The 57,671-nt window shown below is 56.2% G+C and carries 46 protein-coding genes (2 of these 46 cut by a window edge); 34 read left to right on the top strand and 12 right to left on the bottom strand.

Going from position 1 to position 57,671, the window contains the following annotated elements:
• Positions 1-423 carry the 3' portion of a phosphoribosyltransferase gene (locus EP166_RS06205; RefSeq protein WP_127555897.1) on the top strand. The gene continues 165 nt to the left of window position 1, outside the view, so only the last 423 of its 588 coding nucleotides appear in the window; the start codon falls outside the window, past its left edge; it ends in the stop codon at positions 421-423.
• Positions 420-650: a hypothetical protein gene (locus tag EP166_RS06200; RefSeq protein ID WP_127555896.1), complete on the top strand. Its 231-nt coding sequence runs from the start codon at positions 420-422 to the stop codon at positions 648-650. The genes EP166_RS06205 and EP166_RS06200 overlap by 4 nt, the downstream gene beginning before the upstream one ends.
• 59 nt (positions 651-709) lie before the next feature.
• Here EP166_RS06200 and EP166_RS06195 read toward each other — a convergent pair whose 3' ends face one another.
• Both EP166_RS06195 and EP166_RS06190 read right to left on the bottom strand, forming a co-directional pair.
• Positions 710-2,602 carry a hypothetical protein gene (locus EP166_RS06195; protein ID WP_127555895.1) on the bottom strand — a complete coding sequence of 631 codons (1,893 nt, stop codon included), beginning with the start codon at positions 2,600-2,602 and terminating at the stop codon, positions 710-712.
• 75 nt (positions 2,603-2,677) lie between these two features.
• The gene (locus EP166_RS06190) at positions 2,678-3,259 is read right to left on the bottom strand and encodes a hypothetical protein (RefSeq protein WP_127555894.1); all 582 of its coding nucleotides are present in this window, start codon (positions 3,257-3,259) and stop codon (positions 2,678-2,680) included.
• A gap of 313 nt (positions 3,260-3,572) precedes the next feature.
• Here EP166_RS06190 and tssJ point away from each other — a divergent pair, with 313 nt between their 5' ends.
• From tssJ to EP166_RS06105, 17 genes are all read left to right on the top strand, one after another.
• Positions 3,573-4,031 (top strand): type VI secretion system lipoprotein TssJ, encoded by a 459-nt coding sequence (gene tssJ, locus EP166_RS06185; RefSeq protein WP_127555893.1) that lies wholly within the window; start codon positions 3,573-3,575, stop codon positions 4,029-4,031.
• 161 nt (positions 4,032-4,192) lie between these two features.
• Positions 4,193-5,527 carry a type VI secretion system baseplate subunit TssK gene (tssK, locus tag EP166_RS06180; protein ID WP_127555892.1) on the top strand — a complete coding sequence of 445 codons (1,335 nt, stop codon included), beginning with the start codon at positions 4,193-4,195 and terminating at the stop codon, positions 5,525-5,527.
• Positions 5,528-5,530: 3 nt separating this feature from the next.
• Positions 5,531-6,259: a type IVB secretion system protein IcmH/DotU gene (gene icmH, locus EP166_RS06175; protein ID WP_127555891.1), complete on the top strand. Its 729-nt coding sequence runs from the start codon at positions 5,531-5,533 to the stop codon at positions 6,257-6,259.
• Complete coding sequence (gene tssM / locus EP166_RS06170) at positions 6,252-9,857, top strand: type VI secretion system membrane subunit TssM (RefSeq protein WP_164743835.1); 3,606 nt, start codon at positions 6,252-6,254, stop codon at positions 9,855-9,857. Before icmH ends, tssM begins: the two co-directional genes overlap by 8 nt.
• A gap of 26 nt (positions 9,858-9,883) precedes the next feature.
• On the top strand, positions 9,884-10,828 hold the full coding sequence (gene tagF / locus EP166_RS06165; RefSeq protein ID WP_164743834.1) for a type VI secretion system-associated protein TagF: 945 nt from the start codon (positions 9,884-9,886) through the stop codon (positions 10,826-10,828).
• A complete protein-coding gene (locus EP166_RS06160) occupies positions 10,825-12,342 on the top strand; it encodes a TssA family type VI secretion system protein (protein ID WP_127555888.1) in 1,518 nt (505 codons plus the stop codon). The genes tagF and EP166_RS06160 overlap by 4 nt, the downstream gene beginning before the upstream one ends.
• Positions 12,343-12,411: 69 nt before the next feature.
• Positions 12,412-12,942 (top strand): type VI secretion system contractile sheath small subunit, encoded by a 531-nt coding sequence (gene tssB, locus EP166_RS06155; RefSeq protein ID WP_127555887.1) that lies wholly within the window; start codon positions 12,412-12,414, stop codon positions 12,940-12,942.
• Positions 12,943-12,952: 10 nt separating this feature from the next.
• Positions 12,953-14,473 (top strand): type VI secretion system contractile sheath large subunit, encoded by a 1,521-nt coding sequence (gene tssC / locus EP166_RS06150; RefSeq protein WP_127555886.1) that lies wholly within the window; start codon positions 12,953-12,955, stop codon positions 14,471-14,473.
• Positions 14,474-14,793: 320 nt separating this feature from the next.
• Positions 14,794-15,279 carry an Hcp family type VI secretion system effector gene (locus EP166_RS06145; protein WP_127555885.1) on the top strand — a complete coding sequence of 162 codons (486 nt, stop codon included), beginning with the start codon at positions 14,794-14,796 and terminating at the stop codon, positions 15,277-15,279.
• A gap of 116 nt (positions 15,280-15,395) precedes the next feature.
• Positions 15,396-15,806, top strand: a complete 411-nt coding sequence (gene tssE / locus EP166_RS06140; protein ID WP_127555884.1) for a type VI secretion system baseplate subunit TssE — start codon at positions 15,396-15,398, stop codon at positions 15,804-15,806.
• A gap of 63 nt (positions 15,807-15,869) precedes the next feature.
• Entirely contained in the window at positions 15,870-17,582 is a 1,713-nt protein-coding gene (gene tssF / locus EP166_RS06135; RefSeq protein ID WP_127555883.1) for a type VI secretion system baseplate subunit TssF, read from the top strand.
• Positions 17,546-18,538, top strand: a complete 993-nt coding sequence (gene tssG, locus EP166_RS06130) for a type VI secretion system baseplate subunit TssG (protein ID WP_127555882.1) — start codon at positions 17,546-17,548, stop codon at positions 18,536-18,538. Before tssF ends, tssG begins: the two co-directional genes overlap by 37 nt.
• 58 nt (positions 18,539-18,596) lie before the next feature.
• The gene (tssH, locus tag EP166_RS06125) at positions 18,597-21,383 is read left to right on the top strand and encodes a type VI secretion system ATPase TssH (RefSeq protein WP_127555881.1); all 2,787 of its coding nucleotides are present in this window, start codon (positions 18,597-18,599) and stop codon (positions 21,381-21,383) included.
• A 40-nt stretch (positions 21,384-21,423) separates the two neighbouring features.
• Positions 21,424-23,475, top strand: coding sequence for a type VI secretion system Vgr family protein (locus EP166_RS06120; RefSeq protein ID WP_164743833.1), 2,052 nt, complete (start codon positions 21,424-21,426; stop codon positions 23,473-23,475).
• Between the two features lie 61 nt (positions 23,476-23,536).
• A complete protein-coding gene (locus tag EP166_RS06115) occupies positions 23,537-26,164 on the top strand; it encodes a type VI secretion system Vgr family protein (protein WP_127555879.1) in 2,628 nt (875 codons plus the stop codon).
• Entirely contained in the window at positions 26,157-28,361 is a 2,205-nt protein-coding gene (locus tag EP166_RS06110) for a YwqJ-related putative deaminase (RefSeq protein WP_127555878.1), read from the top strand. Before EP166_RS06115 ends, EP166_RS06110 begins: the two co-directional genes overlap by 8 nt.
• Positions 28,354-29,262, top strand: coding sequence for a hypothetical protein (locus EP166_RS06105; RefSeq protein WP_127555877.1), 909 nt, complete (start codon positions 28,354-28,356; stop codon positions 29,260-29,262). The genes EP166_RS06110 and EP166_RS06105 overlap by 8 nt, the downstream gene beginning before the upstream one ends.
• A 110-nt stretch (positions 29,263-29,372) precedes the next feature.
• Here the strand turns inward: EP166_RS06105 and nfi are convergent, their stop codons facing one another.
• Complete coding sequence (gene nfi / locus EP166_RS06100; RefSeq protein ID WP_127555876.1) at positions 29,373-30,062, bottom strand: deoxyribonuclease V; 690 nt, start codon at positions 30,060-30,062, stop codon at positions 29,373-29,375.
• Positions 30,063-30,497: 435 nt separating this feature from the next.
• Here nfi and EP166_RS06095 point away from each other — a divergent pair, with 435 nt between their 5' ends.
• Positions 30,498-30,734, top strand: coding sequence for a hypothetical protein (locus tag EP166_RS06095; protein WP_127555875.1), 237 nt, complete (start codon positions 30,498-30,500; stop codon positions 30,732-30,734).
• A 96-nt stretch (positions 30,735-30,830) separates the two neighbouring features.
• On the opposite strand, the gene EP166_RS06090 is transcribed toward EP166_RS06095, so the two are convergent.
• Positions 30,831-31,520 (bottom strand): glutathione S-transferase N-terminal domain-containing protein, encoded by a 690-nt coding sequence (locus EP166_RS06090; protein WP_127555874.1) that lies wholly within the window; start codon positions 31,518-31,520, stop codon positions 30,831-30,833.
• A gap of 112 nt (positions 31,521-31,632) precedes the next feature.
• Between EP166_RS06090 and EP166_RS06085 the strand changes: the two genes are divergently transcribed.
• Positions 31,633-32,259: a GDSL-type esterase/lipase family protein gene (locus tag EP166_RS06085; RefSeq protein ID WP_127555873.1), complete on the top strand. Its 627-nt coding sequence runs from the start codon at positions 31,633-31,635 to the stop codon at positions 32,257-32,259.
• Here EP166_RS06085 and hutG read toward each other — a convergent pair.
• On the bottom strand, positions 32,256-33,227 hold the full coding sequence (hutG, locus tag EP166_RS06080) for a formimidoylglutamase (RefSeq protein WP_127555872.1): 972 nt from the start codon (positions 33,225-33,227) through the stop codon (positions 32,256-32,258). The genes EP166_RS06085 and hutG overlap by 4 nt on opposite strands.
• A 146-nt stretch (positions 33,228-33,373) precedes the next feature.
• On the opposite strand from hutG, the gene hutC reads away from it, so the two are divergent.
• The 5 genes from hutC to EP166_RS06055 all read left to right on the top strand — a co-directional run bounded on the left by hutC (position 33,374) and on the right by EP166_RS06055 (position 39,350).
• Positions 33,374-34,090 (top strand): histidine utilization transcriptional repressor HutC, encoded by a 717-nt coding sequence (hutC, locus tag EP166_RS06075; protein ID WP_127555871.1) that lies wholly within the window; start codon positions 33,374-33,376, stop codon positions 34,088-34,090.
• Positions 34,091-34,274: 184 nt separating this feature from the next.
• On the top strand, positions 34,275-35,504 hold the full coding sequence (gene hutI / locus EP166_RS06070; protein WP_127555870.1) for an imidazolonepropionase: 1,230 nt from the start codon (positions 34,275-34,277) through the stop codon (positions 35,502-35,504).
• A gap of 223 nt (positions 35,505-35,727) precedes the next feature.
• Positions 35,728-37,416 carry a urocanate hydratase gene (gene hutU / locus EP166_RS06065; protein ID WP_127555869.1) on the top strand — a complete coding sequence of 563 codons (1,689 nt, stop codon included), beginning with the start codon at positions 35,728-35,730 and terminating at the stop codon, positions 37,414-37,416.
• Positions 37,413-38,930, top strand: coding sequence for a histidine ammonia-lyase (gene hutH, locus EP166_RS06060; protein ID WP_127555868.1), 1,518 nt, complete (start codon positions 37,413-37,415; stop codon positions 38,928-38,930). Before hutU ends, hutH begins: the two co-directional genes overlap by 4 nt.
• A 96-nt stretch (positions 38,931-39,026) precedes the next feature.
• A complete protein-coding gene (locus EP166_RS06055; protein WP_127555867.1) occupies positions 39,027-39,350 on the top strand; it encodes a hypothetical protein in 324 nt (107 codons plus the stop codon).
• A gap of 9 nt (positions 39,351-39,359) precedes the next feature.
• On the opposite strand, the gene EP166_RS06050 is transcribed toward EP166_RS06055, so the two are convergent.
• A complete protein-coding gene (locus tag EP166_RS06050) occupies positions 39,360-40,334 on the bottom strand; it encodes a quinone oxidoreductase family protein (RefSeq protein WP_127555866.1) in 975 nt (324 codons plus the stop codon).
• Positions 40,335-40,610: 276 nt separating this feature from the next.
• Here EP166_RS06050 and EP166_RS06045 point away from each other — a divergent pair, with 276 nt between their 5' ends.
• The gene (locus EP166_RS06045; protein WP_127555865.1) at positions 40,611-41,183 is read left to right on the top strand and encodes a DJ-1/PfpI family protein; all 573 of its coding nucleotides are present in this window, start codon (positions 40,611-40,613) and stop codon (positions 41,181-41,183) included.
• A gap of 96 nt (positions 41,184-41,279) precedes the next feature.
• Entirely contained in the window at positions 41,280-41,630 is a 351-nt protein-coding gene (locus EP166_RS06040; RefSeq protein ID WP_127555864.1) for a ribbon-helix-helix domain-containing protein, read from the top strand.
• A 1-nt stretch (position 41,631) separates the two neighbouring features.
• Here EP166_RS06040 and purU read toward each other — a convergent pair whose 3' ends face one another.
• From purU to EP166_RS06010, 6 genes are all read right to left on the bottom strand, one after another.
• Positions 41,632-42,498: a formyltetrahydrofolate deformylase gene (gene purU, locus EP166_RS06035; protein ID WP_127555863.1), complete on the bottom strand. Its 867-nt coding sequence runs from the start codon at positions 42,496-42,498 to the stop codon at positions 41,632-41,634.
• 2 nt (positions 42,499-42,500) lie between these two features.
• Entirely contained in the window at positions 42,501-43,166 is a 666-nt protein-coding gene (locus EP166_RS06030) for a sarcosine oxidase subunit gamma (RefSeq protein WP_127555862.1), read from the bottom strand.
• Positions 43,159-46,179 (bottom strand): sarcosine oxidase subunit alpha, encoded by a 3,021-nt coding sequence (locus EP166_RS06025; protein ID WP_127555861.1) that lies wholly within the window; start codon positions 46,177-46,179, stop codon positions 43,159-43,161. The genes EP166_RS06030 and EP166_RS06025 overlap by 8 nt, the downstream gene beginning before the upstream one ends.
• Positions 46,176-46,475, bottom strand: coding sequence for a sarcosine oxidase subunit delta (locus EP166_RS06020; protein WP_127555860.1), 300 nt, complete (start codon positions 46,473-46,475; stop codon positions 46,176-46,178). Before EP166_RS06020 ends, EP166_RS06025 begins: the two co-directional genes overlap by 4 nt.
• 25 nt (positions 46,476-46,500) lie before the next feature.
• Complete coding sequence (locus EP166_RS06015) at positions 46,501-47,754, bottom strand: sarcosine oxidase subunit beta family protein (protein ID WP_127555859.1); 1,254 nt, start codon at positions 47,752-47,754, stop codon at positions 46,501-46,503.
• Positions 47,755-48,273: 519 nt separating this feature from the next.
• On the bottom strand, positions 48,274-49,575 hold the full coding sequence (locus EP166_RS06010) for an aromatic ring-hydroxylating oxygenase subunit alpha (protein WP_127555858.1): 1,302 nt from the start codon (positions 49,573-49,575) through the stop codon (positions 48,274-48,276).
• A gap of 265 nt (positions 49,576-49,840) precedes the next feature.
• On the opposite strand from EP166_RS06010, the gene EP166_RS06005 reads away from it, so the two are divergent.
• The 6 genes from EP166_RS06005 to EP166_RS05980 form a co-directional block, all read left to right on the top strand.
• Positions 49,841-50,968 (top strand): FAD-binding oxidoreductase, encoded by a 1,128-nt coding sequence (locus tag EP166_RS06005; protein WP_127555857.1) that lies wholly within the window; start codon positions 49,841-49,843, stop codon positions 50,966-50,968.
• 275 nt (positions 50,969-51,243) lie between these two features.
• Entirely contained in the window at positions 51,244-52,389 is a 1,146-nt protein-coding gene (gbdR, locus tag EP166_RS06000; protein ID WP_127555856.1) for a choline metabolism transcriptional regulator GbdR, read from the top strand.
• 389 nt (positions 52,390-52,778) lie between these two features.
• On the top strand, positions 52,779-53,762 hold the full coding sequence (locus EP166_RS05995; RefSeq protein WP_127555855.1) for a dipeptidase: 984 nt from the start codon (positions 52,779-52,781) through the stop codon (positions 53,760-53,762).
• 223 nt (positions 53,763-53,985) lie between these two features.
• Positions 53,986-54,519, top strand: a complete 534-nt coding sequence (locus EP166_RS05990; protein WP_127555854.1) for a 4-vinyl reductase — start codon at positions 53,986-53,988, stop codon at positions 54,517-54,519.
• Positions 54,520-54,586: 67 nt separating this feature from the next.
• Entirely contained in the window at positions 54,587-56,650 is a 2,064-nt protein-coding gene (locus EP166_RS05985; RefSeq protein ID WP_127555853.1) for an oxidoreductase, read from the top strand.
• A gap of 27 nt (positions 56,651-56,677) precedes the next feature.
• Positions 56,678-57,671, top strand: partial view of a (Fe-S)-binding protein gene (locus tag EP166_RS05980; RefSeq protein ID WP_281276757.1) — the 5' portion only. The gene runs 908 nt beyond the window's last position; the window shows 994 of its 1,902 coding nt (coding positions 1-994); the start codon lies at positions 56,678-56,680; the stop codon falls past the right edge of the window.

The raw sequence follows: 57,671 nt of genomic DNA, 5'->3' as shown, positions 1-57,671 counted from the left end.
GTGTCGACCGACAACATCGCCATTCGCACGTCATCTTACAGCGGTATCGATCAGCAAAGCCGCTCGGTGCGGGTGCACGGGCTCGATTACCTTGTTAAACACGTCACCCGGGAAGACTCACTGCTGATCGTCGACGATGTGTTTGATACCGGCCGGTCCATTGAAGCCATAATCGATCAGTTGCAACAGCGCGCCCGGTTGAATACACCTGCCGACATACGAGTCGCCGTACCTTACTACAAACCCAGCCGAAACGAAGTGGGGCGTGAGCCAGAGTATTTTCTGCACGCGACCGATGCCTGGCTGAAATACCCGCATTCACTTGAAGGTCTGAGTAATAAAGAGATTGCAGAGCATCGCCCCGAGTTGTATCGCATTCTGAGCCCGCATCTGGAAACCACAAAGGAGGGTGACCGGTCATGATGGTCACAGTCTTCTTGCTGGCCGTTAGCTTAATGCTAATCGGCTACACCCTGACGGTTGTAGAAGCCATGCGTCATTCTGCCGCCTGGGGCCTAGCGACACTGGTCCCGCCGCTGGCCATTGTGTTTGCCATTTGGCGAACCCGGCAACAACCTGTGGCAACGGCTCTGTTAATTTTGCCGCTTGTGTTCATCCTGTTTGCGATGCCCTTCTTCAGCTTGAGCTGATATTCATTATTAGCCAGTCGGCAGGCAGTCGGTCTCAACCTCCTGCCATGTGCGTCTGTCTATCTTGCGATTTGAAACTGATGAATCGTACCGTTTGGCGCTAACTCGCCCATCAGAGAGATGTCTTGTTGTGCCGGCAGTGTTGCTAGTGGCTGGAATACCAGTCGTTGCCCAATGTCGTCGTCATCCAGCGTCAGGTATAACACCCCGTCGCTGTTGGGTGACCAGGCGAAGGTCGTGTTCGTCTCGTGGTTGTTCAATGCAGACAGTTGGCTAAGGCGTTCTTCGGCGATGTTCAAAACATAGACATTGGTTTGTTGTGTTGCTGCTGTAAAGGAGGGAATGGCCAGCCATTGCCGATCAGGCGACAGCAATATGTTGCCCAAGGCTTGCGTAGCGCTGTCGCTACTCAGCGCATCGGTGATAACCCGGTTGCTCAGTTGGGCCTGGGCATCGATAACCAGCAAGGTGATGCGATAGGGCAGCGCACCTTCAAACCGGCTGTAGCCGTAAAGCAGTTGCCCCGTTTCCGTCCAGCCCCAGAACAGGTCCGTTAGGGTGCCTGAGAGGTCGGTCAGTTGTCGATTGCTGCCCCCATCAAGGTCTGACGCGAACAGTTGAATTTTACCGTCTTCGAGTTGGTCTGCCTTATAGGCCAGCCGGGTTTCATCCGGGTTCCAGATATAATCGCTCACGTCACCGGCGCTAACCAGATTGCCGCTGACTTTGACCTGCGCATCCACCGCTTCAGTGCCATTTTGGTAGTCAGTCCAGTAAAAATTGAACAGTTCAGCAACACCACTGCTTTGCAGGTCACCCAGGTAAGTTAAGAAGTTCCCCTCAGGCGACCAGGTCAGCTTGGACAGTGAGGCGACATGGGTGCCATAGCGTGTGGAAACCGCAACCTCTGTTATTGCAGCTTCATCCGGCTGCGCAATGAAAACCGCTTTGCTGCCGTTGGCTGCGGCGGCGCCCAGGTAGGCAAGCACCGAGTCATCCGGGTGCCAGACAAAGGGCGGGGCACCGGCAACACCGGTATCCGCCGGGTCGTATACGGTGTGGCTGGTGTCATCGGACAGATTCAGCCAGACCAGTTGGCTCTGGCGGTTGTGATAGGCCAGTTGGCTCTCGTCATTGCTCCAGTCATAGGCGTTTTCGTTCAATAGCGGCAGTACTGTCTCACGCGGTGCCTGGCCTTCGTTTGTATCGAGCAGGTGCAGGCGAAAGACCGGGCTGGTACCACTGGTTGCTGTGACCATCGCGAGCCACCGGCCACTGGTGCTCCAGCGAAGCTGGCGAATCGATTCGGTTGCTTCCAACGCGATGTCGATGCTCGCTTTGCTGCCGCTGTTGGTTTCAGCGAGCATAAGTGTATCGGCCTCGCTGGTATGCCGACGAACAAAGGCCAGGCGCTGGCCATTGGGCGAAAGCTTTACTTGCTCAATCGATTCATTAACGGCAATCGGATCAGTCAGCCGTTGTGGATTGGCTTCCGGATAACCGACCCGGTAAAGATCACCATCGCCTTGCCGCTCTTTTTCCGCTTGCACGACCAGCAACCGTTGCTTGAGTACATCGAGTTCAACACTGGCCTGAGACGACTCACCTTCCACGTCAGTCGCCGTGACGGTGAGTCGGGCTTTGAGCGTGTCATCGGCCAGCCAAGGAATGTCCACACTGGCAGAACTGCTGTCTGGCGACAGCGTAATGGCAATTTCGGGTTCGGTGGTTATCGACCATTCAATGTCGAGTTCCGAGACGGCGTTGCGATCGTCAGTGATGGTCAGATCGACCCGGTTGATGGTCCCTTCGGTCAGGCTCACGGTGTCGAGGCCCTTAATGGAGGGTGCTTTGTTCTGGTACTCCTCCGGCAGGTCCGGATAGTCACCAACGCAAGCTGCCAGCATTGGAAGCGCAGTTAGCAATGATATAAGTAAAGGTGAGGATTTCATGGCTCTTCCTTAAACATGAAACAAGCGTTCTGAACAGTCACCGGTAAAGTACCGTCCAGGGAATGCATGGGTGTGTTACTTGAATTCCAGGCTGGCGCCCAGCCGGAACGTCGCCAAACCCGGCTGGCTGACAGGCCAGTTGACGTGGGTATCAATACGAAGATTGGGTGTGACCGGAATTTGCAATTGGCCTTGAAGCATCAGCGCAAAATTCTGTTCATCGCCATAGCGGGCCTGACTCCAGATCGTCCCGTTCTTCTCCCAGGAATAATGGTTGAAACGATGCAGGCTCTGTAATCCGAGGCCGCCGCCGATCCAGAGCAACCGGTCACCCGCCTGGATGTCTTGCAACAGGCCAGCAGTAGCGGTGATGCCATAGGAAGATGAACCGTGCATGGAGTCATCTACATCAGGGCGGAAACGGGACCAGTCGAGCGCCGCCATCAGGTAAGCCCGGGTATGTCCTTCAACAAACACCGGTACCTGATAGTCGGCATGTATCGCCAGCCCTGCAGCCAGAGGGTAGTCGTCTTCGTCGGGCTGGGCTGCAAGCAGAGCAGAGCCGCCAGCGGGAAAAAAGGCCTGATCCCATTCAACAGACCAGGCGGGGATGGAGAAAAACACTAGGCACAACAGCGCCTGAATTCGGTTCAGCATGGTGCATCCTTGTGGTAGCGGTTCCTTCTCGGGCATCCATAGGGCCCGGAGTACTTGCAGGCGTACTGTCCGCCCTTTCTCATGGCGAGCGAGAATGCCACCGAACCCATCGCCAGCGCAAATTTCAAAGTAGACCTCGATCACAAAAAAAAGAATTGGTTAAAAAAATAGGTGCAAGGTTGCGTTCAGAATAATAGGGTGCGCATCAGTCAGGCGGTCGTTCTGTTCTAAATCCGCCAATGAAGTTGGCGCTGCAGCGGTCTGTCTGCGCGCTATTGAAGGACAGCAACTGACGACTTAAGGGAGAGCCAGGATGCTCAGCAAGTCACTCGGTGCATGGTTGTTTGCGGTACTGTCATTTGTCGCACTCAGCGGTTGCGCTACACCTCAACTGAATTTCTCGGTCGATGCCTCACGCGCGATCAATCTCGATGAATCCGGCGACGCCTACGCCGTTGTTGTGCGCGTCTATCAATTGACCGATCCCGTCTTGTTCGAGCGCTCCGAGTTCGACGACATGTGGAAAGCCGATGAACAGATTCTGGCTGACACGTTGGTTTCCCTGCATGAAATAACGGTTGAACCATCTCTCTCCCGAACCGTATCCATTGAGAAAGCCGAGCGCGCCCGCTATGCCGGCGTCGTTGCCTATTTTCGAAACGACGATGGTCAGTGGCGTGCCCACAGGAAGGTGAATCACGGCTTTATTCGCGCGTCGACAAACATGACGCTCAAGCTCGATGGCAACCGCGTTGAGTTGGAGTATCGCTAAGCACGGCCGGGCTGGCTGAGTCAGATTTTACCTGAGCGAGCGGGCACTCTGATTCATTGCATTGACGACATTCAAACGAGCCGGGAAGGCTTGCTTCCCACTGTGCTGTCTTCGGTGTTCCGGGAATCGAGAGGCACTGTGTTGTGTGATAAGGGAGAAGTATGAAAGGGTTAAGGAAAGTAGTGTGGGCTGAAGGCGTCTTTTTGGGGCAGCAGCATTTTCAAGCCTGGGATCAGTATCAGTTCCGCACGCAGCATTTGCGTTCACGCTGGCAGCAACCCTACAGCTGGGGCGTGGGTGAATTGATCTGGGATGAGGCCGCGCTGCTGAATGGCCGTCTCGACCTGGTCCGTTGTCAGGCGCTCTTGCCTGACGGGCGGGTCGTCGACTACCGTCGCGAAACCGATGGTCCGGTATTTCTGGATCTGACACAGTTTGATCACGAATCCTTAACCCTGTGCCTGATGCTGCCACGCAATGAGCTGGCCGATACCATTACCGGCTATGAGGTACATGGCCGGTTGACGGGTTGGACGTCCGACTATACCGATCTGGAAGATGTGTACGATGCCGGGCGTCGCCGGGAAGTACTGCTGGCCCGCCCAAACTTGAAACTCCAGCCCGACTTCCAGGCGCAGGACAATATGGTCTCCATGCCATTGGCCCGGGTAACCCGACGTTATGATGCCGAGTACCAACTCGACGAAGCCTTCCTTCCGCCGTTACTGCAAGTGGGTTCGGTGGCGCGATTAAAGCAGCTGGTCACTAACCTCGTCGACCTGCTGCAATCCCAGTTTCGTAGCCTGCAGGAGCGTCGGCTCAAGCTTGGCGATCTGAGCAGCATGACTGCCACTGAAATGGCTGACTACTTGCTCCAGGCCGAGCTGGTATCGACACTGGCTGAACTGCGTACCTTTGAGCAGCATCCCCAGCAAACACCCTTTGAGTTATACAAGTTACTGGTGCGCAGTCACGACCGGCTTGCGCTGCAACTGATGCCGGATGAATTGCCGCTGAGTGTCCGCTATCAGCACGATCAACTAACCGATACCTTTGCGTCCCTGAATACGGCCATGCGGCAAGTGCTGGGTGTGGATCGTCAGCGTTCAGCCGATGGCCTGGTTTTCACCAGTATTGCTCCGGGTCGTTACGAATCATCGGCCTTGTCGGAAGCGACGGCCGATCGTTGTACGTTCTATCTGTCGGTGCGTCACTCCGGCTCAGACCCCACCTGGTTCACCCGGTTTCCGCAATATTTCAAGCTCGGTGCACCCGATCAGATCGAGACTATGGTGTCCAATGCCCTGCCTGGCTTGCCATTGCAGCACACTCAGCGGTTGCCACAAAAAATTCGCATCAAGTCTGAATGCGAGTATTTCCTGCTCGATAAATCCAGCCCTGTTTGGGCCGACATTCGACGAGCCGGGCAGTTCGCTGCCTTTGGCCTGGGTGACTTTGTGTCGGCGGATGTCGAGCTGCTGGTCATTGAGGAATAAATCATGGATACCCGGTCTCACGACATGGAAGCGGTGCTGGTAGAAAGCTGTTCCCCCATTTTCAATCTGGTTGAACCCTTGCGTCAGCCGGAACAGGCCGATCTGGTCGAAAGCTCTTTGCGAGCGGATCTGGAGCAGGCGTTTGTCGAGCTGGAGCGCAGAGCGTTTGAGCATCAGTGGCCAAGTGCTGTTACCCGTGATGTTCGCTATTGCATGGCCGCCTATGTTGATGAGCGGGTAATGTCATCCCGCTGGCCACATAAGTTCGACTGGATGGTCAAACCCCTCTGTGTGGAATACTTCGGTGACAGTAATGCCGGTGAAGGCTTCTTTGCGCGCCTCGATGAATTGCGACGCGGGTTGCCTGAACACCGTGCCGTCGCAGAATTGTATTTCAGTTGCCTTCAGTTTGGGTACCAGGGCAGTTATACGCTAAAAGGGTTCGACCAGTTACAGGCCTATATATCCACATTTCGCGCTCAGCTGGATGACTTGCGCGGCCCGGTAAACCGTGAACTGGCCGATCAGGCGGTACCGGAGCGTCAGTTAGTTTACCGTATTGGCGGTAATCAGCCTTACTGGGTGATGGCTGCGGTAGGCGGCGCATTGCTGGTGGCACTCTTTCTCACCTATGGCGGGTTGATGAAGTCAGCACTGTCAGGCAGTGCCGACCGGCTTTTGCAGTATCAGACAAGCACCCAGGTTGTGAATGGAGATCATGCCGATGGCTAGCGCAATGGGACTTCTGTTCCGGTTCAAGGATGGTTTGTTGTCGCGGGCTTCCGGCGCGGTTGTCGGTCTTGTTGCGGTGCTGGTCATCATCTGGTTTGCAGGGCACCACGTTGGGCTGACTTCCTCTCGCCTGAAATTCATCGCCATGGGCGTTGTGGTGGTGGTATTTCTGCTGATCTGGTTGGTAACAGCCCTGTACAAATGGCGTCGCGGGAGGAAGCTGAGAAAACAACTCGACGCCATGAGCGGTGGTTCATCGGACGCCATTCAAAGCAAAATTTCCGATGTTCTGGATGCGCTGAAAGGTTCTCATCTGGGCACTAAATACCGCGGTAACAGCGCACTTTATGCGCTGCCGTGGTACATGGTGATCGGGCCTTCTGCGGCGGGCAAGAGCACGCTGTTTTCGCAGTCCGGCCTGGAATTTCCGTTAAAAGACGATCAGCGGTTTCATGTGCAGGGCATTGGCGGCACCCGCGATTGTGACTGGTGGTTCTCTGACCAGGCGATCCTGATCGATACCGCCGGCCGTTACACCAGCGATGAAGACAACGACGACTGGTTGTCTTTCTTGCGGGTGCTTAAAGCAAACCGCTCCAAGATGCCCATTAACGGCTTGATGCTGGCGCTGCCACTGGATCAGATATTGACGTCTGAGAAGGCCGACCTCGAACTGCACGTCAAACACCTTAAGAATCGCCTGCATGAACTGATTTCCGAATTGGGTGTCACCTTTCCAATTTACATCGTCATCACCAAGTCCGATTTGTTGAAGGGCTTCGAAGCCTTTTTCAGCGACCTCAGTGAACAGGAGATTAAACAGCCTTGGGGTGTCTACCTGCTGGATGAAACCGAAGACAAATCATCCAATGGCCTGGCGGTACTGAATGACCGGCTAACGCAGTTGTATCACCGCTTGCTGGAGCAACGGACTCAAAAAGTTAACCTGGCTCAAAAGCCCGAAGACAAGGTTGCCATTTATCAGTTTCCGAATCAGTTTTCCGGTGCGACTGAAAAACTGATGGAGCTGTTGTCTCTGTTGTTCAAAGACAACCCTTATCACGAATCTCCCTGGTTCGCAGGGGTCTACTTCACGTCGAGCACTCAGGAAGGCGTTGCGCTAGAGCGCCGCTCAAACGCCTTCAAAAGCGTGTTTGCCAAGGTGGCTTTTGCCGTCAAGCGCCAGACAGAGCTGACCCGTAGCTACTTCATAGACCACTTGTTTACCGAGGTCATTTTCCCGTTGCAAAACGCGGTGCGCGGCAATCGCAAGCGGCAACGGTGGAGTCGGGCGGTCAAGGCGGTTTGTTTTTTGGTCATTAGTGGCATTGTTGCTTTAACGGGTATAGGTCTGTTTGGAACTTACACCAGCAACCAGTTGCTGATCTCCGGTTACGCATCCAAAGCAGAGCGGTTGCTGGAACGCTATCACGATGCCAGTACATCAGACCATGAGCGGCTCGACGCACTGGTGGGTTTGCACGAGCATTATCAGCAATTGGAAAAAATGCAGACCTATTCTCCGTTGCAGATTGTACGCCGTTACTCACTGGTGGAAACTCACGCCGAACCCATGCAGCAGTTATTGCTGACGACGCTGACTGAGACCGTTGAAGACCGCATTGTCCCGGCGTTGCATACACAGCTGGAAACCTATTCAGAGTCATGGCCAGAGCTGGATCAGGTAACTCGTATTGCCGAGCAGCCAAGTTACTATGAAGCACTGCGCAGCTACCTGATGCTGACCAGCCATACCGATCGTCAGGACATCGACATTCTGAAAACGTATCTGAGCAAGCTCTGGTACGAAAGCTATGCCGACCATGAACTCCTGTTGAGCTACCAGCAACGCCAAAGCAGCATGCAGAGTCTGATCGAGCTGTACCTGGTCGACGTTTTCAGTCAGATAGATGAAAGCCATGTTAACCCCTGGTCAGGCTCTCAAGACTGGGTGGCCCAGGCTCAGGATCGTCTGGTGACCGATGCCGACGCCCAGGTGATATACGACCGTCTGGTTGCCTCCGGTAACAGCCGGTTTTCATCGACTGGCCTGAATGACGTTCTGGACTCTTCGGTACAGGGCGTCTTGAAAGGAGAGCATCGCGTACCAGGCGCTTTTTCCCGGACGGCCTGGGAAACCTACATTGCCGATGAAATCGACGCTCTGGCAGAGACAGCGACCCGGGGCGACTGGGTACTGGGGCTGGACAGTGGCACCGAGGGTGAATCCGCCGACAGCAGCCAGTGGCGTCAACTGCGTGCGGATGTCCGTGCGCATTATTTTGCCGACTATACCGAACAGTGGTCCCAGTTTGTTCAGTCGGTTACGGTGCCCAGGCCCGCTTCTATGGCTGATGCAGTACAGGCGATCAAGGCACTCGGCAGTGATGAAGCACCCTGGACAGCCCTGTTCGACCGGGTTGCCCTGGAGTTACAAATTACCGACCCGGCTGTCAGCAATGGTCAGGCGGCCAGTGCACTGGTGTCTGATCTGACCGGTGATGGCGAAGCAGCAGAACCGGTACCAGTGCCTCTTTTGCCTGCGTTCAAGTCGGCTGCAGAACCCTTGTTGGCGGTAGTAATGGCCGAGAACGGCAAGTCAACCAACCCGGCCTGGCCCGCCTACCGGGAGCAGATGCTGGCATTGGCTGAGGAAATGGAGTTTATGCTGGCAGCGGCCGACATCGACCGGGAGGCCAAACTTTATTCGAGCGATTTGCTGTCTGGCAACGCCAGTGGCAAACAGCTTTACGCTGCCTGGATTGAGATTAACGCCTTGTTGGATGCCATGCCCGACAGCAGTCGCTCCTGGGTAGAGTCTTCTTTTACAGCCCCCATCGAACAGACCTGGTCGGCTTTGCTGGCCAGTGCAACTCGCTCCCTGCAACAGCAATGGGATAGCCGGGTGTACTCGGTGTATGCCAATAACCTGCAGGGACGATTCCCGTTTTCCTCGGCTGAAGTAGAAGCAACGCCGCACGATGTCCAGTTGTTGCTGCAGCCGGGTCAGGGGGAATTGTGGTTGTTTGTGAGCGAGGAACTCGAATCCTTTTTGCAGCGCAGTAACGGCCAATGGCGTAGCCGGACCTGGTTGGGTCGCGGCCTGACGTTTAACCCCCAGTTTTTTGATGCATTGATTGGTGCCGACCGTTTGTCGCGCGGCCTGTTCAAGCCCGGGTCGCCGGAAATGGGTATGGGCTATGCCTTGTATCCAATGCCGGTACCCGGTGTTACCGAAGCCTTGATCGAAGTGAATGGCGCGGGCTACCGGTATCGGAATGAACCGCAGGAGTGGCGCGAGTTCAACTGGACGCTGTCGCAGAACAACAGCCAGGCCCGGGTGCTTGCCCGGGCAGGCAATGGCTCTGCACCGGTCAGCTTTGAAGCTAACGGGCAGTGGGCCTTTGTCCGGCTAATTCAGGAAGCGGAGGTGACTCATCTGCGCGGTACCGAATTCGAATTGCACTGGCAATTTGGCCAGGGTAGCCGGTCGACATCGGTTCGGTTTCGGATGCGCGCCGACCGCGAAGGCAGTGTACTGAACCCGAGTCTGTTCCGGCAGATGGCACTGCCCCGTTCACTGTTTCGGGCCGGCTGATGTTTGGGTTCAAGCCAGAAAAGCCAGTGGAAGCCGTCCGTCCGGATCCGGTGACGCTGGGTTTTCTGGGTAAGTTGCCAGACCGGGCGGACTACGTGCATTCGGCATCAGGCTCAAGAGAAGTTCAGACGCTCGATGCCAGTTTGAAAGAGTGGTTGTCGTTGCAGGCCGCACAGCACGCAGGAGACGCCACCGCCCTTCAAACTGAAAACAGCACCGGAGTTGGCTTTTTGCAGGTGGGAGGGCATGACCGCCAGGGCATGAGTGGTTATGTGTTTCCCAGCGAGGACAGCCACGGCCGGCGTTATCCGTTTATGTATTTTAGCCGGTGGTCGGATACTGAATTGTACTTCAAGCCGGCGCCGTTATTTTTTGGCAGCTGGATGCAATTTGGCAAGACCAATGCGGACCTCGCCTGGCCGGATCAACTGCCAGACCTGAGTGTCTTCGACCGGTTCAGAAATGCTTCAGCCGGTGCCGACATGGCGGCCGGAAAACAGTTGATGAAGGCATCGTTGGCGTACTTGTCGGAAATCAGTTTGCAACGCTGGCTCAGTCACCTGGTCGGTGGTGACCCGGTGCTGCAAATACGCCTGCTGGCTGGTTGCAGAGACTTGATAGACAACTATCGCAGCCGGCGGCACCGGCCGATGACGGATCTGGAGTTGCCGTTGGGCCCGAAAGATATGGCCCCGGTCAGCCTGGTGTTCTGGTTACACGTGCTCACGCCCGTGGGTAGCGACAGTTTATGGCGGCCTGATGTGTTGTGGTCTCTGAACCCCGCCGGCGGGAAAATGTGGATACTGGCCCGCCCGCTGGCAGGCTCACACTGGCAACAGGCTATAAAACCAGCGCCGGGTTCGGATTGGTCGACAACCGGGCAACTGCATCGGCACTGGGCCGAGCAATTGATTGGCCAACCCGATGTACGTTTGTTGGATGTGGCAATACGGTGGAGTCAGATGGAATGACAATAGCAATTTCAGGACTGAAAAGTTGGGATGCCTGGCTCACCCAATGCCTGGCTCCGTTACCGGCTGACGCTGCGGGTTCAGACCCGCGCTATGGCGAACGGTTCAGTTCGCTCAAGGCCGAAGTTGAAAAGAAACAGGATGTTGATTACGAACGCATCCTGACGCTTGCGACCGACATTCTCAGCCGGGAAGCCAAAGATCTGCGTGTTGCCTCTTATTTCATATTGGGTGCCGGTCGGGTGTATGGCCTGGAAGGCTTGGTATGGGGTGTGCGTCTGTTAACCGGGTTGCTGGCGATGGATGCTGAACAATGCACCCCGCAAAAGCCGAAAGCACGGCTATCTGCCATAGGCTGGTTACAGCAGCCTCGTATTCTTCATTTTGTACAAAAGCACGACAGCAAGGCATCTGAGGCGTTGTTCGTCGAGGCTAAAGAGAGCTGGGAATTTTTTGCCACGGCGGCCAGTGAGGCAGGCATCGAGGGGTTCGGATGGCCCGACCTGTTCGACTGGTTGCGTAAGAATCAACCAAAGCCTGCGGTATCAGACACTACCGAGCCAGCAACAGGCGCGAGTTCCGGGTCGGCAGGGGCCATTCAACCGTCCAATGAAATGCCATCACCCGATACTGCCGGGCCGGTTCAATCGGAAGCTCAGCTGTTGCAACTTCAAAAGCAGGTGCTGGGCTATTTCAGGGAAAAATCCAAACATGGCAGCCGGGCCGCGTTTGCGCGCAGTGTGAAATGGGCCGACTTGTCATTGCCACCCAACGAGAACGGTAAAACCCGCATTCCGCCACCGCGTGAGGCCAGCTTGAACAAGGTTAACCACGCCATTGATAGTGAGAACTGGGCCATGGCATTTGAATCGGCAGAAGATGCCTTTCTGGAGCCTGGCGGCCTGTTTTGCATGGAACTGCAGCGCTTGTCGGCGCTGGCTGCGCAAAAAGCCGGGTTTCGCAGTGCTCGCTCGGTGATTGAGTTTCAGGTTCGCGAATTGATGGAGCGCTTGCCCAAGCTCCGACAACTGAGCTACGACAATGGCGAGCCCTTTGCCGGGGGCGCGGCGTTGGCCTGGATCGAACAGATCACAGCGGCAAGCTCGAATAGCCAGGGCGGCTCGTCAGATGTGGACTTTCTTGCCGAGGCGCGAAAACAGCGTGATGAAGGCTCACTGGCTACGGCGCTCGCCTGGCTCAGATCCCAACTGACGGGGGAGAACCTTGTTAGCTTGCGCATTCGCCTTGCCCAGGCACAGCTTTGTCATGAATCTGCCGAACCAGCTCTGGCCAGTTCGCAGCTCGACACACTGGTTGAAGCCGTCGACAACTTTCAATTGGCGAAGCTGATGCCAGATTTGGCCATGGCCATCTGGCGTCAGGCCTGGCTGGTGACCAAAGACTTGCTTGCCAGCGCCGGGGGTGAGCGGCAGGCAGAACTGAACGACACCCTCGACAGACTGTACGCCAGAATGTGCGCCACTGATCTGGCACAGGCGGCAGAGTGGTTCTAACGAAGACCCATTGGATGTTCAACAAGGAGGTAAGGGACCGACCCGCCTCACGACTAAGGAGTACACAGCATGGCTGATAGTTTTCAAAATGAAGTACCCCGTGCGCGGGTCAATATAGCGCTGGATCTCGAGACTGGAGGCGCCAGTGTCAAGAAAGAACTGCCAATGAAGCTGCTGGTAATGGGCGACTTCAGTAATGGCAAGGGTGAAGGCGATGTGAGCGAGCGTGAGCGCGTCAACATCACTTCGTCCAATCTGGAGCAAGTGATGTCTGATCTGGCGCCGGAGATGAACTACTCGGTGCCCAACCGCATCAAGGACGACGGCAGTGAAATCAATGTATCCCTTACCGCCAAGTCGTTCAAGTCGTTCCACCCGGAAACGGTTGCCTCTGAAATTCCCGAGTTAAGCCAGTTGATGTCGATGCGCAATCTGCTTAAAGACCTCAAGTCGAACTTGCTCGACAACAGCTCCTTCCGCAAGGAAGTGGAGCGCATTCTGAATTCACAGCCGGATTTGACTTCCCTGAAAGATGAATTGAAGTCCCTGATTGCCGAGCAACAGGCTGATACCGCTGACGCGGATGACGCCAAGGAATAAGGAGTAGCACATGACTGTACAGGACAGCACCACTCAAACCGCAGAAACGGTTCAGGAAGACGGCAGCATCTACAGCCGGCTTTGCAGTCTGGTTGACATGAAACCCGTCGACCAGCCGATTGACATCAATCTGTTTCAGGATTCGAAAGGCATGGCCGACGTTGCCTCGAATCAGCGCATTACCGCCGCACTCAAAGTGTTTTTTGAAATAGCACTGGAAGCAGGCGAGCAGATTGAGCGCATTGACAAGAACCTGCTCGATCAGTACATCGCCAAAATCGATGAAACCATCTCCAGTCAGCTCGATGAAGTGCTGCACCACGCCACCTTTCAAAAGGTGGAATCAACCTGGCGCGGCCTCAAGTTCCTGACAGACAGAACGGATTTTAAAAGCAACACGCGCATCGAGCTGCTCGATTGCGACAAGGAAACCCTGCGCGAAGATTTCGAAGAGGCACCGGATACAACCCAGTCTGGTTTCTTCAATCACATCTACACCCAGGAATACGATACGCCCGGGGGTGAGCCAATTTCAGCTGTAGTGGCCAACTTCGAGTTTGACCGTTCAGCACCGGATGTCGAACTGCTGACCGAGGTTTCCAAAGTGGCCAGCGCGGCGCATTGCCCGTTCATCAGCGCCATTGGGCCCCAGTTTTTCGGCAAAGACAGTGTTGAGGAAATCCCTAAAATTCAGGATGTTTCCAGCTACATGGACAGAGCGGAATACATTCGCTGGAAAGGGTTCCGGGAAACCGAAGACTCGCGTTACGTGGGCATGGTTTTCCCCCGATTTCTGCTGCGCTTGCCATATGGTGAAGAAAACCCGGTTCGTACCTTCAATTACAACGAAGGGGTTTCGGGTGAGCAGCACGACCGCTACTGCTGGGGCAACTCGGCCTTTGCCTTTGCTTCCAATATGGTGCGCAGCTTCAAGAAGCACGGCTGGACTGTCAACATCCGTGGCCCCGAGGCGGGTGGCAAGCTGGAAGGGCTTCCCATCCACTTCTATGAGTCCGGTCGCGGAACTGAATCGAAGATTCCGACCGAAGTACTGATTTCTGAAACCAAAGAGCTGGAATTTGCCGACCATGGTTTCATTCCACTCAGCTACTACAAGAACAGCGATTACGCCTGTTTTTTCTCGGCAAACTCGACCCAAAAACCGGTTGAGTACGACACACCGGAGGCGACGGCGAACTCGCGGATCAACTCCCGCTTGCCTTACATCTTCCTGGTTTCGCGTATTGCCCAGTATCTCAAGGTGCTGCAGCGGGAGAGCATTGGTTCACTCAAGTCCCGTCAGGACCTTGAGAACGAATTGAACGCCTGGTTGCAGAAGATGGTGACCAAGATGAACAATCCGGAACCGGAACTTGCAGCCACTCACCCGCTGAAAGATGGCATGGTGACGGTTAAAGAAGCGGCCGATAACCCGGGTTACTACACCGTCAACATGTATGTTCAACCTCACTTCCAGGTTGAAGGTGTCGATGTTCGGTTATCTCTGGTGTCGCAGATGCCTGAATTGTGATGAACCTAACGGGTTGAAATAGTGAACCCGGTACAATTCGAAGCGTGTTAACCAGTAAGCACGGCCAGTCAAGACAAGGTTGTCTTGCCCGGCTGTCATTCTTCAGATAGCGGCTCACTGATTCCCCGGGGCCGCTCTGAAGAATGGTTTTCAAAGAGCACAGGGATGGAGGCTTTTGCCTGCAAGGTGTTTAGGCACCGTCCCCCTGAATTCTCCAGCAGCGGGCACTGGCTTTCGTCGGTGTGGGAGAATCGTTGCGCGTCGCGCAATGTCCGTACATCCCTATATTGATAGGATTTTAAGTTAAAAGGAGATTATGCATGGCAATTCCTGCCTATATGTGGCTGAAAGACGATCAGGGTAACGACATTCAGGGTTCGGTTAATGTTTCTGGTCGTGAAGGATCCATTGAAGTACTGGCCTTCGATCACCAGTTGCGTATCCCAACGGATGACGACACCGGTGAGCTGACTGGAACGCGCAAGCACGAGCCTTTTGTTATTACCAAGGCTTATGATGCGGCCACTCCCTACCTGTACAAAGCGTGCAGCAACGGTCAGACCCTGCAAAGCCTGACGCTGAGCTGGTACAAGATTGACGAGACCGGTACTGAAGTTGAGTACTTCCGTCATACGCTGGAAGGCGTAAAAATGACGTCCGTCAGCCCTACCATGGCTAACGTCAAGGATCTGGACAAAGAGCGTTACCCGCACCTGGAACAGGTTGCGATTCGCTACCAGAAAATCACCTGGACGTACCTCGATGGCAACATCGAATTCTCTGATTCGTGGGTTGAAGGCCGGTAATACCGACCTCTCAATGCTTTTGCCTGGCATTTAGTTGCCGGGCAGCGAACTAGCAACAGGGCATGCCATGCATGCCCTGATTTTGTCCGTTTTAAGAAACAGTCAGGTGGTATTGAATGTTCACCCTCTATGAAACACTGCGCGGCAAACACCTGAACGGTCAGCCTTTGGCTGAGTACCCGGGTAAAGACGAGCGGCTGGCGAGCATTCACGACCATCTTGTGCGTTTATTGAATGCGCGCCAGGGTGTTCTCAGTCATCTTCCCGACTATGGATTGCCAGATCTGAATTTGTTCTATCAGGATCTTCCCTATTCGGAAGCCGACATGGCCGTTTCAGTAAAAAGTATCATTGAAAAATACGAACCCCGTTTGCGTCAGGTTCAGGTATCTCCGCTGCCACGGGATATTCAGTTTGCGGTTGTCAGAATGGAAATCAGCGGCTGGGTCGTGGGTGGTGACCGGGTGCGGTTCAAAACCTATTTCAAGAGCACCGGAGAAGCCGAGGTGCTGCAAGCCATCGGCTGAATGATAGCCAGCATGTTGTGGTTCTTAAGAGCGCAAGGAAAGCCAGAAAATGAGTAGGATGTCATGAAAGAGTACTTCGAAGCAGAAATGCGTTTGCTTCAGGATGCGGCCCAGGAGTTTGCGGAAGCATACCCGGAGCAGGCGGCCATGCTCAATCTGAAAGCCGTAAAAGACCGCGACCCCTATGTCGAACGGTTGCTGGAAGGTATGGCGTTTCTGACTGCACAGATCCGTGAGCGCATCGACGATGGCGTACCGGAGCTGAGCGAGAACCTGCTCGATCAGTTGAACCCGTCGCTGTGCCGCCCCTTTCCCTCCCATACTCTGGTGCAGGTCACGCCCGAACCACAATGCAAGCAAACCCATACACTGGGCCGGGGGACTCGGGTGTTTGCTCGAAATATTGGCCCGGAATCGGTAACCTGCGAATACACCACCACCGCTCCGGTGACTGTGCAGCCCATAGAAATAGAGAGCGTCTCGGTTCTCGACCGGGTAGGTGGAGGCACTCAATTACGACTGACCCTGCGCAAGCAAAGCGTGTTCGACTGGGCTGACCTGAATTTCACCAACCTGCCATTGCACCTGCATTGCGATCGCGCACTGGCCTACGCACTGTATGAAGTATGCCTGCATGCCGATACCCGGGTTCAACTGTCGCTGGATACTCAGCCAGTACCGTCCAACAGTGCCATGACCCCTGGTATGATGGACCCTGAAGACTGCCTGTTGCCCTCGTTCGGTAAAGGCCATGTGGCCTTCAGCATCCTTCACGACTATTTCAATGCCCGGGAAAAATACCTCTTTCTCAATCTGGGTGGTTTCAACAGTGCTGACTGGCCAGCAGAAGGGCGACTGCTGACCGTGTTGATAGACTCCCCTGTCACCTTGCCGGCAGGTCACCATGTACAGCGCGACACCTTCGCACTGAACTCAGTTCCGGCTATAAACCTGTTTGCCAGCGAAGCTGAGCCGGTACGGCTGACCGGCCTTGTGCCCGACTACCCACTCAAGGTTGATCACAGCTTTCGCGATTGCGCCAATATTTACTGCATTCAATCGGTATCCGGTCGTAACCCGAGAACCGGTCAGGTTCGGAATTTCCGGCCACTTCAGGAATTACGTTACCGGCACCGGGATGAACCCACCTACGCCACTCATACGCGAAAGTCGGGCGCCGGAAGGCGGCGTACTTTCGTATCTGTTACCGGAGTGACACCGGGGGCCGAAGAAGTACTGTCAGTTGATGTGCTCGCCAGCAATGAAAACTACCCGCGCCAGTATCTCGACTTGCACAAGCTCAATGGTCTCCACCATGAGGCCTCGAAAGACTTGAAGGTAACCAACATCAGCCGGCCTTCAACAATGCTCACGCCACCGTCAATGCACGATTTCCAGTGGCAACTGATTTCGATGATGTCGCTGAACCTGTCGAAGCTCAGTAATGTCGAGCATCTGAAAACCTTATTGAGCCTTTTCGACTGGAGCGACCAGATAGAAAACCAGAACCGCATTCTCGCGATCGAAGGCGTATCAACCCGGGTCGAGCACCGTATACGCCAGGGGATTCTGTTTCAGGGGCTGACGATTCAACTGGAGGTGCAGGAATCCGGATTCAGCTCGCGCTCTGATCTGTACCTATTTGGAACCGTGCTGCACCAGTTTTTTGCGAACTTTGCCAATATGACCGAGTATGTAGAGACGCGACTGGTGTCTTTGCCAACCTATAAGGAGTGGGCATGGAAACCAACCATGGGCCAACGGGCAACGCTGTAAATACGCTCGTTGAGCAGGCTACCCGGTTCCACTTCCATCAGTTGGTGGAAGCGGTATTGGCGGCTCGGGGCGAGTCGGCCGCGGTCGCCCGCCCGGACTGGTTACGGTTGCGTCCGTCCGACTGGCTTTCCTTTCCTGCCTCCGATGTGCGTCGCGTCAATCGTCTGCCCGGCAATGGCGTTGAGATAGAAACTACCTTTTTTGGCTTTTACGGCGTCGATGCGCCTTTGCCCCAGTATTTCCTGGAAGATGTGACTCATCAGGATGACGCGGGTCAGAGAATTCAGGCGTTTCTGGATGTGTTCAATAACCAGGCTTACTGGCTGCTGCATCAGGGGTGGCGCAAGTTTGAATTGCTGCAGCAGGTTGGCGATCAGAATCTGTTGCAGCGAACCAGCAGTGCCCTGCTGGGGGGTTACCATCGTCGGCACCAGCTGTCGTCCGGGTTACCCGGCGCGCTCGCGGCCCAGTGCCGAAGTGCGGCGGGGGTTGAGTCGGTCTTGCAAACGGCCTTGTCGCTGCCGGAACTCGATATCGATACCCAGGTACTGACGCAGGTACGAGTTGACCAGGTAATGTCGCTCGACGGCAGCCAGGCCCTGGGGCGCGACACTCTGCTCGGGCAAACCATGAGTGTGATGGGGCGGCATGTTCGGGTACAGACCGGTGAAGTCAATGCCGAGCAAGGCGCTGCCCTGAACCCGGGCGGGGAGCTCGGCCAACGCCTGAATGATCTGCTCGATCAGTATTTACCCTCAGGCGTTGGCTACGATGTGCACATTCGCCTTCCGGCCAGTGAGCGGGTGCCCATGCAACTGGGGTCCTCTCCGGTGCGGCTTGGCCAGGCCCTGGTATTGGGGGAGGCCGTCAGTACCGATTGCACGCTGGTATTCACCAGCCAGCAATACAAGCAAGCCGGTGTGGAGTCGACTAACCCATTATCACAAGTGGCCTGATGGCCCGTTAGTTATTAACCGAATCAACGAGATCGAATGCAGGTAGGGAGAACATCGCATGGACAATCGAACACTACGAGTACTGGTCGACAAGCTAACCCCGCATTGTGGCCTGGCGCTGGAAGCCGCCGCCGGTTTTGCCGCCAGTCGGGGCCACCGGGAAATTCGCCCCGAGCATTTTCTGCTCAAATTACTTGAAGAAGGGCAGCGAGGGCATCTCGATGTCATTTTGTCGGTTTTCAATGTCGATCAGGATGCGCTCTGGCATAACGTCATCGAACATCTTAACAGCCTGCGTACGCATCACGAAGGCAAGCCAGCCTTGTCGATGGCCTTGTTTGAAGTGCTCGAGAAAGCCTTTGTCCTGAGCAGTTTGCATTACACGCCGGAAGCCATCGACTCGGCTGGCATATTGGAAGCCTTTGCCCAGTTGTCCGGAGTGTGGGAGCACGATCAGTGCTATGCGCCGCTGGAATCCATATCGTTCGATGCCGTGCATCAAAATTTCGCAGATCTTGCGCGCGAGTCCAGTGAATCGTCAACGGGGTTTGGTGCTGGCGCTACCGGGACCAGCCGAGCTACAGCACCGGGCAGTGCAGCCGGACCATCAGCGCTCGATCAGTTCACCGAAGACCTGACCGAAAAAGCACGGGCAGGGGGGATGGACCCAATCAGCGGGCGCCACGAAGAGATTCGCATGGCGATCGATATTCTGTGCCGTCGCCGTAAAAACAACCCCATCCTGGTGGGTGAGCCGGGCGTTGGTAAAACCGCCATCGTTGAAGGGCTAGCGCAACGCGTTGTCGCCGGTGAGGTGCCCGAGCACCTGAGCGGTATTCGTATTTGTGTGCTCGACCTGGGCTTGCTGCAAGCCGGGGCGGGTGTAAAAGGCGAGTTTGAACGACGACTGAAAGCCGTTATTGAAGAAGTAAGAGATGCTGAATCACCGGTCATGCTGTTTATTGATGAAGCCCATACGCTGATTGGCGCGGGTGGAGAAGCCGGCATGAGCGACGCAGCCAACCTGTTGAAACCGGCGCTGGCCAGAGGTGAACTGCGCACCATAGCGGCAACGACCTGGAGTGAGTACAAACAGTACTTCGAGCGCGACCCGGCACTGGAGCGTCGCTTCCAGATGGTAAAAGTAGAAGAGCCGACACTGGAGGCCGCCATGCACATGTTGTCTGGCTTGAAGCAGCGCTATCAGGACCATCATGGCGTCCAGATTACCGACGAAGCCATCGCCGCTGCGGTTACTCTTTCAGACCGCTATATCACCGGGCGCTTCCTGCCCGATAAAGCCATCGACCTGATCGACACGGCGAGCGCCCGCGTCACTATGAGCCAAAGCCTGAAACCCCAGCAACTGGAAGGGTTGCAGTCGCGCATCGGGTATCTTGAAGACCGGCTTCGCGCGCTGGATGCAGAACAACGCCAGGGGCTGGGCGTGAACACCGACGTGCTGGAGCAATTGAAATCCGAACTTGCCGATTCACTGGAGCAGGCAGGCGAGGCAGAGCAGGACTGGGCCGTTCAGTCCGAACTGGTCCGGCATATTCAGTCGGCCGGCCATGCCTTGCGCGGCGCAGAAAAAGAAGACGATGTCGGTGTTTTGCTCGAACAGAGCCGGGTACATCGTGAAACCCTGGCCCAACTGCAACAGGGCCGGCCACTGGTTCAGCCCGAAGTGAATGGCACTGCCATTGCCGATGTCATCGCCGACTGGACCGGCATTCCGGTGGGCAGCATGGTGAACGATGAACTGCATGCGTTGTTGAACTTTGAAAAAGCACTGGGCCAGCACCTTGTCGGACAGGACGGTGCACTGGCCGTCATCGGCCAGGCCCTGCGATCCAGCAAGGCAGGCCTGCGTTCAGGGCAGGGGCCTCAGGGTGTATTCCTGCTGGCGGGCCCCAGTGGCGTTGGTAAAACCGAAACCGCCCGGCAGATCGCAGCCCACTTGTTTGGTAGTGACCGCTCACTGATCACCATCAATATGAGCGAATACCAGGAAGCCCATACCGTATCTCAGTTGAAGGGCTCACCTCCGGGTTATGTTGGCTATGGCAAGGGCGGTGTGTTGAGCGAAGCCGTTCGACAGAAACCGTATTCCGTTGTGCTGCTGGATGAAGTCGAAAAAGCTCACGTCGACGTCATGAACCTGTTTTACCAGGTGTTTGACCGTGGTTTCATGCGCGATGGTGAAGGCCGGGAAATCGACTTTAAAAACACCATTGTTCTGATGACCTCGAATTTGGGTGCCGACGATATTCAGTGGCGTTGCACGGCCGCGCTGGAAAGCCCGGAGGAAAATCCGGTCGTTGATGACGCGCTAGCCGCTGATGAGGTGCCAACTGATCAGACCGCCGATACGGCTAACACTCAACCAGAATCTGCCGAACCGGTATTAATGCCACCGCCAACCGTTCAGGAGCTGACGACACTGGTGCAACCGGCCATCACCGCGCACTTTGCGCCAGCCCTGGTAGCCCGCATGCAAATTGTGCCCTTTGCCGCGCTCGATGAAGCCGCACTGGCGGGCATTATTCAGCAGCGGCTCGACCAACTGGCCGAGCGCTTGCAAACTGAATACCGCATTGAACTCAGGTGTGACCGTCAGGCGATGGACCGGCTGGTTTCCATGTGCCGGGTCAGTGACTCTGGCGCACGCCTGGTTAACCGCGTTATCGACCAGCAACTGATGCCGGGCATTGCCAACCAGTTGCTGCACTACCTTGCCGAGGGAGACCTGCCCGACATCCTGCAACTGGATTTGGATGAGCAGCAACAGCTGAGCTTTATTTTTCTCGATCGCCAACCCGATGCTGAATTGAAGAGCGCCTGAGCCTAGTGGCCAGCGCCTGGATATGACCAAGGAGAGACACATGACATTGTCCATTGCCGGAATCAATCGGGCCATGCGATCAGTTGGACTGGCCGATGAAAGCCAGTTCTTCTTCAAACTGGCCGACCTGCCAGACGATACCTGTTTGGTAGAGTCGATGCAGATAGAGCATTGGAGCCTGCACCAGGATTACCGCATCCAGGTTAAGGTGCTGTTGCGACACCGCATAGCAAGCGACGAACTGGTGGGTGAGCATGCAACGCTGTCAATCATGTCGGCCAGCGGCCTGATGCCCTTGCACTGCCTGATCATCGATACCGCCAATGCCGATGGCAACGGTGACTACAGCGGGTTGAACATCACCCTGGCGTCAGTGCTTTCCCCTTTGAAACGCTCTCAGCATAACCGGGTATTTGTTGATCGCAGTGCACTCAGCGTAGCGCGTGACATTCTGGAAGAGCGCCTGGGTGCCTGGTCTACCGTTGATGTTTTGAGCGAGTTCGATGAGCCCAGGGCGATGATGATTCAGTACGAAGAAACCGATTACGACTTCGTTACTCGCATTCTGGCCCGGGAAGGGATCTTTATTCATCTTTCACCCGGCGACAGTGAAACCACCATCCAACTGGCGGATGACATTACCCGCTTGCCCCATGCAGAGACCGACATCACCCTGCGTTTCGCAGCCAATGCCGGTGCCGCCAAAGACGACGAGCACGTCAGTGCCGTGAGCCGGATCTTCCGTCAGTCACCCGCCGATGTCGTAGTGTCGGACATTGACCCCTGGGGTACTACTGACCTGAGCGCAGCTGTAACGGTGCCCGTCGCCACAGCACAGGGCGAGGCACACCACTGGGCACCCAATGAAATGGACCCTGAACGGTTGCAGGCGCTGGCCGAACGCATGGCCGCCGTGCATACCTGGCAGGCGGAAACGCTGTGCCTGCATACTACGGTAAGAGCGGTGCAGCCGGGCATGCTGCTGGAACTGGTGGATCACCCCACCGACAGTGGGCGCTACCGCATACTTGGTGTTGATCAGAGTGGGTCCCAGCGTGCGGCCGCCGGTAATGGACTGGGCGGTAAAGACAACGGCTACCTCTGCAAGCTGACGGTAATTCCGTTGGCCATTCCCTATGTGCCCGAGTACCAGCGTCGCGCACCGGTATTTACCAGCTTCACCGGCTGCATTGATGAAGAAGTTGATGAGCGTGGCATGTACCGCGTGCGCTTACCTTTTGATCAGCGCGGCGAAGCTGACGGCCCGGCCAGCCCACCCACCCGGTTAATGCAAACCCTGGGCGGCGAAGACCATGGCATGCATTTCCCGTTGGCCAGGGGCACTGAAGTAAACATCAATTTTGAAAATGGGGACCTGGATCGGCCGATCATTGTCGGTGCGCTCTATAACCGAAACGCGGTCAATCCGGTTACCGATGCCAACGCCCGTCAGAACCTGATACAAACACGGTCCGGTCATCGTTTTCTGCTGGATGACACCCCGCAACAAGAACGCATCGAACTGGCAACCCCGGACGCCAAAAACCATCTGACATTGAGCGCCGAGCAAGATAACCACAAGGTCACGCTCGAAACCCTTGAGGGTGATGCCTTTGTGTTTGCGGGCAAATCAATGACGCTGGAATCCGGTACCGATCAGATCACAACCGTCGGCGCCAACCACAATGTTCATGTCAAGGGCGACCAGTCCTTACAAACCCAGGAAGGCACTATCCGGGTTGAATCGGCTAAAGACATTGAGTACAGCGCAACGGGCGCTATTCGCTGGCAATCCAGTGAGGGCGACATCACCCTCACCAGTGGTGCTGGCATGCACTGGCAAGTAGGGGATGGCCTGTCGGAACAAGTCGACGCCGGCAACTACCAGCTTCAGGTCCAGAATGGCAGTTTGACTGTAGAAGCCGCCCGGGACATTACCCTGAACGGCGTGGGTTCCGGAGCGATTACCCTGAAGCAAAGCGACGGTACGCTGCAAATAGACAGCAGCGGCAATCTGACTTTAGCAGGGCCAGCGGTAGAAATAACGGCAGACACCATTGCGATAAAAGGCGGTACGGTCAGCAACAATTAACGTGACCAAAGGACATGGCGGGTGACCCGTACAAAACGCTGAATTTAGAAGGATACTGAACATGGCAACACAACAGACGACAGGCCATCTGCACCTGGCCGGCTACCGCCTGCCCATTCTGGCCCTGACCGGTCGCGAAGCACTCAACCGGCCCTGCTACCTCAAAGTCACCTGCCCAACACCGCTGCCACTGCCCGGCACCGAACTGCTGAACCTGCCCGCCTCGGTCGAGCTGCAACTGATCGACGGGCGCAGCCGCTGGTTTCATCTGCAGGTGCAGCAACTGGAACTGATTTCAGACGGCAACGACCGCGCCGAGCTTCGCCTGGCCAGTAAACTGCACCAGGGCACCCTGCAACCGCGCACCCGCCTGATGATGGACCAGACCCGGGAACAGGTGCTGAAACACCTGCTCGCCAGCATGGGCTACCAGCCCCAGGAACTCGACCTGATTATCGAGCCCGGCCCCGCACCCGATGGCCCCTTTCTGCAAGCTCAGGAGACCAATCTACAGTGCCTGCAACGGCTGCTCGCCGAGGTGGGCGCCAACTACTGGTTCGAGCACCCACCCGGGCAAGACCACGAGACCCTGGTGATCCGCAACAACCCCGACTTCACCCCCTACCTGCCTGACATCGAATGGGCCAGCGCCGTCTCTGGCCTCGCCCCGGGCGACGCCCTGAACCGCATCACCGATGCCAAAGGCCACTGGCGCTGGCAACCCAGCCGCATCGCCCGCTCGGTCAGTGAGGCGCACCGGGGGGCCGGTAACGCGAGCCACAGAGGCATGACCGAGTTAACCATCGATCAGGCCAACCACCAGACGTTCGACCCACCGCTCGGGCGAGACGCCGCCGAAACCCGGGCCCTCTATGAACAGCAGCGCCGCGACGCCACCCGCTACACCCTCAGCATCAGCAGCCACCTGCCGCTGCTGACCGCTGGCTATTGTTTACCACTGGACGCGCGCAGCCTGCCCACCGGCACCCTGGGTGGCGGCACCCGGGGCGATTTCCGTATTCTCACCGTCGAGCACACCGCCGAGGCCGACGGCGCAGGCCTGGCCTACCGCAACAGCGCGACGCTGATCCCCCGCAACGACCCGGTTCGACCGGAGCTGATCAAACCTCCGGCGCTGCCGCCCATGTTCCCGGCCCGCATCGAAAGCCGCTACGACCACGCCGAACTCGGCCGCGACGGCCGCTACTACTTCCGGCTCGACGCCGATGAAGCCTATGGCGCCCGCCAGCCCTACGAGGCCGCCACCCACGCCCAGGCCAGCCCGTTAACCGAACGGCTCGCCCCCTACGCCAGCCCGGAACAGGATGGCATCACCACCGGCTGGCACTTCCCGCTGCTGAACCGCACCACGGTGCTGATTACCTGCCTCAACAACGACCCGGCCCGGGCGATGATCCTCGGCGTCATCCCCAGCCGCCACCAGATCGGCCCCGTCACCCGGGACAACGCCCAGCAATCGCGTCTGGTCACCCCAGGCCAAAACGAACTGCGCTTCGACGACAGCCTCGACGCCGAAGCCATCGCCCTGCACAGCTTCGATCAGCAAACCCTGCTGGCCCTGAACGCCGCCGGCACCGAGCATTACATCAAGCTCGCCGCCCAGTTCGGCGGTCTGAGGCTCCGCGCCGGCAAAACGCTCAACCTCACTACCGACATCGGCAACCTGGACGAACGCATCGGCGGTAACCGCAACCAGAGCGTCAAACAACACAGCCACAGCCAGATCGACGGCCACCAGCGCCACCAGGCCGAAGCCGACCACCAGCACCTGGCCCAGTTCCATCTAACCCAGGCCGCCGAAGGCGACTTCAGCCTCTGGGTGCAACAACGTCGCCTCACCCGACGCATCCGCAGCGGCGACCGCACCACCGAGATCCAGCACGGCGACTACCAGATACAGGTTAACGATGGCGCTCTGGTGCACCAGGTGAACGGCGACATCACCATCGAGGGCAACGGCGGCGGTGACCTCGTGCTGATCAAGGGCGACACCGGCGTCAGGATCGACCCGGCCGGCAACATCAAACTGTTCGGTAAAAAGATCACCCTGCACGGCACCCAGAGCGGTGTGACGTTCAATGGCGAGGTGAGTTATGACATTGGGGGTGGGAATGAACCGGAGAGTGCCAGTCCAGTTACTGTTATCGATCCTTTGGAAATTGGAGGGCTGGAGTTAGCACCCTTCGTACCAACGGATAAACCATTGAACACCTATGAGAGGGAAGAGAAAGACAGACTACTGGTGATTAACGTCTCATCTCCCCTGGGAATGCCCCTGCCCGAGGTTTCAGTGGTATTTAAGACCCGATCGGGTAGCAGCTATGAAGGCAAGTCGGATAAGGACGGGGTAGCCGAACTCAATTGTGGACAGGATCAGGAAGGCGGTCAGCTCACCTACCCAGACCACAAGGATCTGCTCTACAAGTCCGTTGCAGGTGACATAAAGTGGTCATTAAAGCACCACCGTTTGAGTGATTTCTGCCGCCTGCTACGTGTGTCGGTAGACATGAAACAAGTTCAGTCGGTTTATAGCCAATATTACGGAGATATAGCGGAAGACGCGCTGAATACCTTTACCAGAGAGAGTGATCACGACGTGCTCATCCCCATTCTGGTTATTGCAGGTCTAATGGAGTCTCAGGAAGTGGAGATACAGGTAAATGGGTAACTTCAACGTCGTTATCGAGTCTTTCCCCGAGGCTGATATTCTTCCTGTAGGCACGGATGTTAGATTTCAGGCCCATATTGACCACCCGGAAAATATTCCACAGGGAGCCCAGTTTCAATGGAGTTGTGAAAATGACCTCAGTACCTTGCCAGCAGGTCGATCGACTGTTGTTCATGGTCCCAGTGGTCTAGCTTGGAGCCAGGCAGAGTGGGCATACCCAGGTGATCATACGATTATTTTTACGATCCGATCCCCAAATGGCCAGGTTCGTAGAATTGCAAAGCGGCAGACGGTGGCATATGCCAAGTTGATTGCGCAAAGGGAGCTGAATGTAAACGCAAACGACTCTGATCCCACACCGAGTCAACAATTGATTCGCACTGAAAAATATTTGGAAACGCTCAAACAAGTAGCCGCAGAAAGGCCGCCCGGGAATTCTGCTCAGCAACGCGCCTATGATGACCGTGTGGAATACCTGGAGTCTTATACTGAACACCTTAGAAACCATTTGAGCGAATTGGGGTGCAGAGAGGGCTTTCCGGTTGATGCCATTCATGTAGACAAAAACAGTGGGCAGAGAACCCAGTTAAAGCTTTGGCTTGTAAATGTCACTGATCAGGAAAGAAAGGACGAAGACTGGATACCCTGGAACGATGGGGACAAGACATGGAAGCTGATCGACTGGACCAACCCTGCCCATAGAAGCACAACCGGGGTCTATGAAGGCAGTGGTGACAGTCATGAACAGGCCGTCAGGGATGTTTTTAATACCTGGGATTCCGACAATCGTTATCCGGAAGGCTATATTGAATACAGCCTTACCACCCCAGACAAATATGGAATCAACCTGAGTGGTGGGTTCGAATCAGACGGACAGTCCTTTTGGGATGAGGTGAGTGCCTGGCTCGACTATGTAGCTCTGGGGGCTGCCGTTGTGGCCGGGGTTGCCACCATGGTTGTGCCGGGTTCCCAGGCCATATCGGTAGCCATCTGGGTTTCAATATTTGCCAGTACCGGAGCGGCAACCACCAACATTGTTTCCCGCCATCAGGAAGGCTTTGGTAACTGGCGGGACGATGCTTTCGATGGCTTAAGTATTGTCGGAAACATCTTTGGTGGGGCCGCCTGGAAGCTGGGAGCTACAATAAGCTCAAGCGCGCTTCTTAGTGCGCAGCGGACAGTGCTGATTGGCCAGCTGGGAACGGATGGGTTACAAGGCATTCTGCTGGGCGAGCAATATCTGAGCCAATACAACAGCGTTGTTGACGATCCCAATTTAGGGCCTGAAGAGCGCCTGCAGAAGTTGATGGAGGTCTTCCGCTCGGCGCTGGTAGCCAGTGTGTTAACGACGGTTTCTATCTCGGGAACAAGAGCAGATTTAAGCAACCTCAATAACAATCGCACTCTATTGAACGCACAGGACCTCGCAACAGAAGGTACTGTAATCGACCTGGATGCCGCAGTAGAACCAAACACACAGATTGCCGACGGGCAAAGCCGTCTGAATGCCAGAATAGAGCATGATCCAGGCCATCCACCGCTGGAACAACAGGCAAGCCGCAGCGCTAGAAGTACGCTTAACGTAGTCGACGATTTTGAAAACCGGCATTATTCGTATGTACAGAGAGAAACTAGTAGAATAATAGACCTTAACGACGCTCTGGGGACGAAAAAGGCGATATCCGGGGCCGGATACCCGGATTTGCCGATTGAAGCAGGCGTCTATTGGAATATAGAAGGTAAAAGACCGATTGTTAATCGGATGGTTCCTTCACCAAATGCAATTTTCGGACGATTAGACGGGGTAGTTGGGAAGTATACGATCCCCGACATTGAGAGCTACATGGAACACCTGAAAGGAATATACAAGAAAGACCCATTTTATATGGTCCTACATCCCGAAATGGAAAGGAAGATACGCGAGCATATTGAGGTTAACGATAGAGTGCTTCTTGATGAGGCAGGGCCGCCTGGAATGCATGCGGAAGTTTTGGCGGTAAATCAGCTGTTTCATAGGATGGACTCGGCTGGAATTCCAATTAATCAGGAGAATCTTGGAAAAATATCGGTCGCCACATTCTACGTTCAAGGAAATAGGCATCGCGGAAATCACTTTCCAGCGTGCAACAATTGTGGTGGCATTCTTTCCGAACCAATAAGTATTAGAACGGGCCGGTCTGGGGTTTCTGATGAATAATATTTTTAGAGTTGCAAATATGACTGCCGTACGCTATGAAAATGGGCTTGCCATGGTGCGTAATCAAAGTTATAGCGGTATCGCCCTAGAGCGTGGTAGCGATGGGTTATTTAGAGCTAAATTTTTCCAAGAAGGTATGTTAACAGAGAATTGGCTGTCAAAGTACGGCATTGCCGATGATGAATTATGGATTCCTGTGTCAGATGATCGAGTGGATTATGATCACGATGAGTTGGCATTGGTGGACGGAAAGCTTTTTTTTGGAATAGTATTTGAAGAAGATAAAGGAGTTCTTCGTCAAATGTGCCTGTATACTAAGAGTACGGGATGGGTCGATATTGAGAATACTGAAAAGGGATGTATTTCTTCAATTGATTGCTTCTTTCCAGGAAAGTATACGTTTAAATTTAATAAGAACAGAAATGGCAGCCTTTCTGCTTTGGTATATGGTAAACACAGTGCCGAAGGTGTGGAGGGGGCACTAATAGACATTAGTGGAAGTGAAGACTTCTCTGCATCTATAAGTATGAGCGGTAGTTTTGATAAGAATTTTATTGATGAACTTAATGACAGAATACGATTTTACTCTGTGGATGTGCCCCTTCCAAAAGAATACAAGAGCATAACCTATATGAGGTGTTCATTGAATTCTATGACTGTTGAGCCTATTAAAAATACTCTGGAGAGTATAGGTTTTGAAAAAGCGAAAGAAATGACTGTTTTTTCACTGGATGTAAATCTAGAGGCTCTTCTGGAAATGATCGGTTTTGCGAAAGTAAAGGAAGTTGTATTCGAGTATCAGAATAAGAAAACGCCCGTACCAACAGAGCTGGTCGAGGCTATAAAAAGTGCTTGTCCCGGTCTAAAAGTGGAAGTTAATAACCCGACACAAACAACATGATTAACTTGGTGGTTACAGCTAGTGTAATCACCAACGGCTTTTTAAAATGAGTGTTGCATTACTCAGTAAGGATATACATCTAGTAGAAAACTAACTTGGGTTTCTTCAGCCTAGGGTGTTCCCATTTCCAGGTCTTTAATCACTTTCCTAACTGCCTGGTCTGACAATCTTGTCGTCTCTGGTAATCGATAGTTTGGGGAAAGTTCCAGTACCCATTGGCAGGCGGTAGACAGAGATATTTTATGCCCAATTGACACATAAATTGGCTTTATGCCAGTTTGGGTCCTTAGTGCGGCGCCTATCACTTCATCCTCGTCCACAAGCGGTGTCATGGCGCCGCGCTCTTTGCCAGGTTCCGTTTCCTGACCAATTAACCGGGATTTACCGCATCCAATGGTTGGAATATCGAATAAAACGCCGAGATGGCAGGCTAGCCCAAACCTTCGCGGATGAGCCAGGCCCTGTCCATCGCATACCACTAGCTGAGGCGTGGATGAGAGCTGTTCGAATGCCTTGATAATGGGTGGCAGCTCGCGGAAAGAGAATAGGCCAGGTACATAAGGAAATTGCTCCTGGTCTTGAATGGTGACTGTTTCTAACAGTTCACCTGAGGCCGCATCCAGCACTGCCACGGCCGCAACAAGCGTGTTGCTGTGTTTTGAATAGGCAACATCAACACCCGCAACCAGTTTTACAGGGTCGAGCTGGTCCGTACGAATGACTTTGGACGCCAGGTCTTTCTGTAGTGCTATGGCTTCTTGCTCACTGATGTTCCAGGAGTGGTGTATGGCTGGTTGCACGTTTTTTATACCTGCTTGTAACCGTTGAAGCTTACTATGAGTTTATTTTTGGAAAGCGTTTTATTGTACAAGATTTGACCTCGCAACCGAAATGCAAATGTCGATTATTTGGAGTGATCTACACTATCGGATCATTTAGCCGTAGTAGCGCGATTTTTCGGCGTCAGAATACCAACAAGATATCGCAAAGTAATGCCAGTTTGAAATGGGGAGGGTGTGATTTCGTCGAGAGCGTTTCATCAACCTTGTGATCAAGTTATCAACGTTTATCCGTGAGTGTCAGTATCCTTCCTCGCGGTACAAAGGCAAGTGCTCGCACGGGCTATAGACTCTCGCGCTGTGCTTGTTTGCAGTCATTTCAATGAAGCGTTGCAGTTGTAGCAGCGAGCTCATTGCAGGTGTAAAGGATAATTGTTGTTGAAAGGGAGCATTACCATGGATTCGATATCATCTATTCCGGTATTGAGAGAACTGGATTTCAGTCAGAAAGTGAGCTTGCAGCGGTTGTATCAAAAGGAACAGAAGGGTAGGGCCCTGAGCATGCAAGAGCAGGACTTTCTGGATCAATACCGGGAAGAGCTGATTCGTGAGTTGTACAAAACCCGGTCGGTTTGGCCGACAATAATATTATTGTCGATTAGTGTTTTGCTGTATCTGGTTTACAGCACTTAGCGGCCTAATGCCAGCCTGCGCTAAGCGGTGCAGGCTGGCATGAACCTGAGAAACTTTGATTAGCTTGCTCAGGTTCTTATACGCAGGTCATATGGATCAACTATTCGGCATGCACACTTGCGAGCCTTTTTCTACGGCAGGTCGCGCGTAGAAGCGTTCGCAGTACTGCATAACGTTGTTATAGGAAGCGGTATCCAGCGCTTCATGCCCTTCGTAAAAGTCGAGCGCCTTTATCCAGGGGGCAATGGCCATATCGGCGATGGTCAGCTCATCACCCATGATCCACTCCTGGCCTTCCAGGCGTTGGTTGAGCACGCCCAGAAGACGTTTCGATTCGCTGGTGAAGCGGTCTACACCATAACTATCGGATGTTTTGTCAGCGGCGAACTTATAAAAGTGACCGAACTGACCAAACATTGGTCCAACATGCGCCACCTGGAAGAACAGCCATTGCAGAGTTTCCCAGCGTTTTGCTGGGTCTTTGGGCAGGAACTGTCCGGTTTTTTCCGCCAGGTACAGTAGAATAGCGCCGGTTTCCATCATGGCAATGCGTTCACCATTGGGGCCATTGGGGTCGATAATGGCGGGTATCTTGTTGTTCGGGTTGAGTTTCAGGAAGTCTTCATCGAACTGGTCGTTTTTAATGATATTGACCAGATGCGGTTCATAGGGAAGGCCTGTTTCTTCGAGCATGATAGACACTTTCTGACCATTCGGGGTGCCCATGGAGTAGAGCTGAAGAACGGTCGGGTCGGCGGCGGGCCAGCGTTTTGGGAAGTTGGACATCGTATGCTCCTGTTTGTTGTAAGGTAACTTTCTAAGAATGGGTCTTTTTTGACGGTAGACAAGCGGGTAATCTGCCAGGCTTCCACAAACACTTTGACCGAGGACTTCAAAGATGGTGAACAACCGTTCCCGACTGCTGTTTCTGGGCGATTCAGTCACCGATTGCGACCGGGATAGAAGCATTCGTCAACCCAATCGGCCCGAAGCTCTGGGAACCGGATGGGTGCACCGGGTGGCAACCGAGTGGCTGGCACAGAACCCGGAGGCCCAGGTCTGGAATAGGGGGTATTCGGGCTGTGAAACAGGCGAATTACTGGATCAGGAAGGCTGGCAGCCGGTCAAGCAGGGCGGATACGACATTATTACCGTAATGATTGGCATCAACGACATCTGGCACCCGTTTGAAGAGAACCAACCGCACCAGATTGCAACCAACCTGGCCGATTTTCAGGCATTAATGGAGCGCCTGAAACCGCTCACCCGCCAATTGATTATGGTCGAACCCTTCGCCATAACTGGCAGTGCCGTCACCGAAGCCTGGTGGCCGCTGCTGGCTGAGTTGCAGTTAGGGCAAAGTGAACTGGCGCAGAAAAACGGCGCTCTGTGGATGCCAGTGCAGGCCGACTTTGAAACAGGCAGTGCCACTCAGCCTGTTTTATGGGCCTACGATGGCGTTCACCCTGGTGTATTGGGTCACCGATGGTTGGCGCAGCGCTGGCTGGATACGGTTCTGAGTTAAACGCTGACCCGCCCCGGTGTTTGTAGGGCATCTATTTCCCATACCAGCCTCGCTGCGAGTTTGGCGGTGCGGTTGTCCTGATCGTAACTCGGGTTCAGCTCTGCGATATCGGCCATTAGCCACTGGCAACTGGCAAACTGGCAACACCGTTGAGCTTCCGTCAGGCAATTCAACAAAAATGTCGGAGAAATACCAACGGCAGCCGGGGCACTGACGCCAGGGGCATACCCTGCAGATATTACATCGAGGCACACCGTCACGTATAGATAATCCAGCTCGCCTATAAACCGCCTGATAAAGGGCGTGGCGTGCACATCGGTGCAGTTCAGGTCGCGCAGGTAGTGAACGCCCAGGTCTTCGGCGGTGTCGAACAGCACCGGGGTGTTGGCCGCTTCACTAATGCCGATGCAGGCGTAATGGAATGGTTGTCCGCGTTGCTCGCAATCCTGCGCGATCTGGTAAAACGGCGTGCCCGAGGTGGCGTCCGGCGCGGGTTTGCGCAAATCAAAATGGGCATCGAAATTGATGATGCCCAGCCGGGCACCGGGGTCGTTCTGGTCCAGCCATTGGCGCAGCCCGGTATAGCTTGCGTAGCCAATTTCATGGCCACCGCCCAGGCCGATGACAAAGTGGCCCTCTTCCAGCCGGGCTGCCACCCGGTCACCAAACGCGATCTGGCTTGCTGGCAAATCCTCATCGGCACAGTGCACAGTGCCATCGTCATACAGTGCACGATCGGAATGGGCCGCCAGGCTGGCCAATGCCGAGCGCAGGGCGGTTGGGCCTTCAGCTGCCCCGGTGCGGCCCTGGTTCAACTGCACACCCCGGTCACTGGCGAAGCCAATCAGACAGGTGCCGGGTACCTCGGCCAACGGTTCCGCAATGCGTTGGTGCCAGCGCTGGCTGCGTGATCCCACATCGGGGTCGATCCGGCCTTGCCAGGGTGTTTTGTCAAAGGGTTGCCACATGGGCCTCTCCCGTTAGTTTACAAATGTACGATCACGCAATGCCGTTGATGTTGGTTCGAACTTGACCTGCCTGAAGCGCTGTTTCACCATGCGGTTATTGCCAGCGACACCCGGTTGTTGGTCTTCACCACCCGAGTACACCGACTGTGAGTTCACGCCAGCCCCGCTATCTGCAAATCAAAGCCTATCTGATGACGCGGATTCGCAGCGGTGAATTTGCACCGGACCATCAAATTCCCCCCGAAGAAAAGTTAGCTCAAAGTTTCGGTGTTAGCCGCATGACGGCCAACAAGGCCATTCGCGACCTGGTCCAGGAAGGCTACCTGGTGCGCCAGGCCGGTCTTGGTACCTTCGTGACCGATCAGAAAGCCGAATCGCCTCTGAACGACGTGAACAACATAGCCGACGAAGTACGCCAGCGCGGCCACCAGTACAGCAACCGGGTGCTGCGCTGCGAGGCCGTTGCCGCCGATGACGAAACCGCGCTCAAACTGGGCGTGCGCATGGGCGCCAAGGTCTTCCACAGCGTGCTGATCCACCTCGATAACGGCCGCCCGATTCAACTTGAAGACCGTTTCGTCAACCCGCGCTGGGTGCCGGATTATCTTGAAACCGACTTCAGCCTGCACACGCCGAACGAAATTCTCGTCGCCCGCTGCCCGATTACCGATCTGGAACACGTCGTCGAGGCCATGCTACCGGACGCCCAGACCGCCGACTGGCTGGAAACCGACACCGGGCAACCCTGCCTGTGCATGACCCGGCGCACCTGGTCGGGCGAACATCTGATCAGCTACGCCAGACTGATCTTCCCGGGCGACCGCTACAAACTGCGCAGCACCCAGAAACGAACCTCTGCTTAGTTTTAATGTATATACAATTTCTGGCGATGCTGTCAATCCTAAGATGTTTCCAATCCATAGGCATATCTTGATATCCCCCCTTAGCGCCAGCCTTTAATTCACGGTTTTTTACATTTCACCGGTTGACTTCTCAGTCATTTCAATGAAATGTATATACAAATTATAACTGCAAGGGTCAAACCGCATGGCCGGGACATCAATCACCCAAGGCCAACCCCAACTCCAACTCTGGGTTGGCGTCACACTGTTCGACGGTGCTCACACCCACGAAGAACCGATGACTCTGGTGGTCGCCGACGGGCGCATCAAGCTTCTGGTGCCCGGCCACCAGCAACCCGCCGAGTGGGAAAATGATTGGCCAGTCGCAGGGCGGGGCGGTGTTGTCACCCCTGGGCTGATCGATTGCCACACCCACCTCGTCTTTGGCGGCAACCGCGCCAGCGAATTCGAGAAACGGCTCGAAGGCGTTAGCTACGCCGACATCGCCGCTCAGGGCGGCGGCATTCTCAGCACCGTCAACGCCACCCGAGCCGCCAGTGAAGATGAACTGTTCGCCAGCGCCAAACCCCGGCTCGAAGCACTGATGGCCGATGGCGTAACCACCGTCGAAATCAAATCCGGCTACGGCCTCAGCCTCGAACACGAACGCAAAATGCTGCGCGTTGCACGCCGACTGGGCCAGGCATTATCCGTCGATGTCGTCACTACCTTTTTGGGCGCACACGCCTTACCGCCCGAATACAAGGGTAGGGCAAATGACTACATCACGCTGGTGTGTGACGAAATGATCCCGGCACTGGCCAAAGAAAACCTGATCGACGCCGTCGACGTTTTCTGTGAAAACATCGCCTTCACCGTCGAACAATGCGAACGGGTATTTCAAACGGCGCACAACCATGACCTGCCGGTAAAAGGCCACGTAGAGCAACTGTCGAATCAACACGGCAGTGAACTCTGCGCTCGCTATAAAGCATTATCCGTCGACCATATTGAATGGCTTGATGACGCTGGTATTCAGGCCATTAAACAGTCAGGCACCGTCGCTACTCTGTTACCCGGCGCGTTTTACACCCTGCGCGATACGCAAGTGCCACCCATCGAAAAGCTGCGTAAGGCGGGCATTCCCATGGCCGTCGCGACCGACGCGAATCCGGGTTCATCGCCCATCTTCCAGCTCACATTAATGCTCAACATGGCCTGCACCCTGTTCCGTCTAACCCCGACTGAAGCCCTGCAAGGCGTTACCAAAAACGCTGCCCAGGCACTCGGCTTAAGCGACAGCCACGGCACCCTGGCCGAAGGTCGTGCTGCCACGTTTTGTCATTGGCAGATCGATCACCCGGCTGAATTGGCTTACAGCATTCAGCCAAACCGGTTGCTGCAGCGGGTTTATAACGGGGAAATAACGTCCTAATAAAACGGGAAAAAATTCAGGCCTCTGATATTAGGTGGCCGAGGTACAGAGAGGCTAGCGCCGGGTGCCGGTCATGCCCTAGAAAGGCGTCTGTCCACATAGATGTGGACAGTCGAGCTTACATGGATGTACTTGCAGCGACCTTCTAGGGCATGACCGGTGCTCGGCGCGGGTTAAACCACCCAGCCAACCAGACAAACAAGAACCACTGAGGAATATTGTGATGACAGACCACAGCAGAACGGATACCGGCCGTGTTATTCGTGCCGCCACTGGCACTAAGTTGACCGCAAAGAGCTGGCTCACCGAAGCCCCGTTACGGATGTTGATGAATAACCTTGATCCGGATGTTGCCGAAAATCCCGAATCGCTGGTGGTGTATGGCGGTATTGGTCGCGCAGCTCGCAACTGGGCCTGTTACGACAAAATCGTTGAAGTTTTGCAGCGGCTCGAAGACGACGAAACCCTGCTGGTACAAAGCGGCAAACCGGTCGGTGTGTTCAAAACTCACGCCGACGCGCCCCGGGTGCTGATCGCCAACTCCAACCTGGTACCGCACTGGGCCAACTGGGAACACTTCAACGAACTCGATAAAAAAGGCCTGATGATGTATGGCCAAATGACGGCCGGCTCCTGGATCTACATCGGCTCTCAGGGCATCGTTCAGGGTACCTATGAAACCTTTGTCGAAGCCGGTCGCCAGCATTACGATGGCGAACTCAAAGGCCGCTGGATTCTGACCGCCGGTCTCGGCGGCATGGGCGGCGCTCAGCCACTGGCCGCCAGCATGGCGGGTGCCTGTTCACTGAACATTGAGTGCCAGCAAAGCCGTATCGACTTCCGGTTGCGCACCCGCTACCTCGACGAACAAGCCACAGATCTCGACGACGCCCTGGCACGAATCGACCGCTACACCGGCGAAGGCAAAGCCGTCTCCATTGGCTTGTGCGCCAACGCGGCCGACATTCTGCCCGAAATGGTCAAACGCGGCGTCCGCCCCGATATGGTCACCGACCAGACCAGTGCCCACGACCCGCTGCACGGCTACCTGCCCCAGGGCTGGACTTGGGAGGAATATCAGGCCAAAGCCGAAAGCGAGCCGGAAGCGGTGGTTCAGGCCGCCAAACAGTCGATGGCCGAACATGTTCGCGCCATGCTCGCCTTTAAAGCTCAGGGCATTCCAACCTTCGATTACGGCAACAACATCCGCCAGATGGCGCAGGACATGGGCGTCGATAACGCCTTCGACTTCCCTGGCTTTGTACCAGCCTACATTCGGCCGCTGTTCTGTGAAGGCATTGGCCCGTTCCGCTGGGTCGCACTCAGTGGCGACCCGGAAGATATTTACAAGACCGACGCCAAGGTCAAAGAACTGCTGCCAGACCACAAACACCTGCACAACTGGCTCGACATGGCGCGTGAGCGCATCAGCTTTCAGGGCTTGCCTGCCCGCATCTGCTGGGTCGGTCTGAAAGACCGGGCACGGCTCGGCCTGGCGTTCAACGAAATGGTCAAAAACGGCGAACTGAAAGCGCCTGTAGTGATCGGACGTGACCATCTCGACTCAGGCTCGGTCGCCTCACCCAACCGCGAAACCGAAGCCATGCAAGACGGCTCCGATGCGGTATCGGACTGGCCCTTGCTGAATGCACTGCTGAACACCGCCGGTGGAGCCTCCTGGGTAAGCCTGCACCATGGCGGTGGGGTCGGCATGGGCTTCAGCCAGCATGCGGGCGTGGTGATCGTGTGTGACGGCACCGATGCCGCCGCCAAGCGCATTGGCCGGGTACTGCACAACGACCCGGCGACCGGCGTTATGCGCCATGCCGATGCGGGCTATGAGAGTGCGATAGACTGTGCCCGTGAGAACCAGCTCGACCTGCCCATGATTACCAAGGAGCCCCAATCATGAGTCACACCCTGAATCTGACCCCGGGTACCCTGACCCTGGATGACCTGCGCCAGGTCTTCCAGACGCCGATCACGCTCAAGCTGGACCCGGCTTGCTACGCTGGCATGGAAGCCTCGGCCGCAACCGTCGCCGCCGTGGTCGCCGAAGGCCGCACCGTTTATGGCATCAACACAGGCTTTGGCCTGCTGGCCAACACCCGCATAGAACCGGCCGAGTTGGAAACCCTGCAACACAGCATCGTGTTGTCACATGCAGCGGGCATAGGCCAGTTCATGACTGAACGCACGGTGCGGTTGATGATGGTGCTGAAAATCAATTCCCTGGCGCGCGGCTTTTCCGGTATTCGGCCTGAAGTGGTCGACTTTCTGGTTGAACTGGTCAATCGCGGCGTTAGCCCGGCGATCCCGCAGAAAGGCTCAGTGGGTGCATCGGGTGATTTGGCGCCTTTGGCCCATATGAGCGCCGTTTTGTTAGGCGAGGGCGAAGCTTTTTGGCAGGGCGAGCGCTGGGCCGCTGGCGACTTGCTGAAAGAGCTGGGTCTGTCGCCGGTGACTCTGGCTCCAAAGGAGGGGCTGGCGCTGCTGAACGGCACCCAGGCGTCTACCGCCTTTGCACTGGAAGGGCTGTTTAACACCGAAGTCGCCCTGGCTTCCGCCACCCTAATCGGCTCAATGTCGCTGGAAGCGGCGATGGGCTCACGCAAGCCATTCGACGAGCGCATTCATCTTGCTCGCGGCCACGCGCCACAAATTGAAATGGCGCGTCGGTATCGTGGAATTCTGGGCGAATCGGACATCGAGCACAGCCACGCGGATTGCGAAAAAGTGCAGGACCCGTATTCATTGCGCTGCCAGCCCCAGGTCATGGGTGCCTGCCTGCAGCAATGGCAGTTTGCCGCCCAGGTATTGCTGACCGAAGCCAACGGCGTCTCCGATAACCCATTGGTTTTTGATGATGGCGACATTATTTCAGGCGGTAACTTCCATGCCGAACCAGTGGCGATGACGGCCGACATGCTGGCCATTGTGCTCTCGGAAATCGGCGCCTTGTCGGAACGGCGCATGGCCTTGCTGATCGACTCCGGCCTGAGCGGTTTACCGCCGTTTCTGGTCGACAATGGCGGCGTGAATTCCGGTTTCATGATTGCCCAGGTAACCGCTGCCGCCCTGGCCAGTGAAAATAAAACCCTGGCGCACCCGGCATCGGTGGATTCATTGCCGACCTCGGCGAACCAGGAAGATCATGTCTCCATGGCGACCTTTGCCGGTCGGCGGTTGGCGGATATATACGAAAATGTCGAAGGCATTCTGGCCATCGAATGGCTTGCCTCAGCCCAGGGGCTGGATTTCCGGGCACCGCGACACACCAGCGACACCCTGGAACAGGCCAAAGCGGCCCTGCGCAGCCGGGTGCCGTTCTACGACAAAGATCGCTATTTCGCCCCGGATATTCAAAACGCCGCCGCTCTGATTCGTGAACGAGCATTGGCCGATCTGATTCCCGACTTTCAGTAATCGTACAGGCTAATGAACAGTGCACTAGTGTGCCCCCGGTTCCGGTTTGACTGCTAGACTGATCGAGCAGTCTATTCCTAGTGGCAGGAGGTGATCATGTCGAACCGGCGTTTCAGCGAGATGCTCAATCAGTGGGAAGAGCAGCGTCAGCAAAAACAGGAACTTGTTACCGTCCCTGTTTCTGTTGCCAAAAAGGATCTGGAGCGTTTGCAGGCTCTGGCCGACGTATACGACCAGCCATTGGAATCGATCATGGCAGACCTGATGCATGCGGCCCTGGCCGAGGCGGAATCCAGCATCCCCTATGTGCCGGGTTCCAGGGTGATTCGCGTCGAAGACGGCGAACCGTGCTACGAAGATGAGGGTAAAATGCCCGACTATCTGGATGCGCGGCACCGCGCTGCGCATCCAGAGAACTAACCGCCCAGATCAGGGAAGCAACACGGTAGAACCGGTCGTCTTGCGGGCTTCCAAATCCCGGTGTGCCTGAGCAGTGTCTTTCAGGGCATAGGTCTGGTTCACCTGAATTTTGACGATGCCCTTGCTGACCACGTCCAGCAGGCGCTCGGCGCCTTCAACCAGCAAGTCGCGGGTAGCAATGTGCGTCGCCAGTGTCGGCCGGGTCACATACAGGGATCCCTTGGGCGCGAGAATACCGGGACTGAACGGGTCAACCGGGCCGGTGGCGTTGCCGTAGGACGCCAGCACGCCAAAGGGCCGCAGTGAATCCAGCGAGGCCATAAAGGTTTCCTTGCCGATTGAGTCATATGCGACGGCCACACCCTCTCCGTTGGTCAGGTCGCGCACGCGCTGGGCTATGTCTTCCTTGTTGTAATCAATCACATGGTCGCAGCCGTTATCCAGCGCCATTTTGGCCTTGGCTTCACCGCCAACACAGCCAATAACCGTTGCGCCCAGATGCTTGGCCCATTGCGTCAGAATTAAGCCGACACCGCCGACGGCTGCGTAAACCAGCAGAGTATCGCCCGGCTTGACCGGGTAGGTGCGGAACAGCAGGTAATGGGCGGTCAGGCCCTTGAGCATCATCGCCGCAGCGGTGGTGTCGTCAATCGAGTCCGGCAGTTTGATCAGCTTATCGGCATCGATCAGGCGGGCCTCGGCGTAGGCGCCAACGTTCATTGGGTAGGCGACCCGGTCACCCACGGCCAGGTCTGTCACCCCCTCACCGACGGCTTCTACCACGCCAGCAGCTTCCATACCCAGCACCGCCGGGTAGCTGGGCTGCGGATACAAACCAGTACGCATGTAAACATCGATGTAGTTCAGGCCAACGGCGGTCTGTTTCAGGCGTACCTGGCCTTTGGCCGGTTCTGGCAGAGTAATCTCATCCCACTGCAAAGCATCGGGCTCGCCCGGGGTGTGAATGCGGATGGCGTGTGTCATTGGTGTCTCCCAATCTTGTTGAGGTAATTCAATTCGGTTGAACGGTACAGCAATTTATCACGAACGGACGTTCAGTGTGTTCCTTGTAAGGGTCACTGCGTTGTCCGCAGAAGCGAAATATCCTGTATTAACCACCTAATACCCCATGTTTGCCGGATATTGATAATCTGGTTTCAGTCGCCGCACATTTCAGGCGCACACCTCTGAAAGGCGGTGTAAGCGACGACAGACAACACTCCCTACAACACGCGTTATAACAAGAACAGGAGAGCCGATATGTCTAAAAAACGCATTCTGATGATCACCGGTGACTACACCGAAGACTACGAAACCATGGTCCCCTTTCAAACCTTGCTGGCTGTAGGCCACCAGGTCGACGCCGTGTGCCCCGAAAAGGCCGCTGGAGACAGCGTGGCCACCGCGATTCACGATTTTGAAGGTGACCAGACCTATAGCGAAAAGCCCGGGCACCGCTTCGCCCTGAACGCCAGTTTTGACGAGATAAGGGTCGAAGACTACGATGCTCTGGTTGTTCCCGGCGGGCGAGCACCCGAGTACCTGCGCCTGAACAAAGACGTATTGGCGATGGTGAAGCACTTTTTCGATGCCAATAAACCCGTCGCCGCCATCTGCCACGGCGCCCAGTTGCTTGCTGCTGCCGGTGTTCTGCGCGGTCGCCACTGTTCAGCGTACCCGGCCTGCCGGCCCGAGGTTGAAGCCAGCGGAGCTGACTATGCCGATATTGACGTGACCGATGCGGTAACCGACGGCAACCTGGTCACCGCCCCCGCCTGGCCTGCCCATCCGGCCTGGCTGATGCAGTTTATGGCCGTACTGGATAAACACTGAGTATCTGAGCAGCAGAATCGGGCTGATGCATTGAACCCTGGTTATCATGAACGACCGGTGTTTCGCACGGCTCGATTCGTCACAGAGGGCTGACCCATGTGTAAATTGTTCATCAAAGCCGACCCCGACCTCTGGGTTAGCACCACTCATTCATTACGCATCGACGGCATGGTCACCAGCGTTCGGCTGGAGAATTATTTCTGGCAAATACTGGAACAAATAGCCCAGCGCGATGAAATGAATCGGGCGCAGATGATTACCCGTTTGTACCATGAATCTATCGATGCCGGTCACGACTTGGGGAACTTCACATCTTTCCTGCGCGTCTGTGCACTGCGCTATCTGGCACTGCAACTCTCCGGCGACATACCGGCACGAGACGACGTCGCCATCGCCACCCTGGATGCCGAGACCATCCTCGCACGCGAAGCCAATGGCCTTCACTGAATCAGTCTTTAAACACCACCGTCCGGCTGCCATTCAAAAACACCCGTTTCTCGGTGTGATACCGCACCGCATTGGCCAGCGTCTGGCTTTCGATATCCTGACCGCGGGCAATCAGGTCTTCCGGGTAGTGGTTGTGGTCTACCGCCTGAACGCCTTGGCTGATGATGGGGCCTTCGTCGAGGTCGTCGTTAACATAGTGGGCAGTAGCGCCCACCAGTTTGACGCCTTTTTCCCAGGCCTGGTGGTAGGGTTTGGCGCCCTTGAACCCTGGCAGGAGAGAGTGGTGAATGTTGATCGCCCAGCCGTCGAGTTTCTTCGACATGTCAGACGACAGCACTTGCATGTAGCGGGCGAGCACAACCAGTTCGCACTGGTATTGCTGAATCAGTTCCCAAATCTGCGCTTCCTGTTCCGGTTTGGTTTCCGGTGTGATGGGCAGGTGGTAATAGGGAATCTTGTGCCACTGCGCGAGTGATTCGAGATCCGGGTGATTGGAAATAATCACTGGGATTTCGATGGCCAATTCGCCGGTGCGGTATCGGTAGAGCAGGTCGTTCAGGCAATGATCGTAACGGGACACCAGGATGGCGACCCGGGTTTTATGATCGGGCGCGGTCAGTTCCCAGTCCATGTGAAAGTGGTCGGCGCGCTGGGTAAAGAGGTCGCGAAAGCGTTGCAGGGAATCCTCGTCTTTAAGCGGGCGGAATTCCACGCGAATGCTGAACAGGCTGGTTTCGCGATCATCGAACGAATTCATCGTGACGATGTAGTTTTCAGTTTCTGCCAGGCTGCGTGTCACCACATCGACCGTGCCCAGTGTGCTGGGGCACTGGGCCGTGAGTATCCAGCGTTTTTCGGTAACGGCCATGGTCAGGTCTCGTCGTGTTCGGGTTGACCCAGATGCAGGCCGTATTCACGGCTGGCATCGGTTAACCAGCGCCAGGCATAGTCGGCAAAGCTGCGGCGTACCGTTAGCTCCCAATCTGTGCTGTCGATGCGACGGACCGTCGCCTGAGTTTTAGACAACGCCGTGGTAACCACTTTGCCGACTGGAAAATGAGCGTCGCTGACGGCATAGGGCATGCTTTTTTGCAGCACACTTGCGGCAGCAGAACCCGCCAGGCGGATCTGTGTTTGACCGCCGCTGACGTTGATGACGGCATAGTGACCCGTCAGCGCGTCGCGTAACCGGGTTTCAATGGCGAAGGCTTGCTCCAGATCGCACAGCAACAGCCACTCATCCGGTGCTATCCAGAGCAGTGCCATGGTTGCGGAAGCGCTGCTGCTCAGTCGGCCTGGCAGAGCCAGGTCCAGTGCGCTGCTGACGCCCTTGGCAAAGTCGGCATTGCTCGCATCGCCACGAATAACTAACTGGCCGCGCAGAGCGTCTTCCCAGAGAAACACCTGGGCCTGACCGGGGCCGAAAACGGGTTGCGTGGCTGCCTGGCTAAAATACAGAGCGCTGCGGGCAGTGACGTCGGCTTCAGGCATCTGGTTCATGATTGAAACCCGGGTGTCGGTTTGCAGTTCAGACATTCTGGCGCTCTCCTTTGGGGTCGAGGAAGAGGGTGCTGGTGATTTCCGCTTCGACCACCCGGCCGTCGGACAATGGGTAATAAACGGTATCGCCGCTGCGCTGATGGCCGCCGCGAATCACGCCCATGGCAATGCTGCGACCGAGGTTGGCGCTGTAGTAGCTCGAGGTTACATGGCCAAGCATGGTCATCGGAACCGGCTGCTTCGGGTCGTCCACTGCCTGAGCGCCTTCGGGCAACACAATGGACGGGTCTTTGGTTTTCAGGCCGACCAGTTGTTTGCGGTCCTGGCGCAGGCAATCTTCCCGCTTCATGCCGCGCTTGCCGATAAAGCTGTAGGGCTTGTCTTCTTTCACCGCCCAGTCCAGACCGAGGTCGTAGGGGTGCATGGAACCATCGGTATCCTGGCCGGCAATGATGAACCCTTTTTCAGCGCGCAAGATGTGCATGGTTTCAGTACCGTAGGGCGTGAGGTTGTAGCGCTCACCTTTTTCAAACAGCGCCTCCCAGACGTGCAGGCCATAGTTGGCCGGCACGTTGATCTCGTATGACAGTTCACCGGTAAAGGAGATGCGAAACACCCGGGCCGGAACGCCGGCTACGGTGCCCTGACGCCAGTCCATAAACTTGAAGCTGTCTTTATCGAGATCAATGTCGTCGGTCAGTTCTGCCAGCAATTTGCGGCTGTCTGGCCCGGCGATGGTCATCGTGGCCCAATGGTCGGTGACGGTGTTCATATACACTTCAAGCTCGGGCCATTCGGTCTGGTGATACAATTCCAGCCATTCCAGGACATGAGCGGCACCCCCCGTGGTGGTGGTCATCAGGAAATGGTTTTCGCCGAGGCAAGACGTAACGCCATCGTCGAACACCATACCATCCTCACCGCACATCAACCCGTAGCGGCATTTGCCGACCGCGAGTTTGGCCCACGCATTGGTGTATACCCGGCCGATGAACTCACGCGCATCCTTGCCCTGAATGTCGATCTTGCCCAGGGTTGAAGCGTCGAGAATGCCAACGCCGTTGCGCGTGGCCAGGCATTCACGGTCGAGCGATTGCTGCATGGTCTCCCCGGGTTTCGGGTAATACCAGGGGCGTTTCCACTGGCCGACGTTTTCGAAGAGGGCACCGTGGCGCACATGCCAGTCGTGCATGGCGGTGTGGCGTTCGGGGTCGAACAGCGCATCGCAATGGCGACCGGCAATGGCGCCGAAGGTGACCGGCGTGTAGTTCGGACGGAAAATGGTGGTGCCGGTCTCGGCAATGGTTTTATTCATCGACTTGGCGGCGATGGCCATGCCGTTGATGTTGCCCAGCTTGCCCTGGTCTGTTCCGAAGCCGAGCGCGGTGTAACGTTTAACGTGCTCGATCGATTCGAAACCTTCGCGGGTAGCCAGCTCAATGGCAGCGGCGGTTACGTCGTTCTGGAAATCGACAAACTGCTTTGGCGCGCGGCTGATGCGCTGTTCATGCGGAATGCAAAACAGAGCCATGGCGTTGCCGGTAGCGGGTTCTTCTACCGTGGGCAGCGCCGCTGGTTTTGCTTCATAGCCAGCTTGCCTGGCCGCCTCGGCACCCTGCTGCGTGCCCTGTTCGAGGCAGCCCGCCAGATCAAAGGTACCGGCAATGGCGCCCGCGATGGATTGGCGCTGCAAGGTCTCACCGGGTACAAAGCCGATTACGTCGTCATTCCAGACCGGGCGTCCGCCTGTGTGGCAAGACAAATGCACCGCCGGACTCCAGCCGCCGGAGCTGGCAATGGTATCGCATGCCAGCTTCTCGGCCGGGCCGGTCAGGTGCTGGCCGTCTTCCGACAGCGGCGCGACCCGGGCTGCGCTCACGCGGGTGCTGCCCTTGGCTTCGATCACAGCGTGACCGGTCAGCAAGCGAATGCCACGGCGACGGGCTTCTTCCACGCAATCACCGGTGGGCGCCTGGCGGGTGTCGACCAGTGCCACGACCTTGCGGCCTGCATCCTGCCAGTCGAAGGCGGCCTGATAACCGGCGTCGTTGGTGGTCATCGCCACCAGGCTGTGGCCGGGGATAACCGCATAACGACGAATGTAGGTGGAGACAGCCGAGGCCAGCATGCAGCCAGGCAGATCGTTATTGGCGTACACCAGGGGCCGTTCGTGGGCGCCGGTGGCCAGTACCACCCAGTCTGCCCGCACACGGTGCATGCGCTGGCGCGTCTGGTTCTCGGGAGCCCGATCGCCCAGGTGGTCGGTCCGGCGTTCATGAATGGTCAGAAAGTTGTGGTCGTGGTAGCCGTTTACCGTTGCGTTGGGCAGCAGTAATACATTGTCCATGCCGGCCAGTTCCTGCAGGGTATCCGCCACCCACTGGCTGGCCTCTGCGCCGTTAATCCGGCTGCGGCTGCTGAGTAGGGAACCGCCCATTTCAGCCTGTTCATCGGCCAGAATGACGTGGGCACCGCTGCGGGCTGCCGTGAGAGCTGCAGAAAGACCGGCAGGGCCTGCACCCACGACGAGCACATCGGTGTGCTGATTCAGGTGATCGTATTCGTCGACATCGGGTTCTGTTGGTGAACGCCCCAGGCCCGCTGCCTTGCGGATGTGTTTTTCGTAAAACTTCCAGGCCGTCTGCGGAAACATAAAGGTCTTGTAGTAAAACCCGGGCGGCAGGGCGCGGCCGAACACCTGGCCACTGAAACCCAGAAGATCAAACTTCAGGCTCGGCCAGCCGCTGGTGGGCTGACTGACCAGTCCGTCGAACAGGGGTTGTTGCGTCGCCCGAACATTGGGTACCTGGGTGGCTTCGGTGGCTCCCAGTTGGACAATGGCATTGGGCTCGTCGGCACCGGCGGCAACAATGCCACGAGGGCGGCCGTACTTGAAGCTGCGGCCAATGACATTGACGCCGTTGGCGATGAGGGCGGAAGAGAGGGAGTCGCCCTCGTATCCTGTGTATTGGCGTCCGTTAAAACTGAACGTCAATGGCTTGCTGCGATCAATGCGTCCGCCGTCGGCCAGTCGATTGGTTTGCCTCATGCCTGATCCCCCGAAGTTCGAGCCTGGTCGGGTGATTCACCCAACCGGTAAGAGCCTTTAATCAAATAGGTTTGGGTGTCGCGGGTCACGTTGAAAAACTTGCGACAGCCCAGTGCATGTACCCAGAGTTCGTTGTGCAGGCCGCGGGGGTTATCCCGAAAATACAGGAAGTCGCCCCATTGCTCATCGGTGCAGTTATCCGGGTCGGCAGGGCGAGCAAGGTGCGCCGGGCCTTTCGGGTGAAACTCTTCTTCTTCGCGCAGTTCGCCACAATAGGGGCAATAAATCCGAAACATACAGCAGGCTCCTTACTGTGGCCGGTTAGTGTGCAACACCGGCCGCGCCGTGTTCATCAACAAGGGCACCGGTGTGGAACCGGAACATTGAAAAAGGTTTGGCCAGTTCGCTGGCTTTGCCTTTGGCGAGCGTTTGGGCAAATACGTGACCCGAGCCGGGTGTTGCCTTGAACCCGCCGGTCCCCCAACCGCAGTTGAAAAACAGGTTTTCAACCGGCGTGTCGGAAATGATGGGGCAGGCATCCGGAGTGGTATCGACAATGCCACCCCATTGCCGGTTCATGCGTACCCGGCTGAAAATGGGGAAGAGTTCAACAATGGCTTGCAGGGTATGCTCAATGGTGCTGTAGGAGCCGCGCTGGCCATAGCCGTTGTAGCCGTCGATGCCGGCGCCAATCACCAAGTCGCCTTTGTCGGACTGGGAAATGTAGCCATGCACCTGGTTCGACATGACCACGGTGTCCAGAATGGGCCGAATCGGTTCGGAGACCAGCGCCTGCAGCGGGTGCGATTCAATCGGCAACCGAAAGCCAGCCATTTTTGCCAGTACACCGGAGTTACCGGCCACCACACAGCCGATGCGGTCACCTTTTATGGCACCGTATTCTTTGGTCATTACGCCGGTGGCTGCACCATCTTCGGTCAGAATATCGGTGACTTCGCACTGTTGAATCAGGTCGACACCCAGCGCATCGGCGGCGCGGGCATAACCCCAGGCAACGGCATCGTGCCGGGCGACCCCGGCGCGAGGTTGCCAGGAGGCACCCAGAATCGGGTAGCGGCGGCTGGTCGTGCAATCCATGATCGGTACGATTTCCTGCACGCCCTGGGTATCGAGCGCAACGCTGTCGATGCCGTTTAGACGGTTGGCATTCACCCGGCGCTCAATGTCGCGCATGTCTTGCAGGGTGTGGCCGAGGTTCAGTACGCCACGCTGAGAGAACATGACGTTGTAGTTCAGGTCTTGCGACAGGCCTTCCCAGAGTTTCATGGCATGCTCGTACAACAGGGCCGATTCGTCCCAGAGGTAGTTCGAGCGCACGATGGTGGTGTTCCGCGCGGTGTTGCCACCACCCAGATAGCCTTTCTCGATGACGGCGACGTTGGTGATGTTGTGTACTTTGGCCAGGTAGTAGGCCGTAGCCAAACCATGACCACCCCCCCCGACGATGATGACGTCGTACTGTTTTTTAGGTTTGGGGTTACGCCAAACGCGCTGCCAGTTTTCGTGGTGGCTCATGGCGTGCCTGAGCAAACCGAATCCGGAATATCGTTGCATGCTGGGTGCCTCTTGGGTGCGACCAATGGCCTGAATACCAGGCGAACTGTGAGTTACCTTGCCGCCACTACGGGCCGGATGCAAGAACCGGCCTGTTCAGGGTAGGTTGGCTTTACAGCATGGTATGGGGAGGCGAGGGCGGTCATGTGCTTGACGACGACACGCTAGTGATAAATCGCGACATTCTTTTTCGCGGCTGGAGTTCGTGACGGCCACCGGGTAGGCCTGTCATGGGTCGGGCGGGATGCCGCCCACTCAATCCATCCATGGAGCCTAGACCGCAGGATATGAATCCCCTCCATGGGATTTACCCTTCGGGCTCGCTTCGCTCATGCTAAAACGCTCCCGGCGTTTTAGTCCATGCTGCGGACTCCCCATGACAGGCCTACCCGGCGGCGTCCACTTAGCTGGGTGCCAACCAAGGCCTGAGTCTTTTTTAAGGAATCCAGTCCCCTGGGTGACGGGTAGAAAGCAGTGCCTCAAAATGAACCTTTTAAAACAGCAGACTACTTACCCTCTTCACCCCACCCGAAGTTCAGAAACCCCAGTCTCATCCAATCCCTCAGCCGAATTCGCCAGCACTTCCGCACTGTACCAATTCACAAAATTGATCACCCCGAACTCGTAGGTTTCGGAATAGGGGCCGGGCTGATAGGCAACGGAGTTGACGCCTTGCTGGTTATGCTCGGCGAGCGTTCTGTCCTGGCGGTTGGTAGCGTCCCACACCTGGCGCAGCCGTTCCGGGTCGTAGTCTTTTCCTTCAACGGCATCTTTGTGGACCAGCCACTTGGTGATGACGCGGGTCTTTTGGGCGCTGATGGGCAACACCTGAAAAACGACGGCGTGGTCGCTTTGCATGTGGTTCCAGGAATTGGGCAGGTGCAGAATGCGCAGCGACCCCAGTTCCCGGTTCTGAATGCGGCCCATGGTTTTCTGGCTGCCGGCTTTGCCATCCATTGTCATTACCTGGGTGCCTTCTTTAAGCGGCATCCGCACCAGGCGGTTTTGCAGGCCGTGTTCAACGTGTTGGTGAGGAATGCCTTCGGCGTCCCAGGCATTGGCCTGACGTTCACAAAGGGCTTTAAACTCGGGGGTCGCTCTTGGGTCGTTGGTGTCGTCCCATTCGAGCAGGGAACGCAGTAATTCGGGGTGAGAGCCGGCACAGTGGTAGCACTCGCGGTTGTTTTCAAGCACCAGTTTCCAGTTGGCGTTTTCATCGAGATGGGATTCAACCGCCACCTTGGCGTTCTCCATGTCGTAGGGTTCCATATAGTTCGCCAGGGTTTCCAGGTAGGGGTCGATCTCCGGTGCCTCGCCCTCGGCCAGGCAAATGTAAATGAACCCGCCGGCGGTCTTGCAGTGCGCGGGTTTCAGACCAAACTCGCTTTTATCGAAGGCGTCGCCCATGGCATCGCCAGTGTAGATAAGGTTGCCTTTCAGATCGTAGGTCCACTGGTGGTAAGGGCAGGTGAGGTTGGCAACCTTGCCCTTGGCCGAAGTACAGAGACGCGAGCCGCGGTGTCGGCACACGTTGTGGAAAGCACGCACTTCGCCGTCCCGGTCACGAACCACCAGCACCGGGTTCTGGCCGATGTCTACAGTCATGTAGTCCCCTTTGCCAGGCACTTCACAGGTCATGCCAACAAACAGCCACTGTTTCATGAAGATGTTTTCCATATCGAGCCGGAACATCAACGGGTCGTTGTAGAACGGCTGTGGCAGCGATTCGGACCCCGAACGCTGTTGCAGCAGAGAGCGCATCGCCTGTCGGGCCTCGGGTAGTGAGGAGTAAGTCAGGTTGAGCAGGTCGGTTTCATTCATTGTGCGGCTCCTGAGGCAGCAGGGTGGGTTCGGCAGGCGAACCGTCGAACTATCATTGGTGCGCTCATTCTCGGTACGGCAGCCCCGCCTCATTTGCCCGATTACGACATTTTATGCTGTCAATTCGACGCTCTGGAGATGCCAGTTCGTTTTCCGGCCAGTGGAGGAGTTGATCAACGGTATGTCGCATTTGGTTAACCGGGCCGGGGGTGTTTTGGTAACAATGGAACCCATAACAACCGACCCCGATTAAGGATGTCTCATCATGACGCAAATTGTTGACGCCAGCGAACCGGCACCCGCGTTTAACCCGCTCAACACTCGGGTTTGGGCTAATGGCCGGCATCAGGTGCGCTGTGTTCGGGTCATCCAGGAAACCTGGGATGTAAAGACCTTCTGCTTTAATGCGGAACAGTCGATTATGTTCTTCTTCAAGCCGGGGCAGTTCGTAACGCTGGAGCTGGAGATTGAAGGTGAGCAGGTGTTGCGCTCATACACCATCTCCAGCTCCCCCTCGGTGCCATACAGCTTTTCGATCACCATCAAGCGGGTCCCCGGTGGGCGGGTCTCGAACTGGTTGCACGATAACCTGAAACAGCACGATGAACTGGCCGTTCATGGCCCGGTGGGCAATTTCAACTGCATCGACCACACCGCTGAAAAGATGCTGTTTCTGTCCGGTGGTGTAGGCATTACTCCGCTGATGTCGATGGCGCGCTGGTATTTCGATACCAATGCCGATGTCGACATGGCCTTTGTGCACAGCGCCCGCACCCCCAGTGACATCATCTTTCACCGGGAGCTGGAGCACATGTGCTCTCGGGTGACCAACTTTAACCTCAGTGTGATTTGCGAGCGTATCGAGCTGGGTCAGGCCTGGAACGGTTATCGCGGTTATCTGGACAGAGCCAAGATGGACATGGTGGTGCCAGACTTCATGCAGCGGCGCATCTTCTGCTGTGGCCCGACCCCCTACATGAAAGCCATTCGACACCTGCTGGTAGAGGCAGGCTTCGATATGGACTTTTATCACGAGGAATCGTTCGGAGCGACACCTGCTGATGTTACTCAGGAAGCGCTGGAACAGGCTGAAGTGGCGGTCCGCGAAGCCGAAGAGAAAAAAGACGAGGAGACCTTTACCGTCGAATTCACCGGCTCCGGCATGAGCGTTCAGATGTCGCCGGACGAAACCGTACACGCCGCTGCAAGCCGGCTCGGGCTGAGTATCCCCAAAGCCTGCGGTGTGGGCATTTGTGGCACCTGTAAGGTGCTGAAACTGAGTGGCGATGTTGAAATACAACACAACGGTGGCATCACCGATGAAGACCTGGCCGATGGCTACATCCTCTCCTGCTGCAGTACGCCCCTGTCAGATTTGACCATAGAAGGGTGACGTACGTCTCAAAGCCCCCAGCTGCCCGGTCGGGGGCTTTTACAAAAACGTCGTTTTTGGATACGTTACAAGACCTAAAAAGACGTTATTAGACTGTTTTAGCCCTCGGTTCGGTCGTATGATGTTTTATCGGTACGTGCTGATGTGATCTATAGACGGCCGCCTGACCTAGTGTTATCAATGTTCGACGACTGGCTCGCAGAAGCTGGCGGCGGATAGCACGGGTGGGGCAGGGTTGTCATACAGCAAAGCGGGCAAAGGCGGAGGGCCAGTCCATGTTTGAAACCACCGAGAAATTTACCAGTGGTGAGGCACCCAAACCTTACCGGGTCGGTTTTTTACTCATCAATAACTTCACCCTTGTTTCGCTGGCCACCGCGATAGAACCCCTGCGTATGGCCAATCAGCTATCGGGCCACGAACTCTACACCTGGCAGTTGGTGTCGCAGGACGGAAACACCGTAACGGCCAGCGATGGTATCTGCATTGCACCGGACGCCTCGTTTTCAGCGGGTCTGACCTTCGACATCGTTATCGTCGTCGGCGGTGTCGACATTACCCGCAGTTTTACCCAGAAAGAAGTCAGTTGGCTGGTCAGTCAATCTCACAAGAAAGTATTGATTGGTGCTGTTTGTACCGGGGCTTATGTGCTCGCCAGTGCCGGCCTGCTCGACGGCTACAAATGCAGTGCCCACTGGGAGTGCCTGGCCGCCCTGCAAGAGCGTTTTCCGCGCGTTAACGCCACCAACAACCTCTACACCCTCGATCGAGACCGCTTCACCTGCACCGGTGGCGGCGTTCCGATGGACATGATGATCAGCCTGGTCGGGCGCCAGCATGGCAAGGCGCTGACCAACGCCATTTGCGACATGTTTCTGTGCGACCGGGTACGGCTCGACAGCGAACAGCAACGCACCCCAATGCGTCGCCAGCTAACGACCTCCCAGCCAAAGCTGGCGGAAGTCACCGAGCTGATGGAAGCCAACCTGGAAGAGCCCATTGAACTGGAAGAGCTGGCCAGCTTCGTCGGCATTTCCCGGCGCCAGCTTGAGCGGCTTTTCCTGAAACACCTGGATTGCACGCCCTCGCGCTATTATTTAAAGCTGCGGCTCGACCGGGCGCGCCAGTTGCTCAAGCAAACCACCTGCTCCATCATCGAAGTCGCCTCCATGTGCGGCTTTGTTTCTGCACCGCACTTCAGCCGGTGTTACCGCAAGTACATTGGCGTCTCCCCCAAGGAAGAGCGCGCAGCCGTCTGGTCACTGACCCAGTACGACGGCCCTGTAGACGCCAACCTCGCAGCAATAATGCCCACTACATCGCTAACAGCCCTGCGCAAGGCCCAGGGCGAGCCCACCTATGGGGCAGTTAAGTTCGCGCCAGCACCTGAGTTGGCTGACCCGGTGGCGACCAGCGGCTAGTTCCCTCTGGTCTTTGGGCTCGTAGAAGGAAGTATTCGAGCGTAAGTCGTGGCAGATGTTCAGCCGTGTTCAAAGCTGGAAATTCGTGTGGGAATAACCAAGGGTTACCGAAGGAGCATCGAGCGCATCTGCTGGAGGCCGTTAGACCGCGCGGACGGGCTTACGGCGTGCCGTCAAAGGTGTGCCGGACAGCCCCTCTGGTACCGGAGTGCCGGCAACCACCGTCCCACCTTGACCCCTCCGTATTTGTAGCCCTGGATACCAGCCTCCGTAGTAGAAAAACCCCATGCCGATTTTAAGCTTGCCCGTGTCGCTTCCAGTGACTCCCGGTACAGAGCGCCCGGATACACTGAGTTTGTGGTTATTTTACTGACTCCCGGGAGGGCGACATGAACGCAGCCGACTTGCATCAGGAATCGATCATTATCGATGGTCTGATCATCGCCAAATGGAACCGTGAACTCTTCGAAGACATGCGCAAGGGCGGGATCACCACCGCTAACTGCACCGTGTCCGTCTGGGAGAATTTTCAGGACACCGTCGACAACATTGTCGCCATGAACCAGTTGATCGAGGCCAACTCGGACCTGGTCACCAAGGTCTACACCACGGCCGATATTTATCGCGCCAAAGCGGAAGGCCGTACCGGTATTTTGATGGGCTTTCAAAACGCCCACGCCTTTGAAGACAAACTCGGCTACATCCAGGTCTTTAAAGACCTCGGCGTCGGTGTCGTGCAAATGTGCTACAACACCCAGAACCTGATCGGTACCGGCTGCTACGAACGCGATGGCGGCCTGTCTGGCTTTGGCCGCGAGGTCGTGGCCGAGATGAATCGGGTTGGCATCATGTGCGACCTGTCTCACGTGGGAGCCAAAACGTCCGAGGAAGTCATACTCGCCTCCGACAAGCCGGTGTGCTATTCCCACTGCCTGCCATCGGGCCTGAAAGAACACCCGCGCAACAAGTCTGACGAAGAGCTGCGGTTTATTGCCGAACGCGGCGGCTTTGTCGGTGTCACCATGTTCGCCCCGTTCCTGAAAAACGGTATCGACTCCACCATCGACGACTACGTCGAAGCAATCAGTTACATCGTCGACATCGTCGGTGAAGACCAGGTCGGCATCGGCACCGATTTCACCCAGGGTCACGGCCCCGATTTCTTCGACATGCTGACGCACGACAAAGGCTACGCCCGTGAGCTCACCCGCTTTGGCAAGATCATCAACCCCGAAGGCATTCGAACCGTCGGCGAGTTCCCTAATTTAACCGAAGCACTGTTGCGCCACGGTTATTCGCCGGAACTGGTTAAGAAGATTATGGGTGAGAATTGGGTGCGGGTATTGGCTGATGTATGGGGCGAGTCAGCCTAACCAGATCACATAAATGCTCAGTTTTGGGGTTTCCACACTGTAAGCGATGGGTGCCGGTAATGCTTCTGCGAGGGAGTCCGCAGCATGGATGCTGCGGTCTAGGCCCCATGGAGGGGTTGAGTGGGCGGCATTCCGCCCGACCTCGCAGAAGTATTACCGGTATCCGTCGCGGACCATAACCTCCAAAGCCCAACTAAATTGACCAGAATAATAGGGTTAACCGATGTCCACACACGCACCTGAAATGCCTATTACCGTTGATGATGAAACCGGCGTCTGGACGACCGATGCGTTGCCGATGCTGTATGTGCCGCGCCACTTTTTTATTAACAATCACCAGGCGGTTGAAGACGAGATTGGTGCCGAGCGCTATGCCGAGATTTTGTATAAGGCAGGCTACAAGTCGGCCTGGCACTGGTGTGAAAAAGAGGCTGAATTGCATGGCATGAGTGGTGCGGCCGTCTTTGAACACTACATGCTGCGGCTGTCTCAACGCGGCTGGGGGTTGTTCAGCATCGAAACCCTGGATCTGGAAGCTGGCAAGGCTCAGGTTCGGCTCGACCACTCGGCCTTTGTGTATCACTACGGCAAGGTTGGTCGAAAGATTGATTATATGTTCACCGGCTGGTTTGCCGGTGCCATCGACCAGATTAATGGTGCGCTGGGAAATGACATTAAAACCGTAGCCCGCCAGGTTCAATGTGCCGCCGAAGAGGGCATTGAGTACGGTCTGTTTGAAGTTACACCGCTGACCTGATCGACGTCAGTGCCGTCATTGTCGCGCGACCGTTCATCCGGGCGGTTGCGCCACCGGGAGTTTGACCATGGCCAATTTTGAATCCTTGTTCCGGCCTCTGGCCATCAACAAGCTGACCATCCGTAACCGGATCGTCAGCACCGCCCACGCCGAGGTCTATGCGACTGACGGTGGCATGACAACGGACCGCTACGTTCGTTACTACGAAGAAAAAGCCAAAGGCGGTTGCGGTTTGTGCATCTGCGGTGGCTCCAGTGTGGTGTCGATCGACAGCCCGCAAAGCTGGTGGAAATCGGTGAATCTGTCGACCGACAAGATCATTCCGCACTTCCAGAATCTGGCTGACGCCGTGCATCGTCACGGCGGAAAAATCATGATCCAGATCACCCACATGGGCCGTCGTTCACGTTGGGATGGCGAAAACTGGCCCAACCTGATGTCGCCATCCGGCATTCGTGAGCCGGTACACCGCGCGACCTGCAAAACCATTGAAGAAGAGGAAATCTGGCGCATCATCGGCGACTTCGCCCGCGCTGCCAAACGTGCTCAGGATGGCGGGCTCGACGGCGTTGAACTGTCGGCCGTGCACCAGCACATGATCGACCAGTTCTGGTCGCCCCGGGTCAACAAACGTACCGACCAGTGGGGCGGCACCTTCGAAAACCGCATGCGGTTCGGCATGGAAGTATTGAAAGCCGTACGCGAAGCGGTTGGGCCTGACTTTGCTGTGGGTATACGCATGTGTGGTGATGAATTTCACCCCGATGGCCTGAACCATGAAGACCTGAAAGAGATTGCCGCCTATTACAACAAGACGGGCATGGTCGACTTTTTCGGTGTCGTCGGTTCCGGTTGCGATACGCACAACACCCTGGCCAACGTCATCCCCAACATGGCGTATCCGCCAGAGCCATTTTTGCATTTGGCAGCAGGTATCAAAACCGTTGTTGATGTTCCGGTGATTCATGCCCAGAACATCAAAGACCCGAACCAGGCCGAACGGATTCTGGATGCGGGGTATGTTGATTTTGTGGGCATGACCCGTGCTCACATTGCCGACCCGCACATCATCGCCAAGATCAAGATGAATCAGATCGACCAGATTCGTCAGTGTGTTGGTGCCAACTATTGCATCGACCGGCAGTATCAGGGCCTGGATGTATTGTGTGTGCAGAACGCAGCTACGTCGCGTGAATACCAGGGCTTGCCGCACATCATTGAAAAAACCGAAGGGCCGATTCGTACCGTGCTGGTTATCGGTGGTGGCCCGGGTGGAATGGAAGCGGCTCGGGTAGCGGCAGAACGGGGCCATAAAGTGACACTGGTCGAGCGGGCTGATGCATTGGGCGGTCAAATCACCCTGGCCGCCCAGGCACCGCAACGGGATCAGATTGCTGGCATTACCCGCTGGTATGCGCTGGAACTGGCCCGTCTGGGTGTGGATGTTCGCCTGGGCACCAGCGCCGATGCCGCGCTGATTCGGGACGAACAGCCCGAGGTATGCATTCTTGCCACCGGTGGTCAGCCGTTCATTGAGCAGGAACCGGAATGGGGAGCCGCCGAAGGGCTGGTGGTGTCTTCGTGGGATATTCTCAGCGGTGCCGTCGAGCCGGGCAAGAATGTCCTGGTGTTTGACAGTATCTGTGAATTCAGTGGCATGTCGGTTGCCGATTACCTGTCGGCCAAGGGCGCTCTGGTGGAGTTGGTGACAGACGACACCAAGCCCGGCGTGGGCATCGGTGGCACCACCTTCCCGACCTATTATCGCAGCCTGTATGAGAAAGACGTCGTGATGACATCGGATCTCAATCTGGTGCAAGTCTATACAGAAGGCGATCAGAAAATCGTTGTTCTGGAAAATGAATACACCGGGCAACAGGAAGAGCGGGTGGTAGATCAGGTGGTGGTCGAAAATGGCACCCGGCCGAATGAATCCCTGTATTACGAGTTGAAGCCGGAGTCGGTTAACAAAGGCCAGATTGATGTTGAAACCCTGTACGCCAATGCCGCCCAACCGGTATTGAGCGAACCGCAGAATGGCATGATTCTCTGGCGATTGGGCGATGCGGTTTCGCAACGCAACATCCACGCTGCCATCTATGACGCCTTGCGGTTGTGCAAGGATCTGTAACCGGCTTACGGACGCGAGAGGTGTTGGATGCTGACTGACTGGTTATTGCCCATGTTGCTATTCGGCGCCCTGGCGCTGATGCTGATCGGCGCTACGCGGCGGGTTCTGGCCTGGCGAGCGGGTCGCAACGAACCGGTAGCAGTCGTTGCAGGGCTGCTGGCCATGCCTCGCCGCTATCTGGTCGACCTGCATCACGTTGTTGAGCGCGACCGATTCATAGCCAAGACTCACGTGGCAACCGCCGGTGGTTTTGTTGCGGCCTTGGCGCTGGCGTTTCTGGTTCATGGTATTGGCGTTGATTCCGCCATTTTGAACGGCTTGATTCTGCTGAGCGCGGCTGGCATGTTCACCGGCGCCTGCTTCGTTGCCTGGCGTCGGCGGCAACCGCCCAGTCGCCTGTCACGCGGGCCCTGGATGCGGCTGCCGAAAAGTCTGCTGGTATTTTCTACGTCATTGTTTCTGATTACCCTGATGACGGCTGACTGGTTTCCAGCCGGACTGGTCGGTTGGGTATTCAGCGGACTGTTGTTGATTGGCCTTGCTCTGGGGCTGGCGGAAATGCTCGTCGGCATGGGGTGGGGCGGACCCATGAAGCACGCCTTTGCCGGCGCCTTGCATCTGGCGTTTCACCGGCGGCCGGAACGGTTTGGCGGGGGGCGGTCAACCGGCCTGAAACCCCTGAACCTGACCGATACCACCCTGGGCGTCGCCAAGCCCGAAGATTTCGCCTGGAATCAATTGCTCGGGTTTGATGCTTGCGTTCAGTGCGGCCGCTGCGAGGCGGTTTGCCCGGCCTTTGCCGCAGGCCAGCCACTGAACCCTAAGAAACTGATTCAGGATATGGTCGTCGGCCTGAGCGGAGGAACCGATGCGGGTTATCACGGCAGCGCTTACCCCGGAAAACCGGTGGGCGAGGCAAAAGGCAACCCCGGCCAGGTCATCGTGGATGGGTTGGTCAGTGCCGACACGCTCTGGTCCTGCACCACCTGCCGTGCCTGTGTTGAAGAATGTCCGATGATGA

It is taken from the genome of Saccharospirillum alexandrii (assembly GCF_004000275.1).
Lineage (GTDB): Bacteria > Pseudomonadota > Gammaproteobacteria > Pseudomonadales > Natronospirillaceae > Saccharospirillum > Saccharospirillum alexandrii.
The sequence above is the reverse complement of the archived record's forward strand: the minus strand, read 5'-3'. Positions and strand labels throughout refer to the sequence as shown.

Bases quoted from the DNA above. Each gene is read 5' to 3' on its own strand.
- EP166_RS06030 (WP_127555862.1), bottom strand. From the start codon at position 43,166: ATGTCTGAACTGCAAACCGACACCCGGGTTTCAATCATGAACCAGATG.
- EP166_RS05995 (WP_127555855.1), top strand. From the start codon at position 52,779: ATGAACGCAGCCGACTTGCATCAGGAATCGATCATTATCGATGGTCTG.
- hutG (WP_127555872.1), bottom strand. From the start codon at position 33,227: ATGTGGCAACCCTTTGACAAAACACCCTGGCAAGGCCGGATCGACCCC.
- EP166_RS06090 (WP_127555874.1), bottom strand. From the start codon at position 31,520: ATGTCCAACTTCCCAAAACGCTGGCCCGCCGCCGACCCGACCGTTCTT.
- EP166_RS06095 (WP_127555875.1), top strand. From the start codon at position 30,498: ATGGATTCGATATCATCTATTCCGGTATTGAGAGAACTGGATTTCAGT.
- EP166_RS06015 (WP_127555859.1), bottom strand. From the start codon at position 47,754: ATGCAACGATATTCCGGATTCGGTTTGCTCAGGCACGCCATGAGCCAC.
- tssF (WP_127555883.1), top strand. From the start codon at position 15,870: ATGAAAGAGTACTTCGAAGCAGAAATGCGTTTGCTTCAGGATGCGGCC.
- EP166_RS06040 (WP_127555864.1), top strand. From the start codon at position 41,280: ATGTGTAAATTGTTCATCAAAGCCGACCCCGACCTCTGGGTTAGCACC.
- tssB (WP_127555887.1), top strand. From the start codon at position 12,412: ATGGCTGATAGTTTTCAAAATGAAGTACCCCGTGCGCGGGTCAATATA.
- EP166_RS06020 (WP_127555860.1), bottom strand. From the start codon at position 46,475: ATGTTTCGGATTTATTGCCCCTATTGTGGCGAACTGCGCGAAGAAGAA.
- EP166_RS06050 (WP_127555866.1), bottom strand. From the start codon at position 40,334: ATGACACACGCCATCCGCATTCACACCCCGGGCGAGCCCGATGCTTTG.
- EP166_RS05990 (WP_127555854.1), top strand. From the start codon at position 53,986: ATGTCCACACACGCACCTGAAATGCCTATTACCGTTGATGATGAAACC.
- tssK (WP_127555892.1), top strand. From the start codon at position 4,193: ATGAAAGGGTTAAGGAAAGTAGTGTGGGCTGAAGGCGTCTTTTTGGGG.
- EP166_RS06025 (WP_127555861.1), bottom strand. From the start codon at position 46,179: ATGAGGCAAACCAATCGACTGGCCGACGGCGGACGCATTGATCGCAGC.
- gbdR (WP_127555856.1), top strand. From the start codon at position 51,244: ATGTTTGAAACCACCGAGAAATTTACCAGTGGTGAGGCACCCAAACCT.
- EP166_RS06005 (WP_127555857.1), top strand. From the start codon at position 49,841: ATGACGCAAATTGTTGACGCCAGCGAACCGGCACCCGCGTTTAACCCG.
- hutI (WP_127555870.1), top strand. From the start codon at position 34,275: ATGGCCGGGACATCAATCACCCAAGGCCAACCCCAACTCCAACTCTGG.
- tssM (WP_164743835.1), top strand. From the start codon at position 6,252: ATGGCTAGCGCAATGGGACTTCTGTTCCGGTTCAAGGATGGTTTGTTG.
- EP166_RS06110 (WP_127555878.1), top strand. From the start codon at position 26,157: ATGGGTAACTTCAACGTCGTTATCGAGTCTTTCCCCGAGGCTGATATT.
- EP166_RS06145 (WP_127555885.1), top strand. From the start codon at position 14,794: ATGGCAATTCCTGCCTATATGTGGCTGAAAGACGATCAGGGTAACGAC.
- purU (WP_127555863.1), bottom strand. From the start codon at position 42,498: ATGGCCGTTACCGAAAAACGCTGGATACTCACGGCCCAGTGCCCCAGC.
- EP166_RS06045 (WP_127555865.1), top strand. From the start codon at position 40,611: ATGTCTAAAAAACGCATTCTGATGATCACCGGTGACTACACCGAAGAC.
- tssE (WP_127555884.1), top strand. From the start codon at position 15,396: ATGTTCACCCTCTATGAAACACTGCGCGGCAAACACCTGAACGGTCAG.
- EP166_RS06055 (WP_127555867.1), top strand. From the start codon at position 39,027: ATGTCGAACCGGCGTTTCAGCGAGATGCTCAATCAGTGGGAAGAGCAG.
- EP166_RS06115 (WP_127555879.1), top strand. From the start codon at position 23,537: ATGGCAACACAACAGACGACAGGCCATCTGCACCTGGCCGGCTACCGC.
- tssH (WP_127555881.1), top strand. From the start codon at position 18,597: ATGGACAATCGAACACTACGAGTACTGGTCGACAAGCTAACCCCGCAT.
- EP166_RS06190 (WP_127555894.1), bottom strand. From the start codon at position 3,259: ATGCTGAACCGAATTCAGGCGCTGTTGTGCCTAGTGTTTTTCTCCATC.
- EP166_RS06085 (WP_127555873.1), top strand. From the start codon at position 31,633: ATGGTGAACAACCGTTCCCGACTGCTGTTTCTGGGCGATTCAGTCACC.
- EP166_RS06200 (WP_127555896.1), top strand. From the start codon at position 420: ATGATGGTCACAGTCTTCTTGCTGGCCGTTAGCTTAATGCTAATCGGC.
- hutU (WP_127555869.1), top strand. From the start codon at position 35,728: ATGACAGACCACAGCAGAACGGATACCGGCCGTGTTATTCGTGCCGCC.
- hutH (WP_127555868.1), top strand. From the start codon at position 37,413: ATGAGTCACACCCTGAATCTGACCCCGGGTACCCTGACCCTGGATGAC.
- tssG (WP_127555882.1), top strand. From the start codon at position 17,546: ATGGAAACCAACCATGGGCCAACGGGCAACGCTGTAAATACGCTCGTT.
- tssC (WP_127555886.1), top strand. From the start codon at position 12,953: ATGACTGTACAGGACAGCACCACTCAAACCGCAGAAACGGTTCAGGAA.
- tssJ (WP_127555893.1), top strand. From the start codon at position 3,573: ATGCTCAGCAAGTCACTCGGTGCATGGTTGTTTGCGGTACTGTCATTT.
- icmH (WP_127555891.1), top strand. From the start codon at position 5,531: ATGGATACCCGGTCTCACGACATGGAAGCGGTGCTGGTAGAAAGCTGT.
- EP166_RS06010 (WP_127555858.1), bottom strand. From the start codon at position 49,575: ATGAATGAAACCGACCTGCTCAACCTGACTTACTCCTCACTACCCGAG.
- EP166_RS06160 (WP_127555888.1), top strand. From the start codon at position 10,825: ATGACAATAGCAATTTCAGGACTGAAAAGTTGGGATGCCTGGCTCACC.
- EP166_RS05985 (WP_127555853.1), top strand. From the start codon at position 54,587: ATGGCCAATTTTGAATCCTTGTTCCGGCCTCTGGCCATCAACAAGCTG.
- EP166_RS06105 (WP_127555877.1), top strand. From the start codon at position 28,354: ATGAATAATATTTTTAGAGTTGCAAATATGACTGCCGTACGCTATGAA.
- EP166_RS06195 (WP_127555895.1), bottom strand. From the start codon at position 2,602: ATGAAATCCTCACCTTTACTTATATCATTGCTAACTGCGCTTCCAATG.
- EP166_RS06120 (WP_164743833.1), top strand. From the start codon at position 21,424: ATGACATTGTCCATTGCCGGAATCAATCGGGCCATGCGATCAGTTGGA.